Below are 56,237 nucleotides of genomic sequence, written 5' to 3' on the forward strand. Positions count from 1 at the left end.
AGGACGCTGCCGGTCGCAATCAGCAACGAAGGCACAATCGGGTTCATTGTTCCTGCTCCTTCTTGACGACCACGCCAAAGCCCTTGAGGCGGAGCGAGACGCCGGTGTGCTGCCAATGGAATTCGAAGATCTTGTGCTCTCGGCGGACGTCGCGCGATCCGACGATCGTGTGCAGCACGCCGCCGACCTGACTGGTCAGGTTCTCGGGGTCCGTGCGGATCCAGTCGATCGTGATGAACTGGGTGACCTGCGAGTCCTGTTGCTCATCGATGATCTTGAGAAGGTTGGCCTTGAGCGGACCGCGCGCCTCGGGCGCGGCAATCGCAATGAGCCCGTCGAGCCAGTACTGCAGGTTCTCAGGTGACCGATTGAGCGCGAGCTGTGCCGTGTCGCGGGTCACCGCCTCGAGATATTCGGGGCTGACCGCCGCTGAGCTCAGCACCATTTCGCTGGGGAGGATCGGCTGAAGGACAACCTCCCGGTCCCGCGTCGTTGCCGCGACGAACATCACCAGCACCAGGGCGCAGAGAATGATGCAGGCCAGAGCCAGAATGTTGCGCTGCTTGAGGGTCCGCTGCGACGCCTCGTGTGCGAATGAAAGTTCCATGTCAGCCCGCCATCACACGCAAGTGGGAAGGCGGAGCGACCTTCAGACCGAAGAATTCACCCGGCAAATGCCAATAGGCAAAATGCAGGATCCAATACATCGAGCGCCCAGCTTTGAGTTTGCGGTACCCAAGCCATGCAGCAACGGCCAGAAGCAGGCCTATGACAACATGCTGCGCCAGAATTCCCCAGGTGAACGGGATCACCAGCACGAGGAATTCATCAAGCGACCAGAACCCGATCAGTTCGGGATCGTCGAGATGCTTTGGAATAGAATACTTGTCCAAAGATCGTCTCCGCCAGAAAGGTTTGCTGCCATTCCCATGCCGGTGATGGAGCAGCGCCCCCGTTCGCGATGACCTTTGCTCTCGCTCAGATCGTCGCTGTGACCGTGGAAGTGACGATCGGCACGCCGGTGCCAGCGCCCACGCCGACGCCGACGGGGATCGCGACCTGGCCTAGCGAGAAACGCCCGCTGGCCATGGCAACGATGCCGCCGGCGAGCGAAAGCACCGTGATGATCCGTCCGCCCGACCCCTGAAGGAAGCCGGTGAACCGCGTGAGCGCCGTATTGAACGTGGCATCCGTGCCGGCCATGGCAGCTTCGATACCGAAGACGCTCATGGCGGTGGCGGCAGCAAAGGCGACGGCGAGCGTCCCTCCTGCCTGCTTGAGATCGTGGACCTTCATTGTCTTCCCCTTCTGGTTGACCAAATGACGCAGTGCGTCGTCACCAAAGGGGCCGCAGGCGAAACCTTTTCTCAATCACTGTTGTGTAGGGCGAAGTCGGAGAAGTCCGCGAATCACTGTTTTTGATGCCGGGTGGTCCGGTTTTTGATACCGGGTGGGTCGATTTTTGGCACCACGTGGTCATGGATTCATGACCAGGGTGGCATGCTGGTAATACCACGTGGTCCTGAATCCATGACCACGTGGGTCTGTTTTTCATGCCACTGGTCCGAATCGTTGCAGCGGCTCGGCGAGGAGATACGGAACCAACGCCAAGGGCCCCGATCAGTAGCGAACAATGGCGGGAGGAGACGCAATGGCCAGCGAAAAGGAGGTCGTCCACGAACTGCTGGTGAGTAAGGAGGCATTCGCGATCATTGCCGAGGCCATCAAGTGGATGACCATAGAAAAACTGAAATTCCAGCGCCTTAGGGACGTGATCACGGATGTGATCCGCGCGCCGGATTTATCCAATCAGGACTTGATCGCAGCATTCAACCGGCACCGGCCGTGCGACGGGCGGGTCAGGATATACCTAAGATTGAGCGGTGCCCTGAATGCGGAATTTGACACCCTCAAAGCCCGACTCGCAGAGGTCACAGGCGACCAGTGCGGCGTACGTGAGACGGTAGTCTTCTGCGCGCTTGCCATTAGCCAGCGCCAAATTTCTCTTGCCAAAGCCGCCTTTTAGAATTCACATCATGCAACTGCATAGGGAGAATTGACGGAGGCAAGGATGGGTCAGGGGGCGCACCCAAACCAGCGGAAGAGCTGTCATCAGTTGCAAGCTGAGTACGCCGATTTGATCAAGGACCAGATGAGCCGGCAGGGGGTCAGTCTGCGTCGGCTTGTGGATGAGGGAATCATCAAGAGCAGCCACCGCAGTGGCCTGTTCGAGCGCATCGCTGATGGCAGTATGTCGACGGCCGAGTTTAACCGACTCAACGAGAGACTTGCCATCGATCCTGTCAGAGCTGCGATCGCCGTCCACTGCTTTGTCAGCCCGGAGTCTTATGAGGACCCCTGCTGCGAAACATCTGCCCATCTCGCCATTGCCCTTGCGCTCCAGCTCTCCGAGGAGATGGCCGCATGCAATGGGACTTTCGAGCCCATTCGCGAAGCCCTATGCCACGGCATAGCGCAGCGCACCTCCAGCGCCATTGTAAGGCATCACGCGGCGCTGGAGGCGCGGCGACAGGATCCTGCGCTCTTTGATCGCTCTTTCGGCTGACCCAGCAAAAGCTGCGCCCGCCGAGCACGCCCCAGTAGTAGGAGCTTCGCCGACCCGTCGATGATATGGTAACGTGACTCGGAGCATGATGGCCGCGAAGCTCTTTTAGAGCGGCAATCTGCTCAAAGATCGGGGATACGTCTGACGGTGAAGCAAGAAGCGCTCATTGCCTGGACATCGCTCTATATTGCGGTCGGGATCATGGCACTGATCTGCGCCGCACTTTCGACCTTCGTGACCCTCAATGACTGGCGCACCGGCCGATGGGCTCCGCCTCGCGCCAGCACGCTCGACAAGGCATTGCTAATTCCGAAGCTATGGCTGCGCTGGCAAGCCAACTATCTCACAGGCACACCGGTGATCCTGGCCATCAGCCTGTACTATGCCTCCAGCATCGGCTTCTCAGTTTTCTGGGACATCTGATCCTCCAGCGAAGGCAAGAAGACGCACCGCTCTGAACGGGTTCTCGCCTCCGAGCCGTGCAAGTGAGGCGGGCGCCGGGCCGCTGCCGCCTAGAGATGCCAGAATGGTTCGAACATAGCTGCGGGTCTCGGTGAAGGGCGGAACTCCACCATGCTTGTCAACGTTGCCCGGACCCGCATTGTATGCAGCCAAAGCAAGATGCCACGAGCCATAGCGATCGAGCTGCTCACGCAGGTAACGCGCTCCCCCACGGAGATTTTCGACAGGGTCCCAAGGATCTGAAACGCCAAGATAGCTTGCAGTCCCCGGCATCAGCTGTGCCATGCCCATCGCCCCGGCAGGACTGCGTGCAAAGGGCTGGTAGCGGCTTTCATGAGCAACGAGCGCGTCAAACAGCCGCACAGGAACGCCGGCTTCGCAAGCGGCTGCAGCGACGTGGCGGAAATAGAGACGGCGTCGCGATTGTGCCAAATCGGACAGGCCATATCGCGGGAAATAGCCTCCAGAGAGGCAATCGGGATCTGGTCCCAGGCTCGATGCATTTACCGGCACGGGAATGACGGAAGAGCTTCCGCGTCTCATCCAAGACGGGATGTAGAACAATGGGGGCGTCGGCCTGACAGGGGTGATCGTCTCCTCCACAAAGGCAGTCGCTTCACTCCCAGAAACGGGCTGCTTGGCCTCCGGCTGCCCGGTCGGGGGTTTGACAGCCACTCCGGGCACCAGGAGCGAGAATTCGGGGGGTGTGCTGCTCGAGAAGTCTTCAAGCTTGGCCTCTTGGCCTGCCGCTTGGGTGCTGAGCGCGATGAGCACTGCGCTGAGGTAGAATTTCATAACCACACCTTTCGGCATGGCTCGGGGACCGCCATACAAGGTTATCGAGAAGGCTCCGCTGGCGCAAGCGTCGTATGGATTTGGCGAGGTAAGCACCGCAACGGCAGCTGCCGACCCAGATGTGGTCGCTCAGATCTGCCAACACTAATGTCTGCTCCGTTAATAAGCTGCCTATGGCGCGATTCAAAGAGACCGGTCGCGATCGCGACTCAATTTCGATCTTTCCTGGACCCAACCCACCTAACTGCGAATGCCAGGTGAAAGCGGCCGAAGATCGTTCGGGTCGTGAACCAAGATTTTGCCCGTCTTCCCCACGAGCGCATTCCGTCATAGGGTGCGAATTGACATTTGCTTGGCCCAGCTCCAACCTCACTTGATGCTGAAACCGTTCGCCCGTCATTTGCTGCTACTGGTGGTCCTTCTGGGCCTCGCCAGCCAAGGGTTTGCGCGTGAGATCGCACCTTGCAAGGCAATGTCCCAAGCCGAGACGACCGCGATGCAGGACATGGCGGATATGCCGTGCTGCGATGAAATGCAGCATGGCGGCAAGGGGAAGGCGCCAGATAAGGCCGCCTCGCCTTGCTGTTATGCGATGGCGAATGGTTCGGTCGGGATCGCATCCGAGGCCAAGCCGCAGCTCGGCAGCTTGATCCTGCCGCCCGTGCTCGCCGCAACCTGGCCCGCAATGCCTGCTCTGTACGGGCGGGAGATCACTCCGGACCCGGACCCACCTTCCTATCCTGCCTGAATTCCGAAAGGGGCGCTGGTGAAGCCGGCTGCTCCTTCTGGCTCAATTCAGTCAAGGGATTTGGAAAATGAAAGTGTTCTGGCTGACCGCGTGCGCGGTCACCGTCCCGTTTGGGGCGACGGCTGCCTTGGCGGAGCCGCTGACGTTTGACGCTGCACTGAGACGCGCGGCCGAGGCGCCGAGTGTTCTGGGACGCGATGCCGATATTGCGGCGGCGCGCTCGTCCGCGATCGCTGCCGACCGGTTGCCCGACCCGACCCTGGGTCTGGAGCTCAAGGACTTTCCGGTAACTGGGCCAGATGCGGGCCGCCTGAACCGCGACAACTTCACGATGACCAGCATCGCGGTCAGCCAGCAGTTCACTAATCCGGCAAAACGGCACGCCCGCGCAGCCATGGCGGCTGCAGGCATCACGGTTGCAGAGGCAGACCGCCTCATCGAACTGCGCTCCGTCCGCCTCGAGACGGCGCTGGCGTGGATCGACCTCTACTACGGCCAGAAGCGCCTCGCCCTTTTGCAGTCGCTGGATGCCGGCCTCGATGATATGCAATCGACAGTCAGCGCGCGTCTGGCCTCGGGCAGTGCGCGGCCCAGCCAGGCTCTGGAACCGGCGCAACTGCGCGCCCAAGTGGCGGATCGACGGGCGGCGCTGATTTCCGAGGTGGCCAAGGCCAAGGCAAAACTCATTCGGTTCACCGGCGACCCCGACGCGCAGACGTCTGGCGAACCGCCCGTGCCAGCCATCGATGAAGCGCGATTGCGGTCCTCACTGGCGGGTGTCCCCATGCTACGTGCCCGTGACGCTGCCACGCTTTCGGCAGATGCACAGGCGCAATTGGCGCGTGCCGACAAGCACCCGGACTGGACCGTCAGCGCAGCCTATGGCCGCCGGGAGCCGAACTATGGCGATCTCGTCACAGTCGGCCTAACCGGCGACTATCTATGGGGCGAGATCGACAAGCCCCGCGAGCGGTTCAGGCCGCTTCGCCTCCACCAGCAAGGCCGGGACGCTTAGCGTACGTTTTCGACCATCCTCTCACCGGCCCCCTACGAGTACGATGCAACGCTAACGTCGATCGGGGTAGAGGAACTCCAGCGCGTCGCCGTCGCGGCCTTCAACGGCCTGGCCGCGGTTTACGGCATGGAGCCGTTCACCCACGACCAGATCATCGAACAGTCGAGGCCCTGAGCGTGGAACAACTGCCCGCCATAAGCCCAGTGACGGACCCGCCATCGGGATCGGGGGTCGATCTGGCATGGGAAGTGACGAAGCTTGGGGCCGGCCAGACGATCACCGTCAACAAGGCGCTCATCGATGCCTATCAGGCCGCCTCCTCGCCCCACAGCATCCGCGCCCTCAAATCCGATCTGGAGGCGTTCGATCTTTGGTGTCGGTGCTCGCACAGGGCGTCGCTGCCAGCGACCCCCGAACTCGTGGCTGACTATCTCGACGCAAGGGCGGGGAAGGGGGCCAAACCGGCTTCGCTCGGCCGCTACAAGGCGTCGATCGCGAAGATCCACCAGCTTCTCGATCTGAAGGATCCGACGCAGACCGAGCTGGTCAAGCTGCGGCTCCGGGCGATCCGGCGCGAGAAGGGGACGGCGCAGGTCCAGGCACGGCCGCTGCGCTTCAAGGGGCCGGTCCGTGATGTGGAGCGCGAGGCACCGCGAGGGCTGAACGTGCGGGCGTTGCTCGAGGCCTGCCCCGACGATCTGCCGGGACTGCGCGATCGCGCGCTGCTGTCGGTTGCCTATGATACGGGGCTGCGCGCCTCCGAGTTGGTGGCGATCGCGGTTGAGCACATTGTCGAGGCGCTCGATCCCGAGGCGCGGCTTCTCACGATACAGCGCAGCAAGGGCGACCAGGAAGGGGAGGGGGCGACCGCGTACCTGTCGCCGCGCTCGGTGCGCGCGATTGCGGCCTGGACGCAATCCGCAGGGATATCCTCTGGTCCGCTGTTTCGCCGCGTCCAGGTGCGGCGCTACAAGGCGCGAGCAGCGGTGAAGGGGCGTCGAATCGATAGTATCTCAAGCCGCGAAACCTGGGATCTACGCAAGACGCTCTCTAAGCCGGCGGTGCCGGCCCGGTTGGAGTTTGATGTCGGCAGTGTTGCCCTGCATCCCGGGTCGATCGGACCGATCTACCGGTCGATCATCCAGCGGGCGTTCGATCGCGGGGCTCTGAGCGATCTCACCGCCGACGATCTCGCGCGACTGCTCAAGGGGGTCAGCGCGCATTCGACACGCGTGGGGCTCAACCAGGACCTGTTCGCAAGCGGCGAGGATCTCGCCGGAATCATGGATGCGCTGCGCTGGAAGAGCCCGCGCATGCCGCTTGCCTACAATCGCAATCTTGCTGCCGAGGCGGGCGCAGCCGGGCGTTTGCTCAATAAATTGGCCTGACTGGTAAGCCGACTATCTGTCCAATCGCGAATTCGCCTAGGCGGCTCGGGGGCCTGAGACTGCTCTGGCTATCACCAACGAGATAGGGTAGGGGGGTATGCTATGGGACATTTGACCGAAGGCAGTGATGAGCTCCTGAAGCGCGTGCGACGTATCGCCGGGCAGGTCACGGCGATCGAGAAAGCGCTGACCGCCAACGCCGATTGCACGACGACTCTGCATCTCGTTGCAGCGGCGCGCGGCGCCATGAACGGGCTGATGGACGAGATTATTGAAGAGCATGTCCGAGCCCATGTGGCGGACCCCGACCTCACGGCCGAAGATCGTGCCGCGGGAGCAGACGAATTGATCGCGGTCATACGCCGCTACGCGAAATAAGGCTGAGATCATGACGACGTCCCGCGATATTGACGCCTTTGTGCACGACCATGTGTATCTGGGGGCCTCTCACGACGACAACGCTCGTCGGACGCTGTGGGTGGTGGTGCTGACGGCTGTGATGATGATCGGCGAGATTTTCGCCGGCTATGTCACCGGATCGATGGCGCTGCTGGCCGATGGCTTCCATATGGCAACGCATGCTGGCGCGTTGAGTGTCGCAGCGATTGCTTATGCCTATGCCAAGCAGCATGCATCGAACCGGCGGTTCAGCTTCGGAACAGGCAAGGTCGGCGACTTGGCGGGCTTCGCCTCGGCGCTGGTGCTGGGCCTGATCGCCCTGGGGATCGGGATTGAATCGATCCTTCGGCTGTTCGAGCCCATAAAGGTTGCCTTCGGCGAGGCGACCCTGATTGCCGTCGTTGGGCTTAGCGTGAATATCCTCAGCGCCTTCCTGCTGTCGGGCAGCCACCACCACCATCATGGGCATGACGATCATGCCCACGACCATCATGCCCATGGCGGCGACAACAATCTCCGCTCGGCGTATGTGCATGTCCTCGCCGACGCTCTCACATCGGTATTGGCAATCGCGGCCCTTCTGGCAGGCCGCTACCTTGGCTGGGTGTGGATGGACCCCGTCATGGGGATCGTGGGAGCCGTCGTAATCGCCCGCTGGTCCTGGAGCCTGATGCGAGATACCGCCTCAGTCCTCCTCGACTCGACCGACAGCCATGTTGCCGAGGAAATACAGGATCTCGTTGAAGGGCCAGGCGATGTGCGTATTGCCGATCTGCATGTCTGGCGTGTCGGTCCCGAGGCCCATGCCGCCATCGTCGGAGTGGTCGGCAGTGCGGGGATCAATGCAGGCGTGATCCGCGACCGGCTCGTGCCGGTCCATGAGTTGAAGCACCTAACAGTCGAATGCCACTGACGAGGTTGCTGTTAAGTCGCCGTGCATAGACCTGTGCCGTTTCGATGGCACGACCGGGTGGTGTCGAGGGTGCGGTAGGTCCAAACCCGAATGCCGGGCATGGAAGAAGGCGCAGCCTCAACAGCAACGCAAGATTGCTGCCGATCTTCCGCGCCGGCTCGCGAAACTGGCGGGTCGCGAGTTGCAGAAATGAGCGCGAAGGCCCCGCGCGAAGACTAGATTCAAGATTCCAGATGCGTCAGGATCGGACATTCCGGCCGATTGTTACCGTGACAGCTCCTCGCCAGATCCATCAGCGCTGCTCGCATCGCATTAAGCGCGTCCGCCTTGCGGCCAAGGTCGGCTGCGCGGGACTCTGCCAGTGCCTTGACCTCGGCACTGGCGCGGGCCCGATCGGACCATAGATCAAGCAGCTTTCGGATTTCTTCGATTGGAAAGCCGAGGTCGCGGGCATTGGCTATGAACCGAAGTCGATGCACATCGGCATCCGAGTAGTCGCGATACCCACTATCCCGCCGCGCCGCCGACGGGATCAGGCCGATTTTCTCGTAATGGCGGATCATCCGCTGAGAGACCCCGCTCGCGTCCGATGCCGCGCCGATGTTCACAATTCCACCCGGTTGAGCCGCAATGCGTTCGTCACGACGCTGACGGAGGACAGTGCCATCGCGGCCGCCGCGATGATCGGCGAGAGCAGGATGCCGAAGATCGGGTAGAGCAGCCCCGCAGCGATCGGGACCCCGGCAGCGTTGTAGATGAAAGCGAAGAACAGGTTCTGGCGGATGTTGGACATCGTTGCTTCGCTCAAACGGCGCGCACGAACGATGCCGTTCAAGTCGCCCTTCAGCAGGGTGACGCCGGCGCTTTCGATTGCGACATCGGTGCCCGAGCCCATCGCAATGCCGACATCGGCGACGGCGAGCGCGGGCGCGTCATTAACTCCGTCGCCTGCCATGGCCACGATGCGCCCCTCAGCTTTCAATCGCGAGACCACATCGCTTTTCTGATCCGGCAACACTTCGGCTTCGACATCATCGATTCCAAGTTTCCGCCCGACCGCTTGTGCTGTTGTGCGATTGTCGCCCGTCAGCATGACAACCCGGATGCCCTCCTTGCGAAGCGCCGCGATAGCCTCAGCCGTCGTTTCTTTGATTGCATCGGCAATGGCAAGGATGCCGGCGGCCTGTCCGTCGATCCCGATGAAGATGGCGGTCGCGCCGTCTTGGCGCAGCTCATCCGCCTGCGGCTCAAGGGCGCGAACCTCGATCCCGTTTTCTGACAGGAAGCCGGCATTGCCCAGCGTGATGCGCTTGCCATCGACCGTGCCGATCGCTCCCTTGCCGGTTGGGGAATCAAAGTCGGTGACCTCGGGGAGCGCAATCCCCCTATCCTTGGCGGCGGCGACCACGGCCAGCGCCAGCGGATGTTCCGATGCCCGCTCCACGCCGGCGGCAAGCCGCAGCAGCTCGGTCTCCTCATAGCTTGTCGCGGGAACGATGCGGGTAACCGACGGCCGGCCCTCGGTCAGCGTGCCGGTCTTGTCGACGACCAGTGTGTCGATCTTCTCCATCCGCTCCAGCGCTTCGGCATTCTTGATCAGCACGCCGAGCCCTGCACCCCGGCCGATGCCGACCATGATCGACATCGGCGTCGCCAGCCCCAAGGCGCAGGGGCAGGCGATGATGAGGACAGCGACAGCGGCGATCAGGCCATGGGCCAGACGCGGCTCTGGTCCCCAGATTCCCCACACGCCAAAGGCAATGAGCGCGATCAGCAGGACCGCGGGCACGAACCATCCCGCGACCTGATCGGCCAGGCGCTGGATGGGTGCCCGCGAACGCTGGGCGTCAGCGACCATCTGGACAATACGCGCCAACATCGTGTCGCGTCCGACCTTCTCCGCGCGAATGACGAGGGCGCCGCTTTGGTTGATCGTTCCGCCGATGACCGCATCGCCCAGCGCCTTTGTGACCGGCATCGACTCGCCCGTCACCATCGACTCGTCGAGCGAGGATCGGCCGTCTTCGACCTTGCCATCGACGGGTACTTTTTCGCCGGGCCGCACACGGAGACGATCACCGACGGCCACCTGATCGAGCGAGACCTCCTCATCATCCCCGTCGGCGCCAATGCGGCGCGCGGTCTTGGGCGCGAGGTTGAGTAGCGCCTTAATTGCGCCCGAAGTCCGCTCGCGGGCGCGCAGCTCGAGCACCTGCCCCAGCAGCACGAGCACGGTAATGACGGCGGCGGCTTCGAAATAGATCGCGACCGTCCCGTCCATCATCCGAAACGCTGCCGGGAATACCGACGGGGCGATGGTTGCCACCACGCTGTAGGCCCAGGCCACGCCCGTGCCCATCGCGATCAGGGTGAACATATTGAGGTTCCGTGTCCGCACGGACGCCCACCCACGTTCAAAGAATGGCCAACCCGCCCAGAGCACGACCGGGGTAGCCAGCGCAAACTGAAGCCAACCAGATAGTTGGGGCGGTACAAGATTGTGCAGCGCCGGGAAGAGGTGGCTGCCCATCTCCAGGACAAACACCGGGATGGTGAGCAGCAAGGCGATCCAGAAACGCCGGGACATATCCAGAAGTTCACCGCTCGGCCCAGTGTCTGCCGTCACAAGTTCCGGCTCAAGGGCCATGCCGCAGATCGGGCATGGCCCGGGATGATCCTGGCGGACCTCCGGGTGCATGGGGCAGGTCCAGATTGCGCCCGGTTGAGCGGTTGCCGCCTCCTTCTCACCCTCGGACAGGTAGCGCTCCGGGTCAGCGACAAACTTCGTGCGGCAACCCGCGCTGCAGAAATGATAGTCCTCGCCGTCATGCGAGGCATGATGTGACGTTCCCGTCGGATCAACCATCATCCCGCAAACCGGATCTTTGACCGTTTTCACGTCCGTGCCGCCACCGTGCTTGCCGGCGCAGCAGCTATGGGCGCCCGAATTGCTAGCTGGAACAGGATCAGTCACAGGCTCGTCTCCTTATCGACGAAATGCAATCTGGGGTCTGACATCGTGTCAGGGTCAAGCCCGACATGCATATATTTTTGATGGCTGATTCTGCGCTGGCGTCTCAGCCGGGCAACAGATTGTGGATCGCCGTTGCAGCCTTGGCGGCCTGACCGGCCGCAACAGCAATTTGATCCAGCCCTTCGACCATGTCGCCAGCAGCGAACAGGCCGCTGACCGTCGTTTGTTGATGCTCGTCGACGACAATGCACCCTGCCTGGTCCAGTTTCGCACCGGCCATGTGCGCGAGTTCCGAGCGAGGGGAGGTTCCGAGGGCAACATAAAGGGTGTCGAAGCGAAGCGATCGGCCATCGGTCAATTGAGCGATCAGATCCTTTCCATCGATCGACAAATCTCGGACAGGGGCGCTTTCGACCGCGATACCGCCTCGAGCCAGATCTGCCTCTTCGGCCTCCGACAGTTGCGAGCCGTCCTGCGCGAGCAAGGTGACGGTGTCGCTATAGTGCCGCACGAACACAGACTCGGCGGCGCCATGGTCTGAGCACCCCAGCACGGCCACCCGCTTGCCGCGTACCTCATAGCCGTCACAGATCGGGCAATAGCGTATCAGACCTTGCACGAGGCCTCGATCATGCGTTTCCAGCGCCATTCGCGGACGATGATTTCTCACGCCTTGGGCAAGCAATATCGTGCGGGTATTGACGGCCTCGACACCTGTAGTGACCAGGAAGCCCGTCCGGGTCTGTACAATCCCATTGGCTAAACCATCGGAGAGCTTCGCGCCGTAACGCAGGGCATGCCGGCGCATCCGCGACAGCAGATCGTCGCCCGATATGCCGTCTGGAAAACCCATCAGGTTGTGCGTGGCTGGAATGGAGGACGCGCGGCCGTCGCCGGCATCGATGACCAGCGTAGAACGCAGAAACCGGCCCAGATAGGTGGCTGCTGTCAGCCCTGCCGGGCCACCGCCTATGATGACGCAATCGTACATGCGAGCCTTTCGCTGACCTCGGCCGTCACTGATATTACGCGGTACGATGCCTCTTCCCTCGAACAGAGACACGCTCTTCCAAAAAAAGATCGGGTCGTGAGGGGTAAACGCCAGCGCTGCGTAAATTGAGATGAAGCCCATCGCCTGGCAGGATGGACAGCCGAGGTGCCCACGGGTCGCAGCGTGGCGCCGGGGCGAGCGGATGTGGGGAAGACGGATTGGAATCAACCGATCGCGCTCCGTGTCGCTCGCCCCGCAACAAAGGTTGCAGCATCACGGGCAGGGGCGTCAGCATCATAGTCGGGTGGGAGCAATGGAGACCTACAGCCCTTTCTCGGCCTCGATGGGCCAGGCGCTTTGGGTGATCATGATCGTCGCTGGCCCCCCGCTGATAATCATGTTGGTGGTGGGGCTGATTATCTCAATGATCCAGGCTGCTACATCGATCAACGAACAGACCGTGAGCTTCGTCCCCAAGCTCCTGACGTTCATCTTGTTCCCCGCGCTTTACGGGGCAACCGCTGGCGATCTCCTGATCGACTATACCCGTGACCTGCTGACGCATATTCCGGACGATATCAAATAATGAGGACCGATTTTCATTCGGGGCGACCACGCAAAAACTGGTCGAATACGGGACGGAGTGCTAGCGTCGGAGAGGATCGGCGCGAAAGGGGAGCGGGGTTTGGCGGAGTTTGAATTGCTGGCGCGGCAACTGATCCAGCGATGGAAGGAAGACCCGAACGCGACGTACCAGAGCTGGTTTCTTTGGGATGAGCGCATCAAGAACTTTCGCTCGATCAGGCGTGGTCTGGCTCAGGTGGTTGCTGAGATCGAAGCCGGTCGGTTTGGCGTGGCCTATCGCGGTTCTTCTCTGGAGACGGTCGTTCATTCAGTCGCCGAGCAGAGGCAGATCTTCAAGGGCGCGGACCATGCGTTTCTCTGGAAGCCCAAATTGCGCATTCCCGACATCTATGAAAACCCGGCGAACCAACGCGCGTTTGGTCGATTGCTGGACCATTGCGCCTGTTGCGACACCGCGGAAGAGATCATCGCAGGTATTCACACGATTGATCGTCTGAACATCAAAGGGCTGGGGCCAGCGGTGGCCAACCTCCTCTATTTCCTGCATCCAACCCTCGTGCCGCCGTTCAACACGGCGATCGTCAACGGCTATAACAAGCTGACCGGCGGCAAGGTGAAGCTCGGAAGCTGGCAGCATTTTCTCGCAATGCGCTCGGGCGTGCTCGACCTGAACGAGCGTTTTCGCGATCTGCTGTCGAACGATCTGGGCGCCATTGGTGGCCTTCTGTTCGACATCGGCTCGGGCCGCTATCCCGCGCCCCCGCGCGACTAGGAAGACCAGACTCTAAGATCCTGGGCCGCGCGCCTCGAGCAAGCCCGGGCCGAAGCTCAAACCCTCAACAAAGCGCTGCAAAAGCAGGGCGAGAGTGACCGCACCCATTCGGAAATCCAGGCGTGGCTGCGCGATATCGGTCTAGCGCTGGGGTATGACATCTGGATCGCATCCAATGACCGGGGACGGCTGCATGACGGGGTGCGCTTGGGGGAGGGGTGCCTCGAGAGCCTGCCAACTTCCATTTCGACATCGACGGGAGCGGATGCGATCCGCCTCATCGATGTTTTGTGGCTGGAGCAAGGCGGCGACCGGGTCGCGGCAGCCTTCGAAGTCGAACATTCGACCTCCATCTATTCGGGTATCGTCCGGATGCTGGACCTTGCGCTGAGCGGCAGCGATCTTCACGCGACAGCCGGATTGTTTCTTGTCGCTCCTGACGCTCGCGAAAGCGAAGTCCGCGCGCAAATCGCAAGGCCCGCGTTCAACCGGATCGCGGACCTCGAAATCGCCTATCTTCCCTATGGCGAGCTCGAACGGCACAAGGAGGCGATTTCCCGGTTTGGCTCGGGTCTAAAGGCGATCAAGGCGATATCGCGCGCGCTGCCTTGATGCCTTTTACATCCCGGAGGCAGGTGGCGCCAACAGCCCCAACCAGGCAACTAAGATAAGAATGGTAACGGCGCAGCCGGTCTCGATTGCGAGGCTGCGGCGGAGCGACCCTATCGCCGAGGAGGTGTTGCCTGTCTCGATCGCCGCCGCGAGCGACGGCGTCAGAAAGTAGCGATTGGCCGCCGCCAGCAACAGCATCAAGCCGAACAGCAGCAGCTTTGCCACCAGCAGCAGGCCATAGAGGCTGGTAAACATGGATCCCAGATTGGAGGGGCCGATCAGTATCCAACTATTGATCAAACCCGACACGATAAGCAGCGCCACGACCACCGATCCGACCTTCGCAAATCCATCCAGCGCGCGGTGCGAGAGGTGAATGTGATCCACCGCCATGCGCGCGGCAGGGCGGAAAACGAGGAGGCAAAGCGCGAACAACGCGCCTACCCAGATGCCAGCTGCCCAGAGATGGATGATATCGGCACCAAGATGGACCCATCCCCGCAAGCCTTCGTCGGCAGCGCCATGCCCCGTCCAGGCCAAGGTCGCCAGAGCGACAGCGGCGGTCGCTGACAGCGACCACAGGGCGAAAGCGGGACGCCGCCAACCGACGATGGAAAAATAGAGCACGAGCAGGAGGGCCGCGACCCGTACCTGCCAGACCGTCCCGATCGCACTGCCCGATATGAGAAGATTGACCGTGGCGCGGTCTACCTGATCGAGTGGCACGCCCCCCATCGAGGCCGCCAGGACCATCATGCCCAGGATAGATAATACGATACCGGCCAGCGCGATTGTCGCCAACACCGACCGGAAACGCAGGACCGAGCCGGATGCCCGCTCAGTCCCGCGCAACGTGTAGAGGCCGAACATCGGCAACCCGAAGAGGAGCATGAGATCGAGGAAAAGTCCCAGCCTCACTGCGATCGCTATGATGTCCGGCACGGTCTTACTGGACCTTGAAGGTGTAGCTGCCCTGGATGCGATGGGTGTCAGCAGAGACGACGTGATAGTCGACCTTGTAGGTTCCAACCGGCAACGGCTTGGCAAGCGTCGCGACGAGCGTCTTGCCATCGGCGCCCACGGTGGCCTTGACGCCGTTCATCTTCATCGGCGCCATCTTCATGCCTGGCATTTCGGTCATCGTCAGGTCGAGCCCGGAAAATTGTGCGACGAGCGCTTCAGAAAAGACGAGCTGAATTCTGGTCGGGGCGGCGACCACGGCATTTGCGGCAGGGGTGGCGGCATTGAGCTTAGGGTGAGCCTGCGCAGCGGTAGCGGTGAGGACAGACGCCGCCATGGCGACGGCAAAGATTGTTTTACGAAACATCGATTTCTCCATGGGCGGCGAGACTGCCGACACATCGAATTACGCACCACGCGGCGCCACCCCTCATCAGGCGCGCAAGAATTCTGCAAATCAGAACCCCGGCGGGATTTGCGAATGAGATCTGCGCGACAGATGAGGGATCGAAGCTTGCAGTGCGTATGGACAATTGGATGGGTGTGAGAACCACCCGGATCCAAGGGACGCTGCCGCTCGGGAGGAAGCTATGGAGAATGCTAGGACGACTTGGCTGCGCAGGCACTTTCCAAGTGTAGGTTTTATCGCTGCGACAGCGCTGGTCGGCGGCGCGCTAGCGGGGATCGTCGTCTATGTGGGTGCCTATGACATCGGGGCGGATTCGCCGCACACCAAACCGGTCTATTGGCTGATCGAGCAGCTCCGAGATCGTTCCATCGCCGTGCGATCTCGTGATGTGAATGTCCCGGCCAACCTTGGGGACGTGAAGCGGCTGCAGAGCGGGGCGGGGCTCTACACCGAGATGTGCAGCGGCTGCCATCTCGGGCCAGGACTGGAAAAGTCCGAAATCAGCCAGGGACTCTATCCGAGGGCGCCGGAGCTTTCCCGCGAGGAGCAAAGATCGCCAAAGGAGCAATTCTGGATCATCAAGCATGGGGTCAAGCTGACCGCGATGCCAGCTTGGGGTAAGACCCATAGCGACGAACTGATCTGGGATATGGTGGCTTTCGTAAGGCAACTTCCGCGTATGTCACCCGCCCAATATCAGGCGGCAATAGCCAGTGCGCCCGAAGACCATGACGCGATGATGAAGGATATGCCCGGCATGACGAAGACGGCGCCATAGCGTTGCGGCTGCTCCGTCGCTGTTGCTCAGATCTGCCCGCTATGTGCGATGCTTTGACGGACAGGCTGATAGAGGGGAAAGTAAAGAACACGTCCTGGGCCGTTGCCCCGGATTGATTGAGGATTGGACTTTTCGATGGATACCGACCTGGACCGGCTGCTGAGCCGCTTACGCAACGAACCGACGCATCCGGGGCTGATTGGTCTGGAGGATGCTGTGTTCCGACGCATAGCGGCATTGCCGCAGGTTTCGACCGCGTCTCAATTCCGCCTCGGTGCGGTCGCGGCTTTCGGAGCGGTACTGCTGGGTATCGCCAGCAATGGCTTTACGCCGCGTGCCGAGGCGTCGGTCACGCTATCGCCTTTCGGGCCATCAAATCCGCTTGCCCCTTCGACGCTGCTGGTAGGTTCTCAATGAAGCCCAAATTGCTCCTCCTCGTCGCCATCGTCGCCTTTGCATCGGCGGTTGCGGGCGTGTTCCTGGGCCGCTACTTTTTCCCGCAGCCCAAGGCAGCCGGCGTCGAGCTCCACGATGTCTTGCACAGCAAGCTCGATCTGGATGATCGTCAGAAGGCCAAGATCGAGCTGCTAGAGCAGGGTTTCGCCGTGCGTCGGCGCGCGCTGGAGCTTGAACTGCGATCGGACAATGCGCGTCTCGCAGCCGCGATCGAGGTCGAACATGGCGAAGGGCCGCGTGTGACCGCGGCCGTCGATCAGTCGCATCAGGCAATGGGCGAACTGCAAAAGGAAACGCTCGGGCACATCTTCGCCATGCGGCAAATCCTTCGCCCCGATCAGGCCAAGACCTTCGATCAGGCGGTGGTTCATGCGCTCACCGACGATGCACGGTGAGTCTGGATCTCCAGGCGTGTTCGGACGGTGAACTAGCGGCACTGACGCTTGCCGGTCGGCAGTCGGCTTTCGCCGAGATTATGCGTCGGCACCAGACAGCGATATTTCGACTGGTGCGCGGCCTGGTCGGGAATGCCGAGGAAGCACTTGATCTCACGCAGGACTGCTTTGTATCCGCGTTCAGCCATCTGCGGAAATATGATGGTGCGCGTCCGTTGCGCGCCTGGCTATCCCGGATCGCGATTAACAAATGTCGCGATTGGCGCCGCCGCCAGAGGGTGCGGCAGCTCTTCACATTTGGCTCCGCGCCGTCGGATGATGAGATTGAGCAAGTGCCGGATGACGCACCCTCCGCACATGCCAGTGCTGAATCGAAAATAGAGGTGGAGCGACTGTCGGCGGCGATCAGCGCATTGCCTGCCACGTTGCGTGAAGTCCTGATGCTCAGGACCGTCGAAGGGCTCAGTCAATCAGAGGCCGCCAAAGCGCTTTCCGTCAGTAGCAAGGCTGTGGAGACGCGCCTGTATCGCGCGCGCGCGCGCCTCGCAGAAATACTCGCTGAGGAATGAGGGGTGCGCGCTGCTCGCGCGTAAGGATAAAGAGATACCGCGCTTAAGCGTCTTTTCAGACCCAAAGTGCTGCACGTTGAACAAGGAGATATTATGTCCCCCGGATTGAACCGCCGCGACCTTTTCCGCGGCGCTGCGCTGGCCGGCGGTGGCCTCGCATTGTCGGCATGGCTGCCGGCATGGGCTCAACCCATTTCGTCCGGGATTGCCAAGCCACTGCCAACGGTCAGCGGGAACGATATCACGCTCAAGATCGCGCATCAGATGATGATGATCGACGGCCGACAAAGCCATGCCATCGGCATCAATGGCACTGTGCCTGCGCCCCTCATCCGTCTGCGTCAGGGCCAAAACGTCCGCCTGTCGGTGATCAACGATCTCGAGGAAGACAGCTCGATCCACTGGCACGGCCTGCTTTTGCCGTTCCAGTTCGACGGCGTGCCCGGCATCAGCTTCCCCGGCATCAAGCCCAAGTCGACCTTTGTCTATGAGTTCCCCATCGTCCAGGCTGGCACCTATTGGTATCATAGCCATTCGGGGCTGCAGGAGCAGTTAGGTCATTACGGACCGATTGTCATCGACCCGGAAGGCGAGGATCCGATTCAGTCGGATCGAGAGCATGTCATCGTGCTCTCCGACCATAGCCAGATGCATCCGCACGCAATTTTCCGGAAGCTCAAGCAGGTCGGCGGTGGCTATTTCAATTATCAGCGGCAAACGCTGGCCGGTTTGCTGGCCAAGGAAGACCAACCCCTCAAGGACCGACTTGACTGGGGCAATATGCGGATGGATCCGACCGACGTGTCCGATGTCACGGGCTCGACCTATACCTATCTCGTGAATGGGCATGGCCCACGGGACAACTGGACCGCGCTTTTCAAGCCAGGTGAGCGCGTTCGCCTGCGTTTCGTCAATGCCTCCGCGATGACGACGTTCAATGTCCGGATTCCCGGTCTCAAACTTACGGTTGTTCAGGCCGACGGGCTCAATGTCAGGCCGGTCGAGGTCGACGAGTTTCAGATCGCGGTTGCCGAGACCTATGATGTCATCGTTACTCCGACCGATGATCGCGCCTACACGCTGGTCGGTGAATCCGTTGATCGTTCGGGCATGGCACGCGCCACACTGGCTCCGCGTGAAGGCATGACGGCCGAAGTTCCGCCGCTCCGCAAGCGGCCCCTTGCCGATATGAAGGACATGGGCATGGGGGACATGGATATGAGCGGCATGTCCGGCATGGACCACGCAGCAATGGGGCATGACATGTCTACCGGCGGAGCTGCCGCGGGCGGGATGGCAGGCATGGATATGGGGGCCGGCGCGTCGATGCCAAGCATGCAAAAACCGGCGGATAGTTCCATGGCCAACATGCCCGGAATGGGCAGCGGGTCCGGTGATACAATGGGCGGCATGGCGATGGGCGGAATGGGCGGCATGAACATGCGCGACGCCAGCAAAGCGCCGCAGGTTAAGATGGGACCGGGTGTCCAGACGATCTCGCCCATGCCGATGGATCGCACGGGAGAACCGGGACAGGGTCTCGAAGACGTTGGCCACCGGGTTCTTGTCTATCGCGATCTCATGGCGGTGGAGCGCAACCCCGATGTTCGCGCGCCAGACCGCGCGATGGAAATCCACCTGACCGGGAATATGGAACGCTATATGTGGTCGTTCGATGGGGTGAAGCTCAGTGACAAGCGCGAGCCCATTCCCTTTATCGAAAACGAAAGGGTCCGCGTCACGCTCGTCAATGACACGATGATGTCGCACCCGATCCATCTTCATGGGCATTTCTTCGAGCTGGTGACCGGGCATGGCGAGTATTCGCCGCGCAAACACACCGTCAATGTCGCACCAGGAGGCAAGGTAAGTTTCGACGTCACCGCAGACGCAGTCGGCGACTGGGCGTTTCACTGCCATATGCTCTATCACATGCATGCCGGGATGATGCGCGTCGTCTCTGTCCGTCCCCGGGGAGATGCCGCATGAAGTCGCTTCTCCTTCTGATCGGCGCGGCCCCGCTCGCCTTGGCGACCCCAGTCAGCGCGCAGTCGATGCAGAATATGCCGGGCATGAACATGCCTGCTGCTCAGCCAGCGGCGAAGAAAAAGCCGGTGGCCAAGCCAGCAAGCCAGCCCAGGCGCGCCGCTGCGCCCACGGCTAAGGGCAAGCCTGCCACCCCGAAGCGCCGGGCACCGGCAGCAAAACCCAAGTCGGCGCCGCACGACATGTCGGGCATGGGGGCTATGTCCGGCATGGAGATGCCCGGTGACAAGACGCCTCCAACGGCTGACCCGCATGCCGGCCACGACATGTCCGGCATGCCTGGCATGACCATGCCCGATGGGGCGGGCGGTACGATGAAACACGACATGCCCGGCATGGACATGCAGGCGGCACCCGGCGGTCAGCCGATGCAGCACGATATGTCGTCGATGCCCGGCATGGCGATGGATGGGCCGATGGCAGCCCATGGCGCTGGTGGCACCAGTCTCATGCCCGGCAACGCCCCTGCACCCCAACCTCCTACCGACAACTATGCCGACCGCGTCTACAAAAACGGCGAGATGGCGGCTTCGCGTACCATGCTGCATAAGGAACATGGCGGCTCATCCAGCTCGATGATCCTGTTCAATCTGGCGGAATATCAGGTCCGTAACGGCCGCGACGGCTATCGGTGGGACGGGGAGGCGTGGTTCGGCAAGGATCTCGATCGGCTGGTGGTCAAGACAGAGGGTGAGGGCGTTCTTGCTGGCAGAAGCGGCACCTACATGGAGACCGCAGAAGTTCAGGCGCTCTACAGTCGTGCACTCGACCCTTATTGGAACCTCCAGGCGGGTGTCCGTTACGATTTCAAACCCAACCCATCCCGTACTTATGCGACGATCGGTATTGAGGGGGTGGCGCCTTACTGGTTTGAGACCGAGGCTGCCCTGTTTCTGTCGAACAAAGGCGAGGTGTTGGGGCGGATCGAGGGCTATTATGATCAGCGTATCACGCAACGCCTCATTCTCCAGCCGCGCCTGGAAGTGAACCTTTCAGCACAAAATGTCCCGGAGACGCGGATTGGAGCGGGCATCACGAACGCCGAATTGGGACTGCGTTTGCGTTACGAACTGCGCCGCGAATTTGCCCCCTACATCGGCGTTTCTTACGACCGAAAGTTCGGGCGGACGGCGGACTATGCACGCTCAGACGGAGGGGACGTGAAGGCGGCCAGCTTTGTAATCGGTGTTCGGACCTGGTTCTGAGAAGCGCCAAACTCCGCTTCCACATCGGGGCTAGCCGCGTTCATCGCTGGTTAGCCCTGGTTATCGGCGTCCAGCTGCTGCTTTGGTTTGCGAGCGGTCTTGTCATGAGCCTGTTGCCGATCGAGCGAGTCCGCGGTGAACATCTCGTCGAGCGATCGTCGCCGGCGATATTGGAACAGTCGAGATCGCGCGCGCCGTTGGACCTAGTGTTGCGCGCGGCGACCAGACCCGTGCGTGAAGTCCGATATCGCGCGCTGCTCGGCCGCGAGATTGCGGAGGTCGAGTCTATCGATGGGACGATCTCACTCCACGATGCAGAAACAGGTCGTCGACTTGGTCCCGTGAACGCTGCGATGGCTCGCGCGGTGGCGATACAGGCCTACCGTGGTACGTCGGAGCCGCCGAGCGTGCGCCTGGTTGTGGCGTCGACCCCAGAATTCAAGGGCGTCCTGCCGGCCTGGCGGGTGGACTTCCCTGACCGCGAAGCGACCCGCGTCTATGTTGCCCAGAATAGTGGTCGGATCGTCGCTGTGAGAAATGGAACGTGGCGCCTGTACGATTTCTTCTGGGCGCTCCACATCATGGATTGGAAAAACCACGAAAATTTCAACACGCCGTGGTTGATGGCGTTTGCCGCAGGTGGTCTCGCATTGGCGATCGCGGGTTCGGCACTTTTGTATCTTCGGTGGCCGCGAAAGCGACGCCGCACGGGTTGAATAGTCAAGCAGGATCGGGGCGGGGGCCAAAGGAGACGACCAATGATGAAAAATGCCTATGCGAGCCTCGCCCTGCAGACCTTGGTTGGCGGCGTCATCATGTATCTGGTGATGTTCGTCATGATCGACAGCTTGGGGAGCTTCTACAACAACCTGAATATGCTCTACATGACGCTAATGATGGTGGCGCCCATGGTGGTGCTGATGGTCCTCGCGATGGGCCATATGTTCCCGTCGAAAAAGGCAAACGCGGCCCTTATATTAGGGTCAGTTGCGATATTCGCCGGATCATTTGCCCTCATCCGCACGCAAACAACGATCGGCGATACAGCATTCCTCCGATCGATGATCCCGCATCATTCGGGCGCGATCCTGATGTGCCGCGAGGCCTCCTTGAAGGATCCGGAAATCGTTCGTCTGTGCAGCGGCATCGAGGAATCTCAGCGCCGCGAAATCGATGAAATGAAGGCTATTCTAGCCCGCAAGTAGGCTTCGCGCTCCCGTTCCCGTAAATTTTGTGCCGCCTCACGAGGGAAATGGCGCGCCCATGCGTATTATCAATGCGGGGCGCTGAGGAGAGAATTGTGAAGAAAATAGTCCCCATCATCATCGCTGGATTGGTGGCCGCGCCGGCGATCGCCCAAATGCAGGGCATGGACCATAGCAAGATGGACATGCGCCAGACCATGAACCCCACGCCAGCCAATCCTTACCCGCCTGCAGAAATGGAGATGCATCAGAAGATGATGTCCGCCACGGGCAGCGATGCAACGGAGACCTGGGTGCGCAAGATGATCGAGCATCATCGCGGTGCGATTGCGATGTCACGCATCGTTTTGCGCGACACCAAGGACGCGCAGGTCCGAATGATGGCGAACAAGTCAATCACCGAGCAAACGCGAGAAGTGGGCGAGCTTCAAGGCTGGCTGAGAGCCCACAACAAGCGCGCCCAATAGACCTTTCCTCCCCCGCCCAGGGGCGGGGGAACCAATAAGGGATCGTATGACACTCAAATTTGCCCTCGCTGCGTTCATAGCAGCCTTCTCCGTCGCCAGCGCCGAAGCTGCCCCGATCATCATGCATCGTGACCCTGGTTGCGGTTGCTGCGAACAGTGGGCGGCCCAGGTGCGCAGACAATTTGGACAAAGCGTCAATATCGTCGACGACCAGCAACGCGGCCGCTTTCAACGCGCTCAAGGCGTGCCCGCTGCGCTGGCATCATGCCATACTGCAATTGTCGATGGCATAGTTTTCGAGGGCCACGTTCCCATTGCCGACATGAAGCGCGCGATCGCGAAGCGCCCGAAGGGCGTAAAGGGATTGGCCGTAGCGGGCATGCCGCTGGGTTCTCCGGGGATGCAAGTCCCCGGCCAAAAACCACAACCCTACTCTGTCATCGCCTTCGGATCGGCGGGTCAGACGGTATTTGCCCGACACGGCGGGTGACCATCTCGTTGATCTTTGATGCTACGAGGCGTAATAAATAACGGCTGTGAAACGCGTTTTGCAACTTCTTCTCCTTCTGGGAGCCATGGTTGGCTTGATTGGCCAAGCGGCGGCCTTTGCGTCCGCTCCGCCTGCGATGTCCGCCCCAATGGCCACGTCTGTGCAGGCCGTGGCTGGGATGTCGGAAGACTGCATGAAGATAATGGCACAGCAGCAACAACCTGCTCAGAAGCCTTGCAAGGGCATAACCCTGGAATGCATCGCGGCCATGGGCTGCGTCGTTCCGCTGGCCGTTCGTAATGACGCGCCTATGCTGGAAGCACGCGAAGCCAGTCCAGCTCTGCCCTTCTGGGCAACCATCACTGTCCTGCACGGCAGTGACCTCACTCCCGAACCGGAACCACCGACTCTCCTTGGCTGATCGACACCGGCTGCCAGGCTGACAGGATTCTTGCGTCTATCGCGCATCTGAAAATCCTGTCTGACCCGCGGCTACCACGATATTTTGCCCAAGGATTACAGTCATGAAGAACCGTGTTTTCTATGCCCTGCTGGGCATTGCGCTTGCCGCTCCCGTTGCCGCTTTCGCCGGCGAACCCAACACAAACTCGCAGTCTGGCCATTATGAATGGCGTCAATCGCCAAACTATGGCCCGCGTGCGCCATCTATGAGCCCCCGTCGCGTCTGGGTGCCCGATGCTCCGCAGATGGCGAACTGCAACTGCGACATGATGAAGATGAGCGCGGCGGACTGCATGAAGGAGATGCATAGCATGGCATCGCCTTCGTCGGCTCCCTCGGCCGGCTAGGCACAGCCTCTGGCCGTGTAAGGTCGCATAGACGGCCAGGCCAGCAGTGGCGGCGGGATTGCCCCCATCCCGCCGCCACTGACATGCCTGCCAGAGTGCGCGACGCCGGCCTGATCCTCCGATCAGGAGTTTTCCATGCGATTGTTTGTTTGTCTGCCGCTGCTCGCGGCGATCCCCGGCGTTGCATTCGCTGGTCCCCTCACTTTCGACGCTGCGCTCCAGCGCGCGCGGCAGGAAGCGCCGTCGATCAAGGCCAAGGCGCTCGCCGCCGAGGCCGCTCGTTCCGCTCGTGGCGGCGCCGGATCGCTACCTGATCCGACTCTGGCCGTTGGGCTCGACAGTTTCCCGATCTCGGGGCCATTGGCGTTTGCTCCCGGGCAGGACAATTTCACGATGGCGCGGGTGGGCGTGTCCCAGGATATTCCCAACCTCGCCAAGCGCCGTGCGCAACGCGCCCGCGCTGACAGCGATATCAAGGCTGCAGATGCCGACACCGCATTTGAGGCGCGTTCGGTTGAGGTCGGCACTGCGCTTGCCTGGATCAACCTTGCCTATGCCGAGCGCCGGCTGACCGCGCTTGATGATCTTCTAGCCCGTCTGGAGCGCGTGGTGCGGACAACGCCCAGTGCCGTCGCGTCGGGCAATGCCCGGCCTGCGCAGACTCTTGCCGGCCGACAGGCTATCGCCTCATTAGAAGATCGTCGCAGCGAACTGGTCTCAAACATAGCGCGGGCACGGGCTGCTCTGACGCGATGGACGGGTGACCCGGCGCCTGAAATTGCCGGATCTATTCCCGACTTCCCTGTCGATGGGGCCGAACTGCGCGCTGGCCTGGATCGTCAACCCACGATCCGGATGATCGACGCCCAATCCGGCCAGGCCGATGCCGATGTTCGAATGGCCGATGCTGGCCGGCGCTCCGACTTCGGCGTCAACCTGGCCTACCAGCGCCGCGATCCCCGCTTCGGCGACTATGTCTCCGCAGGCGTGACTATCAGCCTGCCCTTCTTCACCCGCAATCGTCAGAACGCCCAGATCGCCGAGGCTCAGGCCAATGCCGGGCGAGTATTGGCCCAGCGCGAGGCTGCGCGGCGCGCACTCGCCGCCGACCTCGAAGCCGATCTCGCCGACCATGTCATGCATCATGAACAGTGGATGCGCGCACGGGATACGCTGCTCCCGCTCGCCGACCAGCGCGTCAAATTGGAAACGGCAAGCTACGCGGCGGGGCGTGCCAGTCTCGTGGATATATCAGACGCCTACGCCGCGCTGGCCGACGCGACTTTGACCGCCCTCGACCGCGAGGCCCTGGTCGCCGCTGACGGCGCAAGGCTGACCCTCACCTATCGGAGCGACGACCAATGAATGAAGCCGCTTCCACGCTCCGCCCGCGCCTCGCGGCCACGGGTCTTGCCATCGCCCTGGTCGCCGGCGCCGGCGGTTATGGGATCGCGCGCTGGACAGGCCATCCCGCCGATACTCCTCCAGTCGCTCAGGGGGCCGATGCCGGCCGCAAGGTGCTCTACTGGTACGACCCGATGGTGCCCACGCAGCATTTCGACAAGCCGGGCAAATCGCCGTTCATGGATATGCAGTTGGTTCCCAAATATGCCGACGAGGCTGGCGGCGACGCACCGGGCGTCCGCATCGATCCGGCAATGTCGCAGACGCTGGGGCTCCGCACGGTCGCAGTCCGGCGCGGCGAATTGGCGAACAGCCTGACCGCTACCGGCACGATTGACTTCAACCAGCGCGATGTCGCGATCGTCCAGACGCGCGCAGGCGGGTTCGTCCAGCGGGTCTATGCACGCGCGCCCGGTGACCTGATCGGCGCGGGCGCACCGCTCGCCGACTTGCTCGTTCCCGAATGGGGTGGCGCGCAGACCGAGTTTCTGGCGGTTCGCCATGCCGGCAACGCGGCGCTGACCCAAGCTGCACGGCAACGGCTCATGCTGCTCGGCATGCCGGCAGGCACGATCGCATCGGTCGAGCGAACGGGACGGCCGCACAATGTCGTCACGATCTCCACACCGACCGGCGGAGTCATCAAGACCTTGGACGTGCGCGCCGGCATGACAATGACCGCAGGACAGACGCTCGCCGAGATCAACGGCCTCGGCACCGTATGGCTCAATGCCGCCGTGCCCGAAGCGATCGCCGGCCCGCTCAAACCCGGACAAAGTGTGCAGGCTACGCTTGCCGCTTTCCCCGGCGAAACCTTGTCGGGCCGTGTCTCGGCGATCCTGCCCACGACTCAGGTCGACAGCCGGACGCTCACGGTCCGGATCGAGCTTCCCAATCGGGGCGGGCGCTTGCGGCCCGGCATGTTCGCGACCGTGTCGTTCGGCGGCAGTACGCAACCGGCATTGCTCGTGCCCTCCGAAGCGCTGATCCGCACCGGCAAGCGGACATTGGTGATGCTCGCACTCGACAAGGGACGCTACCGGCCCGCCGAGGTGCAGACCGGCCGTGAATCCGGCGATGACACCGAGATCCTGGCGGGTCTCAGCGAAGGCGAAAAGATCGTCGCCTCGGGCCAGTTCCTGATCGATTCCGAAGCGAGCCTTTCGGGCGTGGAAGCACGGCCGATCGGTGGAGGTGTTTCGGCTGCGGCTGCCAAACCCGCCGCTACTGCCACGCTCTACGAGACGACGGGCAAGATCGAGCAGATTACCGCCACTTCGGTGACGCTGAGCCACGAGCCGGTGCCGGCGATCGGCTGGCCGGCGATGACGATGACCTTCCAGCTTCCCGACCCGAAGATGGTGCGTGGCCTGAAAACGGGCGATCGCGTCCGCTTCGGCTTCGATCAACCACCGGCCGGACCGACCGTGCGCCGCATGGCGAAGGTTGCTGGCCAGTGATCGCCTATCTCATCCGCTGGTCGGTCAGGAACCGCTTCTTCGTCCTGATCGGGGTACTGGCCCTTATCGGCGTGGGCGTCTGGGCGGTGCGATCGACCGCAATCGACGCGCTGCCCGACCTCTCCGACACGCAGGTCATCATCCGCACCAGCTACCCCGGCCAAGCGCCGCAGATGGTCGAGAACCAGGTCACCTATCCGCTCACCACCACCATGCTGTCGGTGCCCGGCACCAAGACAGTGCGCGGCTATTCCTTCTTCGGCGACAGCTTCGTCTATGTGATCTTCGAGGACGGCACCGACCTCTATTGGGCGCGCAGCCGCGTGCTCGAATACCTCAACCAGGTGCAGGGACGGTTGCCGGCCAGCGCCCGCAGCGCGCTCGGTCCCGACGCCACCGGGGTCGGCTGGGTCTATGAATATGCGCTGGTCGATCGCACTGGCCGCCACGATCTCTCGCAGCTTCGCGGGCTTCAGGACTGGTTCCTGCGCTACGAGCTGAAAACGGTAACGGGGGTCGCCGAGGTCGCCAGCATTGGCGGCATGGTCAAGCAGTACCAGGTGCTGCTCGATCCGGTGAAGCTCGCAGCCTATGGCGTCACCCACGCTCAAGCCGTCGATGCCATTCAAAAGGCCAATCAGGAAGCGGGCGGCTCGGTGCTGGAGATGGCCGAGGCCGAATATATGGTCCGCGCCTCTGGTTATCTGAAGACGCTCGACGACTTCCGCGCCATTCCCTTGAAGACGGCAGCCGGCGGCGTGCCGGTGCGTCTGGGTGATGTCGCCACGATCCAGATTGTTCCTGAAATGCGACGCGGCATCGCCGAATTGAACGGCGAAGGCGAAGTCGCCGGCGGTGTCGTGATCCTGCGTTCGGGCAAGAATGCGCGGGAAACGATCGCGGCGGTCAAGGACAAGCTCGCGGACCTCAAGAAAAGCCTGCCGCCCGGCGTCGAGGTGGTGACGGTCTATGATCGTTCGCAGCTCATCGATCGCGCGGTCGAGAACCTCACCCACAAGCTGGTCGAGGAGTTCATCGTCGTAGCATTGGTCTGCGGACTGTTCCTCTGGCATGTCCGATCGGCGCTGGTCGCGATCCTCACGCTGCCATTGGGCGTGCTCGCCGCGTTCGTCGTCATGCGGTTCCAGGGGGTGAACGCCAACATCATGTCGCTGGGCGGCATTGCCATCGCGATCGGCGCGATGGTCGATGCTGCCGTCGTCATGATCGAGAACGCCCACAAGAAGATCGAGCGCTGGGAGGAGGAGCATCCAGGCGAGCACCTCGAGGGCGAGATGCGCTGGATCGTCGTCACCGAGGCCGCCGCCGAGGTCGGCCCGGCCTTGTTCTTCAGCCTGCTGATCATCACGCTCTCCTTCATTCCGGTGTTCACTTTGGAGGCGCAGGAAGGCCGGCTGTTCGCGCCGCTCGCCTTTACCAAGACCTATGCGATGGCGTCGGCGGCGATCCTGTCGGTGACCCTGGTGCCGATCCTGATGGGCTGGCTGATCCGCGGTCGCATCCCGGCTGAGCAGGCCAATCCGGTCAATCGCTGGCTGACCAACCTCTACCGGCCCGCGATCGACTGGACGATGGAGCGGCCCAAGACGGTGCTGCTGATTGCGGCGCTCGTCTTCGCGACCACGGCCTGGCCGCTGACCCGGCTCGGCGGCGAGTTCATGCCCAATCTCGACGAAGGCGACCTGCTCTACATGCCGTCAGCCTTGCCGGGCCTCTCGGCGGCGAAGGCCTCGCAACTGCTCCAGCAGACCGACCGATTGATCAAGACCGTGCCCGAGGTCGAGACCGTGTTCGGCAAGGCCGGCCGCGCCGAGACCGTAACCGATCCGGCGCCGCTGGAGATGTTCGAGACGACGATCCAGTTCAAGCCGCGCGATCAGTGGCGGCCCGGCATCACGCCTGAGAAACTGGTCGAGGAGCTGGACCGCACGGTGAAGCTCCCCGGCCTTGCCAATGTCTGGGTGCCGCCGATCCGCAACCGAATCGACATGCTCGCCACCGGCATCAAGAGTCCGATCGGGGTCAAGGTGTCGGGCGCCGACCTCGCTCAGCTCGACCGCATCGCCCATGATGTCGAGACGGTCGCCAAGACCGTGCCTGGGGTCAGCTCGGCGCTGGCCGAGCGGCTGACCGGCGGGCGCTATGTCGATGTCGACATCGACCGGGCCGCGGCGGCGCGGTTCGGGCTCAACATCACCGACGTGCAGGCGATCGTCTCGGGCGCGATCGGCGGCGAGACGATCGGCGAAACCGTCGAGGGTCTCGCCCGCTATCCGATCAGCGTGCGCTATCCGCGCGAGTTGCGCGATAGCCTGGAGGGTCTGCGGACATTGCCGGTCCTGACGCCCTCGGGCCAGCAGATCACGCTCGGCACCGTGGCCAATGTCTCGATCGCCGAGGGGCCACCGATGCTCAAGACCGAGAATGCCCGGCCCTCGACCTGGGTCTATGTGGACGTGCGCGGGCGCGATCTCGCGTCGGTGGTCGGCGACCTGCAGCGTGCGGTGGCGAAACAGGTGAAACTCTCGCCCGGGGTGAGCATCGCCTATTCCGGCCAGTTCGAATATCTCCAGCGCGCCATCGACAAGCTCAAGCTGGTCGTACCGGCGACGCTGCTGATCATTTTCGTGCTGCTCTACATGATCTTCGGCCGGTTCGACGAAGCCGCGCTGATCATGGGTACGCTGCCCTTCGCGCTCACCGGCGGCATCTGGACGCTCTACCTGCTCGGCTTCAACCAGTCGGTCGCAACCGGGGTCGGGTTCATCGCGCTGGCCGGTGTCTCCGCCGAGTTCGGCGTGGTGATGCTGATCTACCTGAAGAACGCGCTCGAGGAGCGCAATGCTGATCCGGACGCCGCCGAGGTCAAGGCCGCGGTGCGCGAGGGTGCGCTGCTGCGCGTCCGGCCCAAGGCGATGACGGTCGCCGTGATTCTCGCCGGCCTGCTGCCGATCCTGCTCGGCTCGGGCGCGGGCTCGGAGGTGATGAGCCGGATCGCCGCGCCGATGATCGGCGGCATGCTGACCGCGCCGCTGCTGTCGATGTTCGTCCTTCCCGCCGCCTATCTCTTGCTCAGACGGCCGAAGACCAAGCCCATACCTCAACCTCTCATTTCATGAAGGAGAAGACCATGAACTATACACGACTGACCATCGCCCTTGGCCTCGCCGCCCTGACTGCCGCCTGCGGCAAGAGGGCGGAGACGCCCGTTGCGGCCGAGACCAACCAGGCGGCACCCGCCGCGACTATGAGCGTCGATATGGGCAACATGGCGATGGCGCCGGCGGCGACCGCGGCGATCAAGGCCAAGGGCCATGGCACGGTCACCGCGATCGACAAGGCGGCGGGCACGATCACGCTCGACCATGGCCCGATCCCCGAAGCCAAGTGGCCGGCGATGACGATGGCATTCAAGGCAGCGCCTGCGATCACCGACGCGGTCAAGGTCGGCGACAAGGTCGATTTCGACCTCACGCTGACCGGCAACGCCGGCGAGGTGACCGCGATCCACAAGCAGCCCTGACCTACCGATTTTGGCGCCGGCTGGTCCAGCGCTATGATCAAGCTTTGCCGTTCAGGATTCATTGTGTGAGTCGGTATACAAAGGTGCCCGCGCCGGGCGCGTTGCTGGCGATCCTGTCAGCCATATTGTTCGGCACGAGTACGCCATTGGCCAAGCTGGTACTCGGCAACGGAGTCAGCCCGTGGCTGCTTGCGAGCCTGCTATACTTGGGCTCGGGTACCGGCCTTGCGATTGTTCATGCTGCCCGCAGGATGTTCGGGGACGGCGCGGGGGAAGCCTCGCTCGCCCGCGCCGATCTGCCCTGGCTGGCGCTCGTCATCCTGTCCGGGGGCGCAATCGCGCCAGTCCTGCTGATGGCCGGGCTGGCAACGACGCCGGCATCCACGGCCTCGCTGCTGCTCAACCTGGAAGGCTTGGCGACGCTCGCCATCGCCTGGCTGGTCTTCCGGGAGAATGTCGATCGGCGCCTGCTGATCGGCGCGGCAGCAATCCTGGGCGGCGCAGCGTTGCTGTCCTGGCGCGGCGGGCCGGCCGACGGCGGCTTAGGCATGCTGGCGATCGCCGGCGCCTGTCTCGCCTGGGGCATCGACAACAACCTCACACGCAAGCTGAGCAGCGCCGATCCGGTGCAGATCGCCATGCTCAAGGGGCTGGCGGCAGGTGCCGTCAATCTCCTACTGGCTTTGACGTTGGGAGCATCGCTCCCAGCCCTGCCGGTGATTGCAGGCGCAGCACTGATCGGCTTTCTCGGCTATGGCGTCAGCCTCGTGATGTTCGTGCTTGCCCTGCGGCACCTCGGCACGGCGCGGTCTGGAGCCTATTTCTCGACCGCCCCCTTCATTGGCGCGCTGCTGGCCATCGCCCTCTTCGGCGAGCCGGTTACTCTGCCGCTGTTGGCCGCCGGGCTCTTGATGGCCGTCGGTCTCTGGCTGCATCTGACCGAATCCCATGTCCACGGACATATGCACGAGGCGCTCGAGCATGAGCATCGCCACGTCCACGACAGCCACCATCAGCATGATCACCCGCCGGGCATCGCGCCGGACGAGCCGCATAGCCATTGGCATCAGCACGCGCCGATGGTCCACCGCCACGCCCATTATCCCGACCTGCATCACCGGCACCGCCATGCGCATTGACGCGCCGACGGGCGGCCTCGAGGCGCGCTAGGCCGATCCTGCGGCAGGGGCCAGGGTTCGAGAATTAAGCAATGCCGCCGGTTTCCGATCTCGCTCCGGTTGGGCCGCCGGGGCACCCGCGGCCCGTTATGGCCGTCGATCGTCAGGTGCAGCAGGAAGCATCCGGTCCGGCGAGCTGGATCGGTGGGCATGGCACGGTGCCATAGGAACAGAATACGCAGCAATCGCCGGCCTTCGGCCGCAGAACCGCCCCGCAGCCGGTACAATCATAGAAATACTGGCAGGCGTTTGTCGGCATCGTCTCCGTCTTCGCCGTGCCGCACAGCGGACAGGTGAGGTTCGATTGGGGAACGAAGGCACCCTCAGACATAGGAATAGCCAAGCCAGAGGAGGATTGCGCCGAGCAGCAAACCGATAAGAAGGATCGCACGCATGGTAGGCGGTGTGCAGGCGCCATCTGGGCCGCAGGTCATCGCCGCGCGCTGCTGCCGCCAGAGCAGGATCGCACCGCCCATCAGGAAAAGCGCGCTCAAGCTCAGCAGGAGCGTTCGATAGGGGCTGGCAGCCATGGCAATGCCGCCGAGCCATCCGGCGCCCAGGCCGGTGGTGGTGAGCAATATCGGCAGCGCGCAACAAGATGCCACGCCGAAGGCCGCTGCAATGCCGCCGACCGTGAGAAGCGCAGCGCTGCGCGCTCCTGAAGAACGGTGCAGGTCAGGCGGTCTGGACATGATGGGGCGACTCCTTGTGATCGATCGGAGCGCACCCTACTGTCTGTAGCCACTACAGACTCAACCCCCAAATTTCGAGTAGCGGAAATGACGACATCGGAGACAATCCCGATCGGGGAGCTGTCGCGGCGCACGCGCTGCAATATCGAGACGATCCGCTATTATGAACGCATCGGACTCCTGCCGAAGGCCGCGCGACGGGGCCGGTATCGGAGCTTCGGCCTGGCGGATGTCGAGCGGCTGCATTTCGTCCGGCGCGCGCGGGAGCTGGGCTTCACACTGAACGAGATTCGCGCGCTGCTCGGTATCGCCACCGCCGATGATGTTTCATGTGACGATGCCCGCGAAATCGCAACCCTGCATTTGAAGCAGGTTCGCGCGCGAATCGCCGACTTGAAGCGCATGGAGCGGGTGCTTGCTGATGCCGTTCGGGCGTGCAGTTCCGGCGATCATGTCGGGTGCCCACTGATTTGCACATTGTCCGCGGTCCGCTGAATGTGATCGCGGCAATCGCTAGCCCCGCCACGATGTCGGACTGGATCAACATGCCCAAGATTGGAACCGGCAGCGACCAGATCGCGATGCCAACGAATGCCTCGTTGCACGCCAACATGTGTCCGCCCGTGAGCCGTATCAGGTCCGGCCGATTACAGCTAACAACTGCTACCCGCGCGACAAGCTGTATTGGTGCCGAGACAGCTACGCTCGGGCTTGCCAACCCAATGCTGAACTGAAACGTCGAAAGGCCTTCGAGGACAACCTTGCGATCGGACAGCACATTCCCCCGCCGCTAGGGGATCAAGGCCTTCCGTGAAGAGATGGCGTGTTTGCTATGTTCATTGTCGCGACTTGCATCATTGGCACTCGTATCGTCGTTGAGCAGGCCTGGGGTCTCGGGGAGGCTGGGCACGGTGGCCGCCGAAACTGTTTGGGGAGGGCGACAGTCAATGACCTGAACGCCGGCGGCGTTCCTTGCCCAAATCGCTTGCTTCAAGTCAGCCAGGTGTTGCTGGTTGCAACCAGCAGAAGAACGCCCAGCATCCCGCGGTAGATAACAAATGGCCATGCGGAAAAGCGTTCGAGTATGCGCATCAGCGCCCAGATTGCCGCGAACGCAGAAACGGATGCGATCACCAGACCGAGGGCCAGAACGGACCAGCCATGCGTATCGAGATGGGCTTTGTGCAACTCCCACAACTCCTTCATTCCGGCCAGTGCGATGGCCGGAATGCCCAACAGGAACGAGAAGCGTGCTGCTTCCTCGCGCTTGAACCCAAATGCGAGCGCGGCGGTAAGGGTCGAGCCGGAACGCGAGACCCCCGGAATGAGGGCGCCAACCTGCGCCAAGCCGACGAGCAGCGCGTCAAGTAGCGATGCCTCCTCAACGCTCCGGCGGTGGCGCGCCAGTATCTCGGTGAGACCCATCAGCCCTGCCATCGCGATGCAGGCCCAGCCAATCACGGACAGGGCGCGAAAGGGCGAGTTGCATGTATTGAGGCTGTTCGACAGTAAGGCGCCCGCCAGCACGATCGGCACCGTCGCGAGAGCGATCCAGATGGCCAGACGAAGATTGGGGTCGGCGAACTGTCGATGGGCGATCGCCGACACGGAACCGACCACTAGGCGGCGAACGTCCTGCCAGAAATAGCTGATCACGGCGACGAGCGCGGCGAGCTGCATCGCGGCTGAAAAAGCCGAGCCGGGATCCCGCCATCCCAACAGAGCCGGCACGACGCGCATATGGGCTGTCGACGAAATCGGCAGAAGCTCGGTGATGCCTTGCACCACTCCCAATATGGCGACCTTGGCATAGCCCAGTGTCACGAAGCCTGTGTCGATGCCCGCGGCACATTGTCCGGCCATGTCAGTACAGTCCTATTGGGTGGTGGGTGAGCCTAAATTGTTGCTTCGCTGCCCGGGGTAACCGGATTATTGAACCCGCTCGCCACGACCGACAAGACGCATGCCATTGAGCACGACCAGGAGGGATGCGCCCACATCCGCTGCAATCGCGCCCCAGAGCGACGCCATGCCAAGCAGCGTCAGGCCTGCGAAAACGAGCTTTATCGCCAGCGAGAAGCCGATGTTCTGCCGGATGACGGCGAGCGTCGCCCTCGAATGCCGAATGAGCCACGGCAGGCGAGAGAGATCGTCCTGCATCAGCGCGATATCTGCTGTTTCGATCGCCGCGTCGCTGCCAATCGCGCCCATTGCGATACCGAGGCCCGAGCGCGCCATCGCCGGAGCGTCATTGACGCCGTCGCCGACCATGGCGACGAGGCCGTGCTGTGCTACCAGCCTTTCTATCGCCTCGACCTTTTGTTCCGGAAGCAGCTCGGCGTGAACTTCATCAATGCCGGTGTCGCGCCCGATGGCCTGGGCAGGCGCGCGACTGTCTCCGGTCAGCATGACGATCTGCGCGATGCCAAGTTCATGCAGCTGCGCGACGACCTGCCTTGCCTCGGGACGCACGGCGTCACCGACCGCAATCAATCCGACGACTGACGCCGCTTCACCGACAATGATCCCGGTCAGTCCAGCTACGGCTATCCGATGCAATTGGAGGGTGAGCGCATCATCGCGAGCGCCCCCAAGACGCTCTCCAAGATAGCCCAGCGATCCGACCCAGGCCTCTCGACCGCCGATCGTGCCAACGACGCCTTTGCCGGGCAACGCCGTCACGGCTTTTGCAGGGACCACGTCAACGCCGCGTCCTGCTGCGGCGTCGAGGATCGCACGCGCAATAGGGTGCTCGCTTCGCGCTTCGATGGCCGCGGCAATCGCCAAGAGTTCTAGCTCGTCCCGGCCGCCAAGCGGGACCAGCTCGACAACCTTGGGACGTCCAAGCGTGAGCGTGCCCGTCTTGTCCATCGCGATCGCGGTGATGCGGGCAGGCATTTCTAGATGGATGCCTCCCTTGACCAGCACGCCCTGCTTGGCCGCGCCGGTCAGTCCCGCGACGATGCTGACGGGGGTCGAGATGACCAAGGCGCAAGGGCAGGCTATGACGAGCAGAACCAGCGCCTGATAAAACCAGGCAGCCCAACTGCCCCCGAGCAGAAGCGGCGGCACAAGGAATACTGCCAGCGCGAGCAGCATCACAACCGGCGTGTAGATCCGCGCGAAGCGCTCCACCCACTGTTCGGTCGGCGCACGCTTGCTCTGCGCTTCACCGACCATGCGCACGATACGGGCGAGCGTTGTGTCCGAGGCCGGCCGCGTCGTTACGATCTCGATCGCGCCCATGCCGTTGATGGTCCCGGCAAAGACCGTTGCGCCATGCGTGACGGTGACGGGGACGCTCTCGCCCGTAATCGGCGCCTGATCGACCGCGCTCGTTCCCGCAACCACACGCCCGTCGAGCGGAATCTTGCCGCCGGGCGGAACGATCACCTGCGTACCGACCGCGACGTCAGCGACCGGCACATCCTTCTCGACGCCTGCGGCATCCCGTATCCGGGCGGTGTCGGGCGCGATGTCCATGAGTGCGGCGACGGCGCGGCGGGCACGTCCGAGGCTCCACGCTTCGAGAGCGAGAGCGAGGGCGAAGAAGAATGCGACCGTCGCCGCTTCGAACCATTGCCCGATGCCCAAGGCGCCTGCCACCGCGACGATCATGAGCAGGTTCATGTCTGGCCGGAGCCGTCGCGCGGCAAGGATCGCCTTTGGGGCGACGTACCGAACCGCCGAGAGGATCGCCAGCGAATAGGCGAGCATGGCGAGGAGCGGGGGATGGGTCTCACGCGCCAGACTCTCGTGGAGCACCGCAGCGAGGCCGCTCGCGCGGACATGGATCGCAAAGCCCGTCGCGACCAACACGCCGCTCCCGATCGTCAGCGCGGCCTGGATGCGGCGCCGACGCTGCTCGCCTTGCGCACCGGCACTGTTCTTGCCGTCTTTCCAGAGTTCGGCGCGCATGCCGGCGCGCTCGACCGCCTTCAATATTCCGGCATGATGTACAGCGTCCGAAGTACCCACGACGGACATGCGGCCATTGATAAGATCAAACGACAGGTTTCCCAACCCAACGACCGGCCCGACTTCGCGCTTGAGAACTGCGACTTCGTCACCGCAGTCCATGCCGTGGATTTTGAAGATGACACTATCCGGACGGTCGGGAAGCGTCTGTTGGGCAGGCACCGGTTCGCCCGAGCAGCTGCTGCAACTGTCGGCCTCTGCTTTATCCTCGGTGAACGCATCCGCGGTGATCAATTCGGCTATCATCCCGGTGGTTGATACGGCCTCAATCACTGCCTCCACCCCGATGCCTGAGTCGACGTCGACATCAAGGAAACCGTGCTTTGGCTGGAACGACAGACGCTGCTCGTCTCCGATAAGGGGTACGAGAACCTCCTTGATGAGTCGAACCTCATTCTGGCAGTCGAGCCCGCGGACCTTGAAGCGCCACCAGCGGTCCATCGCTAAAGCGCGTGCGTCGGTTTGCTCGATCATATCGTCACCTCGACTCTTCGAAATGACATCCTCTATAAAGCCTGAAGTCACTAGAGGGTCAAACGATATGTCCGTCGAGCTACTCAGCATCGGAAAGCTCGCCACCGCGACCGGAACGAAGGTAGAGACAATTCGCTACTATGAGAGTGTGGGCTTGCTTGCCCCGCCGGGTCGGACCAAGGGCAATTATCGGGCCTACTCTGCGCAGCATCTCGCACGGCTCAGCTTCATCCGCCGCGCCCGCGCGCTGGGTTTCTCAATCGGCCAGGTCCAGGAGCTTCTCAAGCTCGCTGACCAGAAGGGCATCTCGTGCAAGGCTGTGGACACGATCGCCCGCGATCATCTTGCCGAAATCGACCGAAAGCTTCGGGATCTGAATACGCTACGCTCGGAATTGAGCAGCGTGATCGTCCAGTGTGGGCACGGCACCATTTCGGAATGCCGCATCATTGAAACCCTGGCGCCGGATTCTGCCGCGGGCGGTTAGGAGGGGGCGGCAGGCTCAGATTTGCTTTTGCGGTTAGCTGCGTTAATGCAAACAAGTCGCAAAAACTGCTTGACCCTCTAGCTGCTAGAGGGTCTAAAAGAAGCGGATGTTTACGTCCTCGAGCAGCCTCTGCCTTTTGTCGATCTGCGGGCGAGCACCCTCACTCCACCGATGGGTGTTCCGCGTATTGACGGTGCTTGCTGCTGCGTCCTGCGCATTGGGCGCAAGCGCCATCGCCCAAGCCGAAACAGTTGACGTCCAGACCGCATGGCGGCTGCTCGACTACATGGCAGTCGATTACGGTGGCGCGGTCTCCGGCGGAAAGGTCAAGAGCGCGTCCGAATATAGCGAAATGACCGAGTTTGCAGCGTCGGTCTCCGCGCGTCTCGCGACGCTGCCGCCAACACCCGAGCGCAGCAGGCTCATCGATCGTGCGGTACGGCTTCAGGCGGTTGTTGCCGCCAAGGGCTCACCGAACCAGGTTGCCGACCTTGCCCATGGTCTCGCCGCCGATCTGCTCAAGGCCTATCCGGTCCCGCTTGCTCCAGCCAAGGCGCCCGATTTCGCTCGTGGTGCGACGCTCTTCGCCCAGAATTGCGCGAGCTGCCACGGTGCGGCCGGCGACGGTCGCGGCCCGAACGCCGCCAAGCTCGCCACCCCGCCAATCGCGTTCACCGACGTTGCTCGCGCCCGCCAGCGCAGCCCCTTCGCGCTCTATCAGGTGATTGACCAGGGCATCGACGGCACCGCGATGCAAAGCTTCTCATCGCTGCCATCCGATGATCGCTGGGCGCTTGCCTTCTATGCTGGACATTTCGCCTTTTCCGATGCCGCCGCTAAGGAAGGCGAACGGCTCTGGAAAGCCGATCCTAGCCTTCGCCAGCGGATTCCCGATCTGACCGCGTTGGCCGGGATGACTCCGGCGATCCTCGCCAAAGACGTGGGAGCAGACAAGGCCGATACGGTCATTGCTTATTTGCGCCGCCACCCGGAAGCGGTCGTTCAGCAGGCATCCGGCTCCCTTGATGTGGCACGCGCGAAGCTTGGACAGAGCCTTGCGGCCTATCGCGCGGGCGACCGCCACAGTGCGCAGGAGCTGGCTCTATCGGCCTATCTCGACGGATTCGAACCGCTCGAACCGATGCTGACCGCGCGTGACGCAACGCTCATGGGGCATATCGAAAGCGCCATGGGCGAATTTCGGGCCTCGCTCCAGCAAGGTCGACCCGCCGACGAGATAGCGAGCCGTGTTCAGGTGCTCGATGGCTTGTTCGACGACGCCGATGCAGCCTTGTCCCCGGACGCGGCGAGCAGCGCTTCGACCTTTCTGGGCGCGTTCACCATCCTGCTGCGCGAGGGGCTCGAAGCTCTGCTGATCGTCGTTGCGATGATCGCCTTCCTTCGCAAGGCCGAGCGACCCGAGGTGCTGCCCTATGTTCATGGCGGTTGGATCGGCGCGCTGGCGGCGGGCGGCCTGACCTGGGCGGTAGCAACCTATGCGATCGGGATCAGTGGCGCGAGCCGGGAGTTGACCGAAGGCTTTGGATCGCTGTTCGCGGGCATCGTCCTGCTCTCCGTGGGTATCTGGATGCACGGCAAGGCGCAGGCGGACCAATGGCAGCGCTACATCCGCGAAAAAATGTCGCACGCACTGTCACGGCAATCGGCTTGGTTCCTGTTCGGCCTGGCCTTCATTGTCGTCTATCGCGAGGTGTTCGAGACCATCCTGTTTTATGCCGCGCTCTGGACCCAGGGTAATGGCGGGGTCATGCTGGCTGGCGCTGGCTCGGCGGTCCTGCTGCTCGGCTTCATTGCCTGGGGGATGCTGCGCTACAGTCGCGACCTGCCGATCGCGAAGTTCTTCGCCTACAGCGCGTGGCTGATGGCGCTTCTCACGATCGTACTCGCCGGCAAGGGTGTGTCGGCGCTGCAGGAAGCCGGCATAATCGACATTGCGCCGCTCGCGGGCGGAATTCGGGTCTCGGTGCTCGGCATCTTCCCGACCGTGCAGTCGATGGGTGCCCAGTTGCTAATGCTCGTCGCGGTGGCTGGCGGGTTCGCTCTCAACCGGCGCCGTGCCGTCGTTGCAACCACCTGATGAAGATCGGACCAGGACCCGATATTCGTCTTGACCCTCTAGTGGCTAGAGGGTGCATAAGGCTTCTCATGATGCTTGCACGCGTGGATAATCATGGTCTGTAGTAGCTGCCAGTCGGATGCGCCGGCGGCGCCCGATCCGCGATGGCACCGGGTGCTGCGGATCGCTCTCGCGATCAATCTTGTGATGTCGGGTCTATCCCGTTGTCGTCTTTCCTGTTAGTTCGTTCTCCGTGCGACGCCTACTTAACATCCTTGCATATTTGACGATCGCCCTCTCCTTGGGGACGACGGCGACGGCACATGTGCTGGAACGGCTGGATATAAGCGTTTCATCGCAAGAAATAGGCGTGAGCGAAGTTGCCATGGGCCATGCGCCCGGCGATGCCGATCAGGTGCCCTCCGACGGTGACAAAGGGTATCCTCACCATCATGGCGGCTGCCACGGCGATCACGTTGCAGCGCCGATCAAGATCTCCAATGCCGCACTCATGCACGACCTTCGGCTCGCGCCCATCTTCGCAAGCCCCTCCATGCGGCCGCTTTCAACTGCCGATCCCGCGCTAAGGCCGCCCCAAGCCTGACAATCCGCTGACCCCGCCAGCCATTGCTGCGCGGGGCGAACTCGGTTCGTCAGGAGTCACCATCTATGTATCGTACAATCGCGGCCTTCATGGTCGCGGCGACCTTGGCCAGTACGGCCGGGGCGCAGACAGCACCGTCGCTCGGCATTCCAGCGACGCCCTCTTCATCACAAGCGGCAGATGCGTTCTCGCTCGAGAACGCTCTGGCTGCGGGCGGTGTGCCATCAGTCCCATCGGCCGTCGTCAGCAACGGTTTGGCATCGGGGGCGGGGGGTAACGGTCCTGCGCCCCTGCCATCGGTCGCGGCGGCTACGGCCGGCGTCGATGCCGCGACCGCAGCCCGGCGCGTTGCCGGGCTACGCCCCAACCCCGAGTTTCAGGCTCAGGTCGAGAACGTGGCCGGCACTGGCGTTTATAAAGGCCTGCGAAGTTCCGAAACGACAGTGGGTGTGGCGCTGCCGCTGGAGCTGGGCGGCAAACGGCCGGCACGTGTCGCGCTCGCGACTGCCCGCCTCACTCGGGCGCAGGTCCAGGCGGAAATCGCGCGAGCGGATCTCCGGCTGCGGATCACGCAGCTCTATATCGAAGCCGCCGCTGCCGAGCGCCGTGCCGAAGTGCTGAGCGAGCAGGCCGGGATCGCCAACAATGCTTTCCGGGTCTCAAGCGAGCGCGTCAAGGCCGGCGACGTCGGCCCGATCGAACAACAGCGTGCCGACGTGCTGCGCATCAATGCGCAGGTCGCGGCCGAAAGCGCCGCCCGCCAGGCACAGGCGGCTCGGGCCAACCTTGAGACATTGTTGTCGGCACCGGTGACGGGGCCGCTCGATCGCGCGTGGTTCGAGAGGATCGATGGCTACGGACCGCCACGGCCGATCGAGGTCGAAGGGACGTTGGCCCTGGCGGCGGCGGAGGCCGACGTGCGTACCGCCGACGCGCAAGTGCGCGTTGCCCGATCGCTGCGCGTGCCCGACCTCACCGTCAGCACCTTCGCCCGCCGATTGGAGGCGACCAACGATACCGCCGCGGTCGTCGGCATCTCGATCCCGATCCCGTTCTTCAACAACGGCAGCGCGTTCGTGGCGCAGTCGCGATCGGAGCAGACGCAGGCGATCGCGCTGCGCAACCTCGCCGTGATCGATACCCGCCAGCAGATCGCCAGCGCGCAAACCGAAGTGGCGAACGCCGCTGCGACCGCGCGGGCGGCGGGCGGACCGGCTTTGACGGCGGCACAGGAAGCCGCCCGCATCGCGCGGATCGGTTGGACGCAGGGCAAGTTCGACCAGATCGCGCTCCTCGATGCCGAGCGCACGCTGTCACAGACCCGCCAGACCTACGTCGATGCTCTCGCCGCCTATCACGACGCACAGGCCCGGCTCGACCGGCTCACGACGCCGGCCCCCATGATTTCCGGAGATGATCGATGATTCAAGATAAGCGCCTTCTTGGCGGTGCGGCGGCTGTCGCGATCGTCGCCGCACTTGGCGGCTTCGGGATCGCACGCTGGACTGCGAGCGAACCTGCCGCGACCGAAGCGGCAAGCGGCAACGCCGCTGCCCCGGCAGAAGAGGAAAAGACCCCCGACACGGTGGCGATGACCGCGCAGGCGGTCCAGCAGGCCGGCATCGCCACAGAGACGATCAATCCCGGCGGGCTCGGCGCGGAAATCGTCGCGCAGGCGATGGTCAGCGCATCGCCGCAAGGCGAGGCGATCGTGACCGCCCGCGCAGCCGGCGCGGTCACGCGGCTGATGAAGCGCCTCGGTGATCCGGTGCGCGCCGGTGAGACGTTGGCTATCGTCGAGAGCCGGGACGCGGCGCAGTTTGCCGCCGATCGCACCGCTGCGGCGGCCAAGTCGACCTTGGCGCAAAAGGCGCTCGCCCGAGAGCAGTACCTATACCGCCAGAAGGTCTCGGCACGAGTCGAGCTGGAACAGGCGGAGGCGGAAGCCGCTTCGGCCGCGGCCGAAGCGCGCCGCGCGAGTGTCGCGGCAGGCGCGGCGCGCGTGACCTCGGATGGTCGCGGTGTGGCGGTCTCGAGCCCGATTTCAGGCCGTGTCACCTCGGAGAATGTCAGTCTAGGCGCGTTCGTCCAGCCTGAAACCGAGCTGATGCGCGTCGCTGATGCGTCGAAGATTCAGATCGAGGCGGCGGTCGGTCCTACGGACGCACAGCGGCTCACTCCAGGCGATCGGGCTATCATCGAGCTGCCCGACGGGCGAACGGCGGAGGCGCGAGTACGCGCCGTCACGCCGGGACTCGCCAACGACACGCGCTCGGCGACCGCCGTTCTCGACGTGTCGGGCAGTCTTCAGCCCGGCCTCGCGGTGCGGGTGAGGCTGCTGCCGAGCCGTGGCAGCACGTCCAACGCGATCGTGGTGCCGGAGGATGCGGTGCAGACGCTCGAAGGGCGCGACATCGTGTTCGTGCGGACCGCGAAGGGCTTCCGCGCGCAGACCGTCACGATCGGTCAGCGCAGCAATGGTCGCGTCGAGATCTTGAAGGGCCTCGTTGGCGGCGCCCAAGTCGCGACCAAGAACGCATTTCTGCTCAAGGCCGAACTCGGCAAGGGCGCAGGCGAGGAAGAATAAGCCATGATCGCAAATCTTATGGCGCTTTCCGTCCGCGCACGATGGGCGGTACTCGCACTTTTCCTCGTCATCGCCGGCCTCGGCGTCTGGCAGCTGACGAAGCTGCCGATCGACGCAGTGCCGGATATCACCACCAAACAGGTCCAGATCAATACGGTCGACCCGCGTCTATCACCGGTCGAAATCGAGAAGCTCGTCACTTATCCCGTAGAAATTGCGCTGGCCGGCATCCCCGGTCTGGAGACCACGCGTTCGATCTCGCGCAACGGCTTCAGCCAGGTCAGCGCAATTTTCACCGACAGCACCGACCTCTACTTCGCACGTCAACAGGTCGGCGAGCGCCTACGGCAAGCGACGAAAAGTTTGCCGCAGGGCGTACAGCCGCAGGTTGGACCGGTCTCGACCGGTCTCGGCGAGATCGTCATGTATACCGTCGGCTATGCCAATCCGGACGGCAAGGGCGCAAAAAAAGTCGCCGGCCAACCCGGCTGGCAGCCCGATGGGAGTTACCTGACGCCCGAAGGCGAGCGGCTGACTGACCCTGTGGAGAAGGCTGGTTATCTGCGCACGGTGCAGGATTGGATAATCGGCCCTCAGCTTCGGTCGGTTAAAGGCATTGCCGGGGTCGATTCTATTGGCGGCTACGCCAAGACCTTCGTGGTCGAACCGGACCCCACAAAACTCGCTAGCTTCGGCATCTCGTACAGTGAGCTCGGCGAAGCCCTCGAGAATGCCAATCTCGCGGTCGGTGCCAACTACTACAATCGTGGTGGCGAAGCCTATCTTGTGCGCGTCGACTCCCGCGTGCGTACCGTCGATGAGATCCGCAACGCCGTCGCTGCGACACGGGGCGGTACCCCGATCACCGTTGGCCAGATTGCCAATGTTCGCGTTGGCGGCGACTTGCGGACGGGCGCCGGGAGCATGAACGGCCGGGAAGCTGTCATCGGCACGGTGCTGATGTTGATCGGCCAGAACAGCCGCGTCGTCGCTGAATCGGCAACTGCCAAGCTCGACCAGGTAGCAAAGACGCTGCCGCCGGGTATCGAGGTGAAGGTGGTGCTGAACCGCGCCGCGTTGGTCGGGGCTACGGTGGCTACGGTCCAGCGCAACCTGACTGAAGGCGCGATCTTGGTCGCGGCGTCGCTGTTCCTGCTGCTTGGGAACTGGCGTGCGGCCGTGATCGCGACGCTGGTGATCCCCTTCTCGTTCCTGATGATGGCAATGGGCATGAATGCCTTCAACGTGCCCGGTAATTTGATGAGCCTTGGGGCGCTCGACTTCGGTCTGATCGTCGATGGTGCGGTGATCATCATCGAGAACTGCCTCGCCAGATTGGCGCACCGGCAGGAACATGAAGGCCGGTTGCTCTCTCTGCGAGAACGGCTCGAGGAGACGATGCGGGCCGCGCAGGAGATGATTAAGCCGACCGTCTTCGGTCAGGCGATCATCCTGCTCGCTTTCGCGCCATTGCTCACCTTCACCGGCACCGAGGGCAAGACGTTCTCGCCGATGGCGATCACCATCATGCTCGCGCTGGTGGCGGCGTTCGTGCTCGCCATCACGCTGGTGCCGGCCCTGGTTGCGATCCTGATCCGCGGCAAGGTCGCGGAAAAGGATGTGTGGCTGATCCGCCAGTCCAAGCAGCGCTATCTCCCGTTGCTGGACAAGGCGATTGCCCGACCGTGGCCGTTCATCCTCGGTGGGCTGGCCTTCTTCCTGGCGGCCATCCCGGCGTTCGGGCTGCTCGGCTCGGAGTTCATACCCCAGCTCGACGAAAAGAACCTCGCCTTCGCATCGACGCGCGTGCCTTCGGTCAGCCTGGATCAATCGCTGGCGATGGAACGCAAGGTCGAAGAGGCGGTCATCAGGATTCCCGAAGTCGCCCTGATGTTTTCGAAAACCGGAACCGCGGAAGTCGCAAGCGACCCGATGCCGCAAAACGTTTCGGACGGCTTCATTATCCTGAAAGAGAAAGAGGAATGGCCCGAAGGCACGACCAAGGCCGATGTCGTCGCCAAGATTAAAAAGGCGACCGGCGGGCTGCTCGGCAATCTCTACGAGGTCAGTCAGCCGATTCAGCTCCGCTTCAACGAGCTGATCGCGGGTGTTCGCGGTGATGTCGCGATCAAGCTCTACGGTGACGATCTCGACAAGATGGCGTTGACCGCCAACGAGATGGTGCGGGTGCTCCAGACGATACCCGGTGCGGCCAGCGTCAAGGCCGAGCAGGTTGGTGGTGCGCCAGCGCTGGATGTAAGGCTCGACCGCGCCGCCATAGCGCGGCTAGGTCTTACAGTGCGCGACGTTGCGGACACGGTTGCGGCAGGGCTCGGCGGCCGTGAGTCGGGGCTCGTGTACGAGGGCGATCGGCGGTTCGATGTCACCGTGCGCGTACCTGAAGCGACGCGCGCAAACCTTGACGACATCCGGACGCTGCCGGTGCTGCTGCCAGAAGTCGAAGGACGGCCGCGTGCCCAGGTGCCGCTTGCGCAAGTGGCGCAAATCCGGCTGACGGAAGGCCTGAATCAGATCAGCCGGGAAAACGGCAAGCGTCGTGTGGTCGTCCAGGTCAATCTCGGTGGCCGCGATGCGGGTTCATTCGTCCAGGAAGCGCAAGCGAAGATCGCACAGGTCAAGTTGCCTGCCGGTTACTACCTCGAATGGGGCGGTCAGTTCGAGAACTTGGCCGCGGCATCGAAGCGCCTGTCGATCGTCGTGCCGCTGTGCTTCCTGGTCATATTCGGGTTGCTATACATGGCGCTCGGCGGGTTCGGCAGAGCAGCGTCAGTGTTTTTGGCGGTGCCGCTGGGGCTGGCGGGCGGTGTGTTCACGTTGCTGCTGACCGGCATCAACTTTTCGGTGTCGGCGGCGGTCGGGTTCATCTGCCTTGCCGGCGTGGCGGTGCTGAACGGTCTTGTAGTTATGTCCGCGATCCGGGAACGCATCGAAGCTGGGCTGCCGGTAGCGGAGGCAATCCGCCACGGTATGGCTGAGAAGATGCGGGCGGTCATCATGACCGGGTTCGTTCCAGCGATCGGCTTCGTGCCGATGGCGCTCGCCCACGGCACCGGCGCGGAGGTGCAGAAGCCGCTCGCCGTCACCGTGATCGGCGGTCTCGTCGCCGCCACCATCCTGACACTGCTGGTGCTGCCGGCGATCGCGAAAGTGATCCTCGGGCGGACCGATCGTCAAAATGAGCAAGAGGCGAACACGCCGCATGGCGAGGAACCCGCCCCGCTGAAAGGAGAAGCATGATGGGAGAACCGGTTCGGAAACTGCTGCGCATCTATACGGATGAAGCGGCCTATATCGGCGATCGCAAGGTCTTCGAATATGTGGCCTCGTTGGCGCGCGATCAAAAGATGGCAGGCCTGACGGTGCTTGAGGCGCTGATAGGCTTCGGGGCATCGGCGCACGTTCACCGACGCCATGTGCTTGAGAGTGATCGGGCAGTGGTGATCGAAATCGTCGATTTCGAGGACGCTTTGCGCGCGTTCGTCGCCGGTCTGAGTGACGTGCCCGACATTGGTCTAATGACGCTCGAAGCCGTCGAGGTCATCGGCGGCAAGGCAAGCCAGGCCCTGGAAAGCCCGAGCCGATGAACTTCGGTCCGGCAAGCGCGGGGGTCGGCGGCGTGCGATCCCCTGAAGGCTCGCCATCTCCCCTCAATCGCCCGTTTGGTCGGGAAGGAGGCCGCTTTTGCGCGGCCTCCGGCTTGGCCGCGCCTTGGTCGGACAGGACAGGCTACCATGAAGGAAGAAACCACATTCGATTTCAATATGTCAGCGCTGCGGGTCTGGTCGTTGCTGTCCGATTTGAAAGGCTATGCGCGCTGGCACCCGATCTATCGCATCGCGGGCGAGGCGGAGCGGGGTGCCGAAATGGACATTACCTGGCTGCTCTTCAAAGGCGATCGCAAGATGACGACGCAGATGATCATCAACAGGCTAATAAAGCCCGAACTGATTGGATGGCAGATGGGCGTGCGGGGTTTCTGACCTTCGACGAACGTTACGAGATCGAGCCAATCGCGAACGGCGTCTGCGTGCGCCATTCGGTCGAGTGTCGCGGCGTCATCGGCGGCCTGTTCGGCCGCATGATGCGCAAAGGTCTGCGCCGGACCATGCGGCAACAGGACGCGGCGTTTCTCAATCTTCTGCGGCGGCAATCGCGACTGCCAGGGCGGTCCAATCGCCACAGTCGGCGCCCTATCAAGCCACCGCCTCCTCGCGGCGCTGCGAACGACTGACCGGCCAACATCCCGAAGAAAGGTATCCATCATGGTAGATAGTCGTCCCTCCCAAGGGCTGCTGTGCCCGACGTGCCGCGTCGATCTCGTCATGAGCGAACGGCAGGGCATTGAAATCGACTATTGCCCGCAATGTCGCGGCGTCTGGCTCGATCGCGGCGAACTCGACAAGATCATCGAACGCAGCGCCGGGGATGAAGGAGTACGGCCGTTGAGCGGCGCTCGTCTCGGAATATCCGACGATCGCGGCCATGGCGATCATGGCGGAAAGCACGGCTACGAGCGGGGCCATAAGGGCCGCCGCAAGGGCTTTCTGAGCGAATTGTTCGACTGACTGCTATGGATCGGCCGCCACACAACGAGTCCTTCGAGTGTCCGTGTGAGAACGGCCCGCGCCATGGGCGTGCCCCCTGTAGCGCCCATGGCGATAGATCGTGGAAAGACGGGGAAATAGCGGCTCGGCGCCTTCGGAGCGGCCCAGTTCGGGGGATCATCCTCGCGACCGGGCTTGCTCTGGCGCCGGGCCTGGTCGGCTGCTCGCCAGCCACCAACAAGAGCGAGGCCGAAGCGTCGCGTGATCGCGAGCTGCCCAACTTCATCGGCGAGCATTTCTACGCCTGTCCTGATGGGTCGCGCCTCGATGTCGACTTCCTCGGCGATGGCCTGACCCTAGACATAAAGACTCGACCGAACGCCGCTCCGGAACGGGTGACATCGCCGGCAAGCGGGCGGACCTATGTCGGCCGGAACCTCAATGTGTCGATCTCAGGCGGCGACCGGATCACGCTCAAGCGCCCCGGCGCGCCGGCCTTGGCCTGCAACAGGGTGCTGGCCTATCAGGATGCACCGGAAGGGGTAGCGAGCGGCCAGGCTGAAGGTTCGGCCGCATGATGACGATCTCGTCATGGGAGGAGTCGCTTTCCCATATCGTCAGTCTCGCGCTGGCCTATGCGTTGGCGCTTCCGGTTGGCTGGAACCGGGAGAAGGATGAACGCAGCGCCGGCATCCGGACCTTTCCGCTGGTCGCCATCGCCAGTTGCGGGTTCGTACTCGTAGGTATCGCCATTCTCGGACGCACGTCTCCTGCCCAAGCTCGCCTGCTTGAAGGATTGATTACCGGCGTCGGCTTCATTGGCGGCGGCGCCATATTGAAGCACGCCGGAAAAGCGTCCGGAACCGCGACCGCTGCGAGCCTCTGGGCGACGGGGGCACTGGGCGCCGCGGTCGGCTATGGTCTTTACGACATCGCTGTGATCCTCAGCCTGACCACCTTCCTGACGCTGCACTTCTCTCATCCACTGAAGCGCGCCTCCCAGGATCGCGCCGAGCCGGCTGATCGACAATGAGGCACAATCGTCCCTCCGAAACGCGCGCGACGCGGCGGGTGCCCAAGAGTGGCGGGCAATTCGGGCCGGTGTCGCCGCGCCCAAGCGACGACCGTCGTTCGCGTTTGGAGCGGTGGGCGTCTCTGCTCGAACGCGATCCGCACCGGCTTATCGCGCTGCTGCGTCCGTCATGGGCAGCGGGCGACGACATCGCCCCGATGGCGGCGAGCCCAAGTGCCGTCGATCTGGCCTGGGTCGATCCGGTGTTTCGCGTGACGGGTCTTGCGGGACGCTCTCGGGCCGACGTGAAAGCGTTTTTCCAGCTTTCGGATGCCGAGTTGGACCGGATCGCGGCGGGGTCCCGGCGCGTCCCGCTGCGGCCTGCCTGGCAGGTCGCGGCGCGCATCCGCAACGTCGCCGATCCGCGCCCTGAAAAACTGATCCTGATCGGCGTCATGCTCATGATCGTCAGTGTCGTCGGAGCTGCCCAATGGCTTGGATGAATAGGCTCTTCCCGGAAGCGGCTGTGACGCCGGTTTGGTTTGGGTTCGCCGGCATAGCCCTCGTGCTGGCGTCGTCGGGCTGTTCGGAACAGCCTCGCAAGGCGAAACCCACCGAACAGGAAATCCACGCCGGGGACAGCGGGGATGCCAGCGGCATCCCTGGTCGCCACCCCTATCGGTGCGACGACGATCGCCCGCTCCTCGTCGACTTCAAGAATGAGGGCCTGACGCTCGAGCTGCGCCGCGACGGGAACGCTGCGCCGGTTGTCCTGACCGCGCCTGCGGCCGGGCTTCAATATGTCGGCGACACGATGAGCGCGATGTTCTCGGGCAACGAACTCAAGATCGAGGAAGGGGACAAGCCCCCCGTCTTGTGCAGGAAGGATACGAGCTTGTGACCAATCCACCCGGCACAGAGGGGCGCTAACGATGGCGGCGCTCAAATTTTCCCTGATCCCGATGATCGCGATCATGATCGGCGCGCTGATCGCCGGATGGCGCACCCCCGGCGAGAAGCTGGTGGCGGCGATGCAGCATCTCGCGGCCGGCGTGGTGTTCGCCGCTGCTGCGACGGAGATCCTGCCGCTGGTGATGCACGGCGGTTCTCCGAACGCGACGCTGATCGGTGGGGCGCTGGGCGTCGCCGTAATGCTCGGGCTCAAGGCGGCGGAAAGCCGATGGGAAGGGCCGGTGGCACTTCTCGCCGCAATCGGACTCGATCTGGCGATAGACGGCTTGGTTCTCGGCCTCGCTTTCATTGCCGGCGAGAAGGCGGGCACGCTGCTGGCCGTCGCGCTGACCCTCGAAGTGCTGTTCCTGGCCCTGACCCTCACCAACGATCTGGCGGGCCGGTATCGCAAGGCGAAGGCGATCGGACTGACCTGCGCGCTGGCAGTGCTGGTGCCGATCGGCGCTCTGGTCGCGCAGCCGGTAGCGCTGCTGTCGCCGATATGGATCACCGGCTTCCTGAGCTTCGGCCTGATGGCGCTGCTTTATCTCGTTACCGAAGAGCTGCTGGTCGAGGCGCACGAGAAGCCGGACTCGCCGCTTATCAGCGCGATGTTCTTCGTCGGCTTCCTCATCCTCCTGCTGATCGAGGAAATCATGGCATGACGGCTTCACCAGACGCAAAGGTCTCAGCTGAGCGGCGCACACTCTGGATCGTGCTGCTGCTCAACGCGGCGATCGCCGCGGGCTTCTTCATGACGGGCCTGATCGGCGATTCCAGCGCACTCATCGCCAACGGCGTCGACAACCTGTCGGACACCGCGGTCTATGCGCTGAGCCTTATTGCGCTCAGCCACGGGCCGACGTGGAAGACGCGGGCCGCAACCGTGTCGGGCGTCATGCTGCTGATCTTCGCCGTCGGCATCCTGATCGACGTCGGCCGCCGCTATGTCCAGGGCAGCGATCCGATCGGCCCGACGATGATGGTGATGTCGGCCATCGCCGGCGTCGTGAACTATGTTTGCCTGCGCCTGCTCCAGAAGCTCAAGCAGCCCGATGTGAACCTGCGTGCCGCAACCACGTTCAGTTTCAACGACTTCATCTCCAACGGCGGCATCCTGATCGCGGGCGCGCTGGTGCTTTGGCTTGGGACGAATTGGCCCGATCTGCTGGTGGGCCTGGCTACTGCTCCTATCGCGATCAAGGGCGGCATCGAAATCCTGCGTGATGCGCAGGCAGAAACCAAGACCAACGCGGAGACGGCGTGATGACCGAAAAGCTCGAACTCGATATCCCCGTCCTGCTGCCGGAGGTTCCCGATGCGGCCGATGCTTGTGTCGGGCGTCTCGTCTCGACGCTGAGCGCCAAGCCCGGCGTCGAGCGCGCGCATGTCCTGCCTGCCGATGGCGAGACGCCGGCGAAGCTCTGCATTCATTTCGACGGGACGGCGCTTCCGCTGCCGCGTGTGCGCGAGATGGTGCGGGCGGCGGGCGCCGATATCAGCGGGCGATACGGCCATGCGACATGGCAAGTCGAGGGGATCGGGCACGAGCGCCGCGCCCGCACCGTCGGCGAGACTCTGTGCCAGGTGCCCGGCGTGCTGCAGGCGGACGCCAGCGCCTCGGGCAGCGTGCGGGTCGAATATGACAAGGAGCGCGTCGACGAGGCGACGATCGTCGCGGCGCTGGGCAAGCTCAAGGTCAAGCCGGGCAAGCGGACTGGCTCCGATCATGCCGGCGATCATGCTGGAGACGATCACGGCGCGGGCGACCATGCCGGGCACGATCACGGGCCTGGCGGTCATGCCGAAGGCGCAGAAAAGCACGGACCGGGCGATGGCCACGATCACGCCCACGCCAATTTCCTCGGCCCAAATACCGAGCTGATCTTCGCGCTCGCCTGCGGCGCGCTGCTAGCGATCGGCTTCGCGATCGAGAAGCTGGTTGCGGGCGCCGCCGACTGGCTGCCGACCGCCTTCTATGTCGGCGCCTATATGTTCGGCGGCTTCTTCACGCTGCGCGAGGCGATCGACAATCTAAAGCTCAAGAAATTCGAGATCGATACGCTGATGCTCGTCGCGGCCGCCGGCGCCGCGGCGCTCGGTGCCTGGGCAGAAGGCGCGCTGCTGCTGTTCCTGTTCAGCCTCGGCCATGCGCTTGAGCATTATGCGATGGGTCGCGCGAAGCGCGCGATCGAGGCGCTGGCCGAACTCGCGCCCGACAAGGCGACGGTGCGCCGTGACGGGCAGACGAGGGAGATTCCCGTCGAGGAGCTGGTGGTCGGCGACATCGTGGTCGTGCGCCCGAATGAACGCCTGCCCGCCGACGGCTTCGTCATCAAGGGGTCGAGCGCGATCAACCAGGCCCCCGTCACCGGCGAGAGCATTCCGGTCGACAAGGAGCCGGTCGCCGATGTCGAGGCGGCGCGCGCGAAGCCCGATGCGGTCGAGGCGACGTCGCGGGTGTTCGCCGGCACGATCAATGGCGGCGCGGCGATCGAGATCGAGGTGACGCGACGTTCCAACGAAAGCGCGCTCGCCAAGGTCGTGAAGATGGTGAGCGAAGCGGAGACGCAGAAGTCGCCGACGCAGCGCTTCACCGATCGGTTTGAGCGTGTCTTCGTGCCGGCGGTGCTGGCCCTGTCGTTCATCCTGCTGTTCGCGTGGGTCGTCGTCGACGAGCCGTTTCGCGACAGCTTCTATCGCGCGATGGCGGTGCTGGTTGCGGCCAGCCCCTGCGCGCTGGCGATCGCTACCCCCAGCGCGGTGCTGTCCGGCGTCGCGCGCGCGGCACGCGCCGGCGTGCTGGTTAAGGGTGGTGCCCCACTGGAAAACCTCGGCTCGCTCAAGGCGATTGCGTTCGACAAGACGGGGACGTTGACCGAAGGGCGGCCCCGCATCACCGATGTCGTGCCCGTCGATGGCGCGAGCGAAGAGGATTTGTTGGCGCTCGCTATCGCGGTCGAGGGATTGAGCGATCACCCGCTGGCGCAGGCGATCGTGAAGGATGGACGCGAGCGCTTGGGTGACCGCGAGCTGCCGACCGCGACCGATCTCAAGAGCCTGACTGGACGCGGCGTTACCGCGACCGTCGATGGCGAGACGGTGTGGATCGGCAAGGCCGAGATGTTCGGCAAGGAGGGTATCCCTACACTGAACGCGGCCGCGACCGACGCCATCGCAACACTGCGCGAGGGCGGGCGCACGACGATGGTAGTGCGCAAGGGCGACAAGGACATCGGCGCCATCGGGCTGATGGATACGCCACGCGAAGCGGCCAAGGTTGCGCTCAAGCGGCTCCGCGAGATGGGCATCACCCGGATGATCATGATCTCGGGCGACCATCAGAAGGTGGCCAACGCCATCGCCAAGGACGTTGGCCTCGACGAGGCTTGGGGAGACCTGATGCCGGAGGATAAGGTTGCCTCGATCAAGAAGCTCGCCGGCGAAGACAAGGTTGCGATGGTCGGGGATGGCGTCAACGATGCGCCGGCGATGGCGAGCGCTACGGTCGGCATCGCGATGGGCGCCGCCGGCTCAGACGTGGCGCTGGAGACGGCGGACGTCGCGCTGATGGCCGACGATCTCGCACACCTGCCGTTCGCGGTTGGCCTAAGCCGCCACACCCGCGGCATCATCCGGCAGAATGTGTTCGTCAGCCTCGGCGTCGTCGCGTTCCTCGTGCCTGCGACGATCTTGGGGCTGGGCATCGGCCCGGCGGTCGCGATGCACGAAGGCTCGACGCTGCTGGTCGTGTTCAATGCGCTGCGGCTGCTCGCCTACCGCGATCCGGCGAAGCAAACGGCATAGCGCCAAGTTGCTACTATGCTTGGATCGTCAGCGACGGAACGGCGGCTCATGGCAGCGATGATGCTCCAATGGGCTCCTGAGCTTGCAAAGCATATTGCAATGCCACCCGGGTTGGCCACGGACCTACATAGACTAAAACATTTAGACCGATAATAATAGTTATGTTAAATTTGGCCAATTCCGGGGCAATTAGAACGCCAGTTCCGTCTGCCTTGGAACCGCTCTCGGCTGCTCCTGGCGACCGCCGATCAGACCGCGCGCGCACCCTGATAGAATATAGACGGCTTTGTGCTTAGCGTACGTTTTCGACCATCCTCTCACCGGTCCCCTCGTAGGAGTCCTCAACCGCCGCGTGGCCTTCGTCATTGAACTGGAACGGGCCGCGCGGCCACCAGCTGTCCCTGATGTCGGTGACGCCGAGCCGGACATGGATCGGCAGCGAACCACCATGGGCGAGCACCAGCGCGCAGTTCCGCTCCAGAAAATGGAGCCAGCGCTGGTAGAAATAGCCGGTCGACAGGGTGAGCCGCTCTTCATCTCGCTGAAACAGGAACCCCCCGCCCACGCCCCAGATTTCGCCGGTCTTCTCGAACCACTGGGTCAAGGCGACCGTGGGATCGACGCCCTCCTCCGCTGTGCCTGGCCAGTAGACCATCGCTCCGCCCTTGCTGATTCCGAAATTGAGCGCGTTGGGCTGTGCCAGCAGCGCCGGATGCCCCTCACTGCCAGCCAGAGCTTGCTTTGCTCCCGGCTTCGCCGCCCATTTCGACGGAATGATCCGCGCATAGCCCGCGAAGTGCGGCTTCCACCGCAGCTTCGTCGTGCCGTGCATCGGATTGGTCACCGTCTGCACTTCGGACCGATCAAACCAGACGTCGGCATCACCCGGGAAATGCGACTGCCAGGGAATGGCTTCTGGCGGCAGCGGGGGAAGTTGGGGTGACTACACGAAAGTGACGTATCTGCACGCTAAGGGCGAACAAATCCGGTACGATGCCAGCAGAGGCTATTCGCAGGCTTTCCTGCCCCTTTTATGTGGTGCCGCCCTACGGGCGCCGATATGGGAGGGCGGCAATCCGATTGACCAACGATCGAGGTAGAACCCTGCTCGCCAAATATGTGAGCTGGTTGCCCATCCCCGGTATGGCGAAGGATTGCCGATAAACCAGAGCGTGGACTGCATGGGCCGCGCACCGGTCAACGTCCATCAAACCCAACCTCCCCCACTTCAAATCGCTGAGGGCAGCCATGTCTGTGTCGATTCCACCGGGTGCAAAAGACCCAACACTCACTCCCGTCCCGGCAAGCTCCACGGAAAGCGCTCGCATGAGGGTGCTCACATAGGCTTTCGACGCGCCGTAGACCGCTTGGAAGGGCACGGATGTTTCGCCCGCCAGGCTCGACACGGCGATTACTGAGGATTCAAACGGCTGCTCCCTGAAAATCGCAATCAGGCGAGCCAGCAAATCCGTGAAACCGAGTATGTTTGTTTCAATTACCTCGGCATAAGTGTCGGCACGGCCTGCATCAAATGAACCAACGCTCGTCATTCCGGCAACCAACAAAGCGGCTGTTACTTGCAATTCTGCAACCTTAGCCGCGATTTTTCTCCCTGCCCTCGATTTCACGTTGATCAGCCACTATAATCTCGCACGGCACATTGAACCGCTCGTCAATTTCGGTCTGTAGCTCCCGCAAGTTGTCGAGCCTTCGTCCAACAATCAGGGGCTTGGCCTGGTACGATGCCGCCAAGCGGAGGGCGGACGCTCTGCCCAAACCGGTCGAAGCCCCTGTGACCAGCACCCACGAGTTCTTGATCGCCAGCGGTTTCACGCGTTTTCCAGAGCCTTGTATAGGGCGGTTTTGCCGATCTTGAGCCGGGCCGCTGCCTCACGAACAGTGAGGCCCGCTGCGATATGCGCCCGCGCTTTACGTAGTTTGTCGGGGGTAACGACAGGCCGGCGACCACCCTTGTTGCCCCGCTCGCGTGCGGCCTTGAGGCCGGCATGAGTGCGTTCACGGATCAGGTCACGCTCGAATTGGGCCAGCGAGCCGAAGATGTTGAACACCAGCATGCCGCCCGAAGTGGTGGTGTCGATATTCTCGGTGAGTGAGCGGAACCCGATGCCGCGCGCCGCAAGCTCGCCGACCTTCTCGATCAGGTGGCTCATCGAGCGGCCGAGGCGGTCGAGTTTCCAGACCACCAGCGTGTCGCCGGGGCGCAAATAGGCGAGCGCTTCGGTTAGGCCAGGCCGATCGGCTTTTGCCCCGGATGCGTGATCGTCGAATATACGGTCGCACCCGGCAGTGTTCAGCGCGTCAAGCTGGAGCGACAGCTTCTGGTCTGCGGTCGAGACGCGCGCATAGCCGATCAGCGCCACATGATGCCCGATCCTGTCCGTTTTCCCGTCATTATGCGATCTTGTCCGAATCGCCGTTACAGGTCCAGAGTTAACGGACATATTCCTGTTGGCCGCCAGAGGACCGTCTGACGGACACGCAAAGCGAAGGAGATGATGCTTGGCGAGACGGCGACTGGTGAGCCTGGAAATCTGGGCGAGGCATTATGGCGCGCCGCTCGATGAGCGCGAGATCGCGCGTCATTATACGCTGACCAGCGACGACCTGGAAATTGTCGGCCGCCGTCGCGGCGATGCCACCCGGCTCGGCTATGCGATGCTCATGCTATATATGAGATGGCCTGGCCGTGCGCTGGAAGCGGGCGAAGTCCCGCCCGCTCCTGTGCTCGCCTATGTGGCGCAGCAACTCGGCGTCGCGCCGGCAGCCTTCGCGGATTATGCCCATCGGGACCAGACCCGTCGCGAGCATCTCGTCGAAATCCGACGATCGCACGGGTTCAGGATTTTTGACCGCAACGCTTTCCGTGAAGTTGTCGCCTTCTCGGTCCCAATCGCGCAGACCATCATACACCCCGGCCAGATGGCAGACGTCATCGTCGATGAACTCCGGCGCCTGCAGATCCTCCTGCCTTCTCCGTCGATTCTCGAAGCGGTGCTGCGGCGGGCGCGCCAGCAAGCCGAACAGCTTACCTATGAAGTGCTCACGAATGGCCTGCTGCCTGACACCCTTCAGGGCCTGGACGATTTGCTGGCCCGACGACCGGGGCAGGTCGCGACATGGCTATCCTGGATGCGCAATGCGCCACAATCGCCGGCAGCGCGCAACATCCTGCGCCTGATCGAACGGCTCGCCTATATCCGCGCGCTGGGCCTCGATCGCGCCCGTGCCGACATGATCCCGGCTTTGACTTTTGACAGGCTGGCGGACGAAGGCAGCCGCATCACACCCCAGCACCTTGGCGAACTCAATGCCCTGCGCCGCCATGCGACGCTGGCGGCAACCGGCATCCGGCTTGAGGAAAGCCTGACCGACGCCACCCTGACGATG

Annotated in this window: 63 protein-coding genes and 1 pseudogene (1 of these 64 running past the window's edge); 47 read left to right on the forward strand and 17 right to left on the reverse strand. The window is 63.0% G+C overall.

What is annotated here, in order from left to right:
* Positions 1–43: 43 nt before the first annotated feature.
* From Q0082_RS02760 to Q0082_RS02770, 3 genes are all read right to left on the reverse strand, one after another.
* Positions 44–607, reverse strand: a complete 564-nt coding sequence (locus Q0082_RS02760; protein ID WP_022678015.1) for a type IV conjugative transfer system protein TraE — start codon at positions 605–607, stop codon at positions 44–46.
* Between the two features lies 1 nt (position 608).
* Positions 609–893, reverse strand: coding sequence for a type IV conjugative transfer system protein TraL (traL, locus tag Q0082_RS02765; RefSeq protein WP_022678016.1), 285 nt, complete (start codon positions 891–893; stop codon positions 609–611).
* A gap of 85 nt (positions 894–978) precedes the next feature.
* Positions 979–1,296: a hypothetical protein gene (locus tag Q0082_RS02770; protein WP_298189640.1), complete on the reverse strand. Its 318-nt coding sequence runs from the start codon at positions 1,294–1,296 to the stop codon at positions 979–981.
* A 355-nt stretch (positions 1,297–1,651) separates the two neighbouring features.
* On the opposite strand from Q0082_RS02770, the gene Q0082_RS02775 reads away from it, so the two are divergent.
* From Q0082_RS02775 to Q0082_RS02785, 3 genes are all read left to right on the forward strand, one after another.
* Positions 1,652–2,026, forward strand: coding sequence for a hypothetical protein (locus Q0082_RS02775; RefSeq protein ID WP_147161336.1), 375 nt, complete (start codon positions 1,652–1,654; stop codon positions 2,024–2,026).
* A gap of 111 nt (positions 2,027–2,137) precedes the next feature.
* Positions 2,138–2,566 (forward strand): hypothetical protein, encoded by a 429-nt coding sequence (locus Q0082_RS02780; protein ID WP_298189644.1) that lies wholly within the window; start codon positions 2,138–2,140, stop codon positions 2,564–2,566.
* 147 nt (positions 2,567–2,713) lie between these two features.
* Positions 2,714–2,989, forward strand: a complete 276-nt coding sequence (locus tag Q0082_RS02785; RefSeq protein ID WP_147161334.1) for a hypothetical protein — start codon at positions 2,714–2,716, stop codon at positions 2,987–2,989.
* Here Q0082_RS02785 and Q0082_RS02790 read toward each other — a convergent pair.
* Positions 2,969–3,823 carry a lytic transglycosylase domain-containing protein gene (locus Q0082_RS02790; RefSeq protein ID WP_298189646.1) on the reverse strand — a complete coding sequence of 285 codons (855 nt, stop codon included), beginning with the start codon at positions 3,821–3,823 and terminating at the stop codon, positions 2,969–2,971. The genes Q0082_RS02785 and Q0082_RS02790 overlap by 21 nt on opposite strands.
* A 376-nt stretch (positions 3,824–4,199) precedes the next feature.
* Here Q0082_RS02790 and Q0082_RS02795 point away from each other — a divergent pair, with 376 nt between their 5' ends.
* The 6 genes from Q0082_RS02795 (at position 4,200) to Q0082_RS02820 (ending at position 8,479) form a co-directional block, all read left to right on the forward strand.
* Positions 4,200–4,571: a hypothetical protein gene (locus tag Q0082_RS02795; RefSeq protein ID WP_298189647.1), complete on the forward strand. Its 372-nt coding sequence runs from the start codon at positions 4,200–4,202 to the stop codon at positions 4,569–4,571.
* A 67-nt stretch (positions 4,572–4,638) separates the two neighbouring features.
* Positions 4,639–5,586, forward strand: a complete 948-nt coding sequence (locus Q0082_RS02800) for a TolC family protein (protein ID WP_298189648.1) — start codon at positions 4,639–4,641, stop codon at positions 5,584–5,586.
* A 176-nt stretch (positions 5,587–5,762) separates the two neighbouring features.
* On the forward strand, positions 5,763–6,974 hold the full coding sequence (locus tag Q0082_RS02805; RefSeq protein WP_051187043.1) for a tyrosine-type recombinase/integrase: 1,212 nt from the start codon (positions 5,763–5,765) through the stop codon (positions 6,972–6,974).
* 102 nt (positions 6,975–7,076) lie between these two features.
* Positions 7,077–7,352, forward strand: coding sequence for a metal-sensing transcriptional repressor (locus Q0082_RS02810; protein WP_021243461.1), 276 nt, complete (start codon positions 7,077–7,079; stop codon positions 7,350–7,352).
* A gap of 10 nt (positions 7,353–7,362) precedes the next feature.
* Positions 7,363–8,286 carry a CDF family Co(II)/Ni(II) efflux transporter DmeF gene (dmeF, locus tag Q0082_RS02815; RefSeq protein WP_298189651.1) on the forward strand — a complete coding sequence of 308 codons (924 nt, stop codon included), beginning with the start codon at positions 7,363–7,365 and terminating at the stop codon, positions 8,284–8,286.
* A gap of 25 nt (positions 8,287–8,311) precedes the next feature.
* Positions 8,312–8,479, forward strand: a complete 168-nt coding sequence (locus Q0082_RS02820; protein WP_081659631.1) for a DUF1289 domain-containing protein — start codon at positions 8,312–8,314, stop codon at positions 8,477–8,479.
* 28 nt (positions 8,480–8,507) lie between these two features.
* On the opposite strand, the gene cueR is transcribed toward Q0082_RS02820, so the two are convergent.
* The 3 genes from cueR to Q0082_RS02835 form a co-directional block, all read right to left on the reverse strand.
* Positions 8,508–8,894, reverse strand: coding sequence for a Cu(I)-responsive transcriptional regulator (gene cueR, locus Q0082_RS02825; RefSeq protein WP_021243459.1), 387 nt, complete (start codon positions 8,892–8,894; stop codon positions 8,508–8,510).
* Positions 8,891–11,155, reverse strand: coding sequence for a heavy metal translocating P-type ATPase (locus Q0082_RS02830; protein WP_298189751.1), 2,265 nt, complete (start codon positions 11,153–11,155; stop codon positions 8,891–8,893). Before Q0082_RS02830 ends, cueR begins: the two co-directional genes overlap by 4 nt.
* Before the next feature lie 208 nt (positions 11,156–11,363).
* A complete protein-coding gene (locus Q0082_RS02835; RefSeq protein ID WP_298189653.1) occupies positions 11,364–12,392 on the reverse strand; it encodes an NAD(P)/FAD-dependent oxidoreductase in 1,029 nt (342 codons plus the stop codon).
* Between the two features lie 172 nt (positions 12,393–12,564).
* Here Q0082_RS02835 and Q0082_RS02840 point away from each other — a divergent pair, with 172 nt between their 5' ends.
* Together Q0082_RS02840 and Q0082_RS02845 are read left to right on the forward strand one after the other, a co-directional pair.
* Positions 12,565–12,837 carry a flagellar biosynthetic protein FliQ gene (locus tag Q0082_RS02840; protein ID WP_021243456.1) on the forward strand — a complete coding sequence of 91 codons (273 nt, stop codon included), beginning with the start codon at positions 12,565–12,567 and terminating at the stop codon, positions 12,835–12,837.
* 99 nt (positions 12,838–12,936) lie between these two features.
* A pseudogene (locus Q0082_RS02845) lies at positions 12,937–14,220 on the forward strand (type II restriction endonuclease).
* Between the two features lie 6 nt (positions 14,221–14,226).
* Here Q0082_RS02845 and copD read toward each other — a convergent pair.
* Both copD and copC read right to left on the reverse strand, forming a co-directional pair.
* On the reverse strand, positions 14,227–15,162 hold the full coding sequence (gene copD, locus Q0082_RS02850; RefSeq protein ID WP_298189657.1) for a copper homeostasis membrane protein CopD: 936 nt from the start codon (positions 15,160–15,162) through the stop codon (positions 14,227–14,229).
* A gap of 4 nt (positions 15,163–15,166) precedes the next feature.
* On the reverse strand, positions 15,167–15,517 hold the full coding sequence (gene copC / locus Q0082_RS02855) for a copper homeostasis periplasmic binding protein CopC (protein ID WP_080727339.1): 351 nt from the start codon (positions 15,515–15,517) through the stop codon (positions 15,167–15,169).
* Here copC and Q0082_RS02860 point away from each other — a divergent pair.
* The 17 genes from Q0082_RS02860 to Q0082_RS02940 all read left to right on the forward strand — a co-directional run bounded on the left by Q0082_RS02860 (position 15,516) and on the right by Q0082_RS02940 (position 31,556).
* A complete protein-coding gene (locus tag Q0082_RS02860; protein ID WP_211364035.1) occupies positions 15,516–15,665 on the forward strand; it encodes a hypothetical protein in 150 nt (49 codons plus the stop codon). The two genes, copC and Q0082_RS02860, sit on opposite strands and share 2 nt — an antisense overlap.
* 105 nt (positions 15,666–15,770) lie before the next feature.
* Complete coding sequence (locus tag Q0082_RS02865) at positions 15,771–16,367, forward strand: cytochrome c (protein WP_017502273.1); 597 nt, start codon at positions 15,771–15,773, stop codon at positions 16,365–16,367.
* A 135-nt stretch (positions 16,368–16,502) separates the two neighbouring features.
* On the forward strand, positions 16,503–16,784 hold the full coding sequence (locus tag Q0082_RS02870; protein ID WP_017502274.1) for a hypothetical protein: 282 nt from the start codon (positions 16,503–16,505) through the stop codon (positions 16,782–16,784).
* A complete protein-coding gene (locus Q0082_RS02875) occupies positions 16,781–17,218 on the forward strand; it encodes a periplasmic heavy metal sensor (RefSeq protein WP_031290470.1) in 438 nt (145 codons plus the stop codon). Before Q0082_RS02870 ends, Q0082_RS02875 begins: the two co-directional genes overlap by 4 nt.
* On the forward strand, positions 17,215–17,787 hold the full coding sequence (locus Q0082_RS02880; protein ID WP_021243451.1) for a sigma-70 family RNA polymerase sigma factor: 573 nt from the start codon (positions 17,215–17,217) through the stop codon (positions 17,785–17,787). The genes Q0082_RS02875 and Q0082_RS02880 overlap by 4 nt, the downstream gene beginning before the upstream one ends.
* A gap of 93 nt (positions 17,788–17,880) precedes the next feature.
* Positions 17,881–19,776, forward strand: coding sequence for a copper resistance system multicopper oxidase (locus tag Q0082_RS02885; protein ID WP_298189666.1), 1,896 nt, complete (start codon positions 17,881–17,883; stop codon positions 19,774–19,776).
* The gene (locus Q0082_RS02890; protein WP_017502279.1) at positions 19,773–21,038 is read left to right on the forward strand and encodes a copper resistance protein B; all 1,266 of its coding nucleotides are present in this window, start codon (positions 19,773–19,775) and stop codon (positions 21,036–21,038) included. The genes Q0082_RS02885 and Q0082_RS02890 overlap by 4 nt, the downstream gene beginning before the upstream one ends.
* Before the next feature lie 23 nt (positions 21,039–21,061).
* Positions 21,062–21,754, forward strand: a complete 693-nt coding sequence (locus Q0082_RS02895) for a PepSY domain-containing protein (RefSeq protein ID WP_026109409.1) — start codon at positions 21,062–21,064, stop codon at positions 21,752–21,754.
* Between the two features lie 42 nt (positions 21,755–21,796).
* The gene (locus Q0082_RS02900) at positions 21,797–22,243 is read left to right on the forward strand and encodes a DUF305 domain-containing protein (RefSeq protein WP_017502281.1); all 447 of its coding nucleotides are present in this window, start codon (positions 21,797–21,799) and stop codon (positions 22,241–22,243) included.
* Positions 22,244–22,338: 95 nt separating this feature from the next.
* Positions 22,339–22,710: a DUF305 domain-containing protein gene (locus Q0082_RS02905; RefSeq protein WP_021243447.1), complete on the forward strand. Its 372-nt coding sequence runs from the start codon at positions 22,339–22,341 to the stop codon at positions 22,708–22,710.
* A 46-nt stretch (positions 22,711–22,756) separates the two neighbouring features.
* Entirely contained in the window at positions 22,757–23,200 is a 444-nt protein-coding gene (locus Q0082_RS02910) for a DUF411 domain-containing protein (RefSeq protein ID WP_298189670.1), read from the forward strand.
* A 193-nt stretch (positions 23,201–23,393) separates the two neighbouring features.
* A complete protein-coding gene (locus Q0082_RS02915) occupies positions 23,394–23,621 on the forward strand; it encodes a hypothetical protein (RefSeq protein ID WP_231635644.1) in 228 nt (75 codons plus the stop codon).
* 523 nt (positions 23,622–24,144) lie between these two features.
* The gene (locus Q0082_RS02920; protein WP_298189673.1) at positions 24,145–25,374 is read left to right on the forward strand and encodes a TolC family protein; all 1,230 of its coding nucleotides are present in this window, start codon (positions 24,145–24,147) and stop codon (positions 25,372–25,374) included.
* Positions 25,371–26,873, forward strand: a complete 1,503-nt coding sequence (locus Q0082_RS02925) for an efflux RND transporter periplasmic adaptor subunit (RefSeq protein WP_298189675.1) — start codon at positions 25,371–25,373, stop codon at positions 26,871–26,873. The genes Q0082_RS02920 and Q0082_RS02925 overlap by 4 nt, the downstream gene beginning before the upstream one ends.
* Positions 26,870–30,013, forward strand: coding sequence for an efflux RND transporter permease subunit (locus Q0082_RS02930; protein ID WP_298189677.1), 3,144 nt, complete (start codon positions 26,870–26,872; stop codon positions 30,011–30,013). The genes Q0082_RS02925 and Q0082_RS02930 overlap by 4 nt, the downstream gene beginning before the upstream one ends.
* Before the next feature lie 11 nt (positions 30,014–30,024).
* Positions 30,025–30,417, forward strand: a complete 393-nt coding sequence (locus Q0082_RS02935; RefSeq protein WP_298189679.1) for a copper-binding protein — start codon at positions 30,025–30,027, stop codon at positions 30,415–30,417.
* 83 nt (positions 30,418–30,500) lie between these two features.
* Positions 30,501–31,556: a DMT family transporter gene (locus Q0082_RS02940; RefSeq protein WP_298189681.1), complete on the forward strand. Its 1,056-nt coding sequence runs from the start codon at positions 30,501–30,503 to the stop codon at positions 31,554–31,556.
* Positions 31,557–31,698: 142 nt separating this feature from the next.
* Here the strand turns inward: Q0082_RS02940 and Q0082_RS02945 are convergent, their stop codons facing one another.
* Positions 31,699–31,926, reverse strand: a complete 228-nt coding sequence (locus tag Q0082_RS02945) for a GDCCVxC domain-containing (seleno)protein (RefSeq protein WP_298189684.1) — start codon at positions 31,924–31,926, stop codon at positions 31,699–31,701.
* Positions 31,919–32,287: a mercuric transporter MerT family protein gene (locus Q0082_RS02950; RefSeq protein ID WP_298189686.1), complete on the reverse strand. Its 369-nt coding sequence runs from the start codon at positions 32,285–32,287 to the stop codon at positions 31,919–31,921. The genes Q0082_RS02945 and Q0082_RS02950 overlap by 8 nt, the downstream gene beginning before the upstream one ends.
* An 87-nt stretch (positions 32,288–32,374) precedes the next feature.
* Between Q0082_RS02950 and Q0082_RS02955 the strand changes: the two genes are divergently transcribed.
* The gene (locus Q0082_RS02955; protein WP_298189688.1) at positions 32,375–32,782 is read left to right on the forward strand and encodes a helix-turn-helix domain-containing protein; all 408 of its coding nucleotides are present in this window, start codon (positions 32,375–32,377) and stop codon (positions 32,780–32,782) included.
* A gap of 495 nt (positions 32,783–33,277) precedes the next feature.
* On the opposite strand, the gene Q0082_RS02960 is transcribed toward Q0082_RS02955, so the two are convergent.
* Complete coding sequence (locus tag Q0082_RS02960) at positions 33,278–34,150, reverse strand: undecaprenyl-diphosphate phosphatase (protein ID WP_298189690.1); 873 nt, start codon at positions 34,148–34,150, stop codon at positions 33,278–33,280.
* A 66-nt stretch (positions 34,151–34,216) separates the two neighbouring features.
* Positions 34,217–36,739 carry a heavy metal translocating P-type ATPase gene (locus Q0082_RS02965; RefSeq protein ID WP_298189692.1) on the reverse strand — a complete coding sequence of 841 codons (2,523 nt, stop codon included), beginning with the start codon at positions 36,737–36,739 and terminating at the stop codon, positions 34,217–34,219.
* A gap of 67 nt (positions 36,740–36,806) precedes the next feature.
* On the opposite strand from Q0082_RS02965, the gene Q0082_RS02970 reads away from it, so the two are divergent.
* From Q0082_RS02970 to Q0082_RS03050, 17 genes are all read left to right on the forward strand, one after another.
* Complete coding sequence (locus Q0082_RS02970; RefSeq protein ID WP_054435807.1) at positions 36,807–37,226, forward strand: helix-turn-helix domain-containing protein; 420 nt, start codon at positions 36,807–36,809, stop codon at positions 37,224–37,226.
* A 217-nt stretch (positions 37,227–37,443) separates the two neighbouring features.
* Positions 37,444–39,324, forward strand: a complete 1,881-nt coding sequence (locus Q0082_RS02975) for a cytochrome c/FTR1 family iron permease (RefSeq protein ID WP_366522486.1) — start codon at positions 37,444–37,446, stop codon at positions 39,322–39,324.
* Positions 39,325–39,586: 262 nt separating this feature from the next.
* Complete coding sequence (locus tag Q0082_RS02980) at positions 39,587–39,907, forward strand: hypothetical protein (RefSeq protein WP_298189697.1); 321 nt, start codon at positions 39,587–39,589, stop codon at positions 39,905–39,907.
* Positions 39,908–39,972: 65 nt separating this feature from the next.
* The gene (locus Q0082_RS02985) at positions 39,973–41,331 is read left to right on the forward strand and encodes a TolC family protein (RefSeq protein ID WP_298189699.1); all 1,359 of its coding nucleotides are present in this window, start codon (positions 39,973–39,975) and stop codon (positions 41,329–41,331) included.
* Complete coding sequence (locus tag Q0082_RS02990) at positions 41,328–42,494, forward strand: efflux RND transporter periplasmic adaptor subunit (protein ID WP_298189702.1); 1,167 nt, start codon at positions 41,328–41,330, stop codon at positions 42,492–42,494. The genes Q0082_RS02985 and Q0082_RS02990 overlap by 4 nt, the downstream gene beginning before the upstream one ends.
* Positions 42,495–42,497: 3 nt before the next feature.
* Positions 42,498–45,752, forward strand: a complete 3,255-nt coding sequence (locus Q0082_RS02995) for a CusA/CzcA family heavy metal efflux RND transporter (RefSeq protein WP_298189705.1) — start codon at positions 42,498–42,500, stop codon at positions 45,750–45,752.
* Positions 45,752–46,099, forward strand: a complete 348-nt coding sequence (locus tag Q0082_RS03000) for a DUF190 domain-containing protein (RefSeq protein ID WP_054435813.1) — start codon at positions 45,752–45,754, stop codon at positions 46,097–46,099. The genes Q0082_RS02995 and Q0082_RS03000 overlap by 1 nt, the downstream gene beginning before the upstream one ends.
* Positions 46,100–46,246: 147 nt before the next feature.
* Positions 46,247–46,495: a hypothetical protein gene (locus tag Q0082_RS03005; protein ID WP_298189708.1), complete on the forward strand. Its 249-nt coding sequence runs from the start codon at positions 46,247–46,249 to the stop codon at positions 46,493–46,495.
* On the forward strand, positions 46,468–46,746 hold the full coding sequence (locus Q0082_RS03010) for a hypothetical protein (protein WP_298189710.1): 279 nt from the start codon (positions 46,468–46,470) through the stop codon (positions 46,744–46,746). The genes Q0082_RS03005 and Q0082_RS03010 overlap by 28 nt, the downstream gene beginning before the upstream one ends.
* 31 nt (positions 46,747–46,777) lie before the next feature.
* Positions 46,778–47,080: a zf-TFIIB domain-containing protein gene (locus Q0082_RS03015; RefSeq protein WP_082370184.1), complete on the forward strand. Its 303-nt coding sequence runs from the start codon at positions 46,778–46,780 to the stop codon at positions 47,078–47,080.
* A gap of 374 nt (positions 47,081–47,454) precedes the next feature.
* Positions 47,455–47,637: a hypothetical protein gene (locus Q0082_RS03020; RefSeq protein WP_008828953.1), complete on the forward strand. Its 183-nt coding sequence runs from the start codon at positions 47,455–47,457 to the stop codon at positions 47,635–47,637.
* Complete coding sequence (locus Q0082_RS03025; RefSeq protein ID WP_037518306.1) at positions 47,637–48,092, forward strand: MgtC/SapB family protein; 456 nt, start codon at positions 47,637–47,639, stop codon at positions 48,090–48,092. The genes Q0082_RS03020 and Q0082_RS03025 overlap by 1 nt, the downstream gene beginning before the upstream one ends.
* 104 nt (positions 48,093–48,196) lie before the next feature.
* A complete protein-coding gene (locus Q0082_RS03030; protein ID WP_132470104.1) occupies positions 48,197–48,574 on the forward strand; it encodes a hypothetical protein in 378 nt (125 codons plus the stop codon).
* A 23-nt stretch (positions 48,575–48,597) separates the two neighbouring features.
* Positions 48,598–48,972: a hypothetical protein gene (locus Q0082_RS03035; protein ID WP_037518299.1), complete on the forward strand. Its 375-nt coding sequence runs from the start codon at positions 48,598–48,600 to the stop codon at positions 48,970–48,972.
* 31 nt (positions 48,973–49,003) lie between these two features.
* On the forward strand, positions 49,004–49,687 hold the full coding sequence (locus tag Q0082_RS03040) for a transporter (protein WP_298189718.1): 684 nt from the start codon (positions 49,004–49,006) through the stop codon (positions 49,685–49,687).
* A complete protein-coding gene (locus Q0082_RS03045; RefSeq protein ID WP_298189720.1) occupies positions 49,684–50,289 on the forward strand; it encodes a cation transporter in 606 nt (201 codons plus the stop codon). The genes Q0082_RS03040 and Q0082_RS03045 overlap by 4 nt, the downstream gene beginning before the upstream one ends.
* Positions 50,289–52,829, forward strand: a complete 2,541-nt coding sequence (locus Q0082_RS03050; protein WP_291552489.1) for a heavy metal translocating P-type ATPase — start codon at positions 50,289–50,291, stop codon at positions 52,827–52,829. Before Q0082_RS03045 ends, Q0082_RS03050 begins: the two co-directional genes overlap by 1 nt.
* Positions 52,830–53,121: 292 nt before the next feature.
* Here the strand turns inward: Q0082_RS03050 and Q0082_RS03055 are convergent, their stop codons facing one another.
* The 4 genes from Q0082_RS03055 to Q0082_RS03070 all read right to left on the reverse strand — a co-directional run bounded on the left by Q0082_RS03055 (position 53,122) and on the right by Q0082_RS03070 (position 55,210).
* A complete protein-coding gene (locus tag Q0082_RS03055; protein WP_298189725.1) occupies positions 53,122–53,682 on the reverse strand; it encodes a hypothetical protein in 561 nt (186 codons plus the stop codon).
* Between the two features lie 193 nt (positions 53,683–53,875).
* The gene (locus Q0082_RS03060) at positions 53,876–54,457 is read right to left on the reverse strand and encodes an SDR family NAD(P)-dependent oxidoreductase (RefSeq protein ID WP_255209825.1); all 582 of its coding nucleotides are present in this window, start codon (positions 54,455–54,457) and stop codon (positions 53,876–53,878) included.
* Positions 54,423–54,662 carry an SDR family NAD(P)-dependent oxidoreductase gene (locus Q0082_RS03065; RefSeq protein WP_019054797.1) on the reverse strand — a complete coding sequence of 80 codons (240 nt, stop codon included), beginning with the start codon at positions 54,660–54,662 and terminating at the stop codon, positions 54,423–54,425. The genes Q0082_RS03060 and Q0082_RS03065 overlap by 35 nt, the downstream gene beginning before the upstream one ends.
* A complete protein-coding gene (locus Q0082_RS03070) occupies positions 54,659–55,210 on the reverse strand; it encodes a recombinase family protein (RefSeq protein ID WP_004213210.1) in 552 nt (183 codons plus the stop codon). Before Q0082_RS03070 ends, Q0082_RS03065 begins: the two co-directional genes overlap by 4 nt.
* 139 nt (positions 55,211–55,349) lie before the next feature.
* Between Q0082_RS03070 and Q0082_RS03075 the strand changes: the two genes are divergently transcribed.
* Positions 55,350–56,237 carry the start of a Tn3 family transposase gene (locus Q0082_RS03075; protein WP_031286087.1) on the forward strand. It continues 2,070 nt past the right edge of the window, so 888 of the gene's 2,958 nt are visible here — the first part of the coding sequence; the start codon lies at positions 55,350–55,352; the stop codon falls past the right edge of the window.

It is taken from the genome of Novosphingobium sp., assembly GCF_027489515.1.
In the GTDB taxonomy this organism is placed as follows: domain Bacteria; phylum Pseudomonadota; class Alphaproteobacteria; order Sphingomonadales; family Sphingomonadaceae; genus Novosphingobium.

Bases quoted from the DNA above. Each gene is read 5' to 3' on its own strand.
- Q0082_RS02900 (WP_017502281.1), top strand. From the start codon at position 21,797: ATGATGAAAAATGCCTATGCGAGCCTCGCCCTGCAGACCTTGGTTGGC.
- Q0082_RS03045 (WP_298189720.1), top strand. From the start codon at position 49,684: ATGACGGCTTCACCAGACGCAAAGGTCTCAGCTGAGCGGCGCACACTC.
- Q0082_RS03005 (WP_298189708.1), top strand. From the start codon at position 46,247: ATGAAGGAAGAAACCACATTCGATTTCAATATGTCAGCGCTGCGGGTC.
- Q0082_RS03000 (WP_054435813.1), top strand. From the start codon at position 45,752: ATGGGAGAACCGGTTCGGAAACTGCTGCGCATCTATACGGATGAAGCG.
- Q0082_RS02885 (WP_298189666.1), top strand. From the start codon at position 17,881: ATGTCCCCCGGATTGAACCGCCGCGACCTTTTCCGCGGCGCTGCGCTG.
- Q0082_RS02760 (WP_022678015.1), bottom strand. From the start codon at position 607: ATGGAACTTTCATTCGCACACGAGGCGTCGCAGCGGACCCTCAAGCAG.
- Q0082_RS02770 (WP_298189640.1), bottom strand. From the start codon at position 1,296: ATGAAGGTCCACGATCTCAAGCAGGCAGGAGGGACGCTCGCCGTCGCC.
- Q0082_RS02965 (WP_298189692.1), bottom strand. From the start codon at position 36,739: ATGATCGAGCAAACCGACGCACGCGCTTTAGCGATGGACCGCTGGTGG.
- Q0082_RS02955 (WP_298189688.1), top strand. From the start codon at position 32,375: ATGACGACATCGGAGACAATCCCGATCGGGGAGCTGTCGCGGCGCACG.
- dmeF (WP_298189651.1), top strand. From the start codon at position 7,363: ATGACGACGTCCCGCGATATTGACGCCTTTGTGCACGACCATGTGTAT.
- Q0082_RS03025 (WP_037518306.1), top strand. From the start codon at position 47,637: ATGACGATCTCGTCATGGGAGGAGTCGCTTTCCCATATCGTCAGTCTC.
- Q0082_RS02970 (WP_054435807.1), top strand. From the start codon at position 36,807: ATGTCCGTCGAGCTACTCAGCATCGGAAAGCTCGCCACCGCGACCGGA.
- Q0082_RS02795 (WP_298189647.1), top strand. From the start codon at position 4,200: ATGCTGAAACCGTTCGCCCGTCATTTGCTGCTACTGGTGGTCCTTCTG.
- Q0082_RS02835 (WP_298189653.1), bottom strand. From the start codon at position 12,392: ATGGGCTTCATCTCAATTTACGCAGCGCTGGCGTTTACCCCTCACGAC.
- Q0082_RS03010 (WP_298189710.1), top strand. From the start codon at position 46,468: ATGGCAGATGGGCGTGCGGGGTTTCTGACCTTCGACGAACGTTACGAG.
- Q0082_RS03015 (WP_082370184.1), top strand. From the start codon at position 46,778: ATGGTAGATAGTCGTCCCTCCCAAGGGCTGCTGTGCCCGACGTGCCGC.
- Q0082_RS02925 (WP_298189675.1), top strand. From the start codon at position 25,371: ATGAATGAAGCCGCTTCCACGCTCCGCCCGCGCCTCGCGGCCACGGGT.
- Q0082_RS02995 (WP_298189705.1), top strand. From the start codon at position 42,498: ATGATCGCAAATCTTATGGCGCTTTCCGTCCGCGCACGATGGGCGGTA.
- Q0082_RS02890 (WP_017502279.1), top strand. From the start codon at position 19,773: ATGAAGTCGCTTCTCCTTCTGATCGGCGCGGCCCCGCTCGCCTTGGCG.
- Q0082_RS02830 (WP_298189751.1), bottom strand. From the start codon at position 11,155: ATGATGGTTGATCCGACGGGAACGTCACATCATGCCTCGCATGACGGC.
- Q0082_RS02960 (WP_298189690.1), bottom strand. From the start codon at position 34,150: ATGGCCGGACAATGTGCCGCGGGCATCGACACAGGCTTCGTGACACTG.
- Q0082_RS02945 (WP_298189684.1), bottom strand. From the start codon at position 31,926: ATGTCTGAGGGTGCCTTCGTTCCCCAATCGAACCTCACCTGTCCGCTG.
- Q0082_RS02915 (WP_231635644.1), top strand. From the start codon at position 23,394: ATGAAGATAATGGCACAGCAGCAACAACCTGCTCAGAAGCCTTGCAAG.
- Q0082_RS02790 (WP_298189646.1), bottom strand. From the start codon at position 3,823: ATGAAATTCTACCTCAGCGCAGTGCTCATCGCGCTCAGCACCCAAGCG.
- Q0082_RS02800 (WP_298189648.1), top strand. From the start codon at position 4,639: ATGAAAGTGTTCTGGCTGACCGCGTGCGCGGTCACCGTCCCGTTTGGG.
- Q0082_RS02935 (WP_298189679.1), top strand. From the start codon at position 30,025: ATGAACTATACACGACTGACCATCGCCCTTGGCCTCGCCGCCCTGACT.
- Q0082_RS02865 (WP_017502273.1), top strand. From the start codon at position 15,771: ATGGAGAATGCTAGGACGACTTGGCTGCGCAGGCACTTTCCAAGTGTA.
- Q0082_RS03040 (WP_298189718.1), top strand. From the start codon at position 49,004: ATGGCGGCGCTCAAATTTTCCCTGATCCCGATGATCGCGATCATGATC.
- Q0082_RS02775 (WP_147161336.1), top strand. From the start codon at position 1,652: ATGGCCAGCGAAAAGGAGGTCGTCCACGAACTGCTGGTGAGTAAGGAG.
- Q0082_RS02840 (WP_021243456.1), top strand. From the start codon at position 12,565: ATGGAGACCTACAGCCCTTTCTCGGCCTCGATGGGCCAGGCGCTTTGG.
- Q0082_RS02950 (WP_298189686.1), bottom strand. From the start codon at position 32,287: ATGTCCAGACCGCCTGACCTGCACCGTTCTTCAGGAGCGCGCAGCGCT.
- Q0082_RS02810 (WP_021243461.1), top strand. From the start codon at position 7,077: ATGGGACATTTGACCGAAGGCAGTGATGAGCTCCTGAAGCGCGTGCGA.
- Q0082_RS02870 (WP_017502274.1), top strand. From the start codon at position 16,503: ATGGATACCGACCTGGACCGGCTGCTGAGCCGCTTACGCAACGAACCG.
- Q0082_RS03050 (WP_291552489.1), top strand. From the start codon at position 50,289: ATGACCGAAAAGCTCGAACTCGATATCCCCGTCCTGCTGCCGGAGGTT.
- Q0082_RS02985 (WP_298189699.1), top strand. From the start codon at position 39,973: ATGTATCGTACAATCGCGGCCTTCATGGTCGCGGCGACCTTGGCCAGT.
- Q0082_RS02875 (WP_031290470.1), top strand. From the start codon at position 16,781: ATGAAGCCCAAATTGCTCCTCCTCGTCGCCATCGTCGCCTTTGCATCG.
- Q0082_RS02860 (WP_211364035.1), top strand. From the start codon at position 15,516: ATGGCGACGGCAAAGATTGTTTTACGAAACATCGATTTCTCCATGGGC.
- Q0082_RS02920 (WP_298189673.1), top strand. From the start codon at position 24,145: ATGCGATTGTTTGTTTGTCTGCCGCTGCTCGCGGCGATCCCCGGCGTT.
- Q0082_RS02910 (WP_298189670.1), top strand. From the start codon at position 22,757: ATGACACTCAAATTTGCCCTCGCTGCGTTCATAGCAGCCTTCTCCGTC.
- copC (WP_080727339.1), bottom strand. From the start codon at position 15,517: ATGGCGGCGTCTGTCCTCACCGCTACCGCTGCGCAGGCTCACCCTAAG.
- Q0082_RS02990 (WP_298189702.1), top strand. From the start codon at position 41,328: ATGATTCAAGATAAGCGCCTTCTTGGCGGTGCGGCGGCTGTCGCGATC.